Source organism: Microbacterium marinum (assembly GCF_014204835.1).
GTDB lineage: Bacteria > Actinomycetota > Actinomycetes > Actinomycetales > Microbacteriaceae > Microbacterium > Microbacterium marinum.
Genome location: NZ_JACHMD010000001.1, coordinates 1,411,467 through 1,469,137, shown reverse-complemented (window position 1 = coordinate 1,469,137; position 57,671 = coordinate 1,411,467). Strand labels below are relative to the sequence as shown.

General features: G+C 70.7%; 48 protein-coding genes (2 of these 48 cut by a window edge). 25 read left to right on the top strand and 23 right to left on the bottom strand.

What is annotated here, in order from left to right:
- The 11 genes in view from BKA24_RS07075 to BKA24_RS07025 are tightly spaced (at most 58 nt apart) and all read left to right on the top strand, a layout consistent with a single transcriptional unit that may run on beyond the window.
- On the top strand, window positions 1-424 hold the end of the coding sequence (locus BKA24_RS07075) for a serine/threonine-protein kinase (RefSeq protein ID WP_343066001.1). The gene continues 719 nt to the left of window position 1, outside the view; 424 of the gene's 1,143 nt are visible here — the last part of the coding sequence; its start codon lies off the left edge, out of view; the stop codon is at window positions 422-424.
- A 1-nt stretch (window position 425) separates the two neighbouring features.
- Window positions 426-6,395, top strand: a complete 5,970-nt coding sequence (locus tag BKA24_RS07070; RefSeq protein ID WP_184216480.1) for an Ig-like domain-containing protein — start codon at window positions 426-428, stop codon at window positions 6,393-6,395.
- A gap of 35 nt (window positions 6,396-6,430) precedes the next feature.
- Window positions 6,431-7,426, top strand: a complete 996-nt coding sequence (locus BKA24_RS07065; protein ID WP_184216478.1) for an AAA family ATPase — start codon at window positions 6,431-6,433, stop codon at window positions 7,424-7,426.
- Entirely contained in the window at window positions 7,423-8,775 is a 1,353-nt protein-coding gene (locus BKA24_RS07060; protein WP_184216475.1) for a DUF58 domain-containing protein, read from the top strand. Before BKA24_RS07065 ends, BKA24_RS07060 begins: the two co-directional genes overlap by 4 nt.
- A complete protein-coding gene (locus tag BKA24_RS07055) occupies window positions 8,772-11,273 on the top strand; it encodes a transglutaminase domain-containing protein (RefSeq protein WP_343065999.1) in 2,502 nt (833 codons plus the stop codon). Before BKA24_RS07060 ends, BKA24_RS07055 begins: the two co-directional genes overlap by 4 nt.
- A 58-nt stretch (window positions 11,274-11,331) precedes the next feature.
- Window positions 11,332-12,564, top strand: coding sequence for an FHA domain-containing protein (locus BKA24_RS07050; protein WP_184216473.1), 1,233 nt, complete (start codon window positions 11,332-11,334; stop codon window positions 12,562-12,564).
- Window positions 12,564-13,412 (top strand): PP2C family protein-serine/threonine phosphatase, encoded by an 849-nt coding sequence (locus tag BKA24_RS07045; protein ID WP_184216471.1) that lies wholly within the window; start codon window positions 12,564-12,566, stop codon window positions 13,410-13,412. The genes BKA24_RS07050 and BKA24_RS07045 overlap by 1 nt, the downstream gene beginning before the upstream one ends.
- A complete protein-coding gene (locus BKA24_RS07040; protein WP_184216469.1) occupies window positions 13,405-14,193 on the top strand; it encodes a hypothetical protein in 789 nt (262 codons plus the stop codon). The genes BKA24_RS07045 and BKA24_RS07040 overlap by 8 nt, the downstream gene beginning before the upstream one ends.
- 2 nt (window positions 14,194-14,195) lie before the next feature.
- Window positions 14,196-14,942, top strand: a complete 747-nt coding sequence (locus BKA24_RS07035; protein ID WP_343065998.1) for an FHA domain-containing protein — start codon at window positions 14,196-14,198, stop codon at window positions 14,940-14,942.
- Between the two features lie 49 nt (window positions 14,943-14,991).
- Window positions 14,992-18,873: an ATP-dependent RNA helicase HrpA gene (gene hrpA / locus BKA24_RS07030; protein WP_184216465.1), complete on the top strand. Its 3,882-nt coding sequence runs from the start codon at window positions 14,992-14,994 to the stop codon at window positions 18,871-18,873.
- A 25-nt stretch (window positions 18,874-18,898) separates the two neighbouring features.
- A complete protein-coding gene (locus tag BKA24_RS07025) occupies window positions 18,899-19,840 on the top strand; it encodes a quinone oxidoreductase family protein (protein WP_184216463.1) in 942 nt (313 codons plus the stop codon).
- 114 nt (window positions 19,841-19,954) lie between these two features.
- Here the strand turns inward: BKA24_RS07025 and BKA24_RS07020 are convergent, their stop codons facing one another.
- From BKA24_RS07020 to BKA24_RS07000, 5 genes are all read right to left on the bottom strand, one after another.
- Complete coding sequence (locus BKA24_RS07020; protein ID WP_184216461.1) at window positions 19,955-21,079, bottom strand: substrate-binding domain-containing protein; 1,125 nt, start codon at window positions 21,077-21,079, stop codon at window positions 19,955-19,957.
- 58 nt (window positions 21,080-21,137) lie between these two features.
- Window positions 21,138-22,493 (bottom strand): multiple monosaccharide ABC transporter permease, encoded by a 1,356-nt coding sequence (gene mmsB, locus BKA24_RS07015; protein WP_184216459.1) that lies wholly within the window; start codon window positions 22,491-22,493, stop codon window positions 21,138-21,140.
- Window positions 22,490-24,031, bottom strand: a complete 1,542-nt coding sequence (gene mmsA, locus BKA24_RS07010; RefSeq protein WP_184220562.1) for a multiple monosaccharide ABC transporter ATP-binding protein — start codon at window positions 24,029-24,031, stop codon at window positions 22,490-22,492. Before mmsA ends, mmsB begins: the two co-directional genes overlap by 4 nt.
- 132 nt (window positions 24,032-24,163) lie before the next feature.
- Complete coding sequence (locus tag BKA24_RS07005) at window positions 24,164-25,150, bottom strand: LacI family DNA-binding transcriptional regulator (protein ID WP_184216457.1); 987 nt, start codon at window positions 25,148-25,150, stop codon at window positions 24,164-24,166.
- 158 nt (window positions 25,151-25,308) lie between these two features.
- Window positions 25,309-26,646, bottom strand: a complete 1,338-nt coding sequence (locus BKA24_RS07000) for a M20/M25/M40 family metallo-hydrolase (RefSeq protein ID WP_184216455.1) — start codon at window positions 26,644-26,646, stop codon at window positions 25,309-25,311.
- A gap of 37 nt (window positions 26,647-26,683) precedes the next feature.
- On the opposite strand from BKA24_RS07000, the gene BKA24_RS06995 reads away from it, so the two are divergent.
- Window positions 26,684-27,661 carry a Gfo/Idh/MocA family protein gene (locus tag BKA24_RS06995; RefSeq protein ID WP_184216453.1) on the top strand — a complete coding sequence of 326 codons (978 nt, stop codon included), beginning with the start codon at window positions 26,684-26,686 and terminating at the stop codon, window positions 27,659-27,661.
- A gap of 98 nt (window positions 27,662-27,759) precedes the next feature.
- Window positions 27,760-28,629 (top strand): NYN domain-containing protein, encoded by an 870-nt coding sequence (locus tag BKA24_RS06990; RefSeq protein WP_184216451.1) that lies wholly within the window; start codon window positions 27,760-27,762, stop codon window positions 28,627-28,629.
- Window positions 28,630-28,636: 7 nt separating this feature from the next.
- Here the strand turns inward: BKA24_RS06990 and BKA24_RS06985 are convergent, their stop codons facing one another.
- Window positions 28,637-29,026 (bottom strand): DoxX family protein, encoded by a 390-nt coding sequence (locus BKA24_RS06985; protein WP_184216449.1) that lies wholly within the window; start codon window positions 29,024-29,026, stop codon window positions 28,637-28,639.
- Window positions 29,027-29,075: 49 nt separating this feature from the next.
- Between BKA24_RS06985 and BKA24_RS06980 the strand changes: the two genes are divergently transcribed.
- On the top strand, window positions 29,076-30,206 hold the full coding sequence (locus tag BKA24_RS06980) for a methyltransferase (RefSeq protein ID WP_184216446.1): 1,131 nt from the start codon (window positions 29,076-29,078) through the stop codon (window positions 30,204-30,206).
- A 7-nt stretch (window positions 30,207-30,213) separates the two neighbouring features.
- Here the strand turns inward: BKA24_RS06980 and BKA24_RS06975 are convergent, their stop codons facing one another.
- The 7 genes from BKA24_RS06975 to BKA24_RS06945 form a co-directional block, all read right to left on the bottom strand.
- Window positions 30,214-30,672 carry a DUF3817 domain-containing protein gene (locus BKA24_RS06975; RefSeq protein WP_184216444.1) on the bottom strand — a complete coding sequence of 153 codons (459 nt, stop codon included), beginning with the start codon at window positions 30,670-30,672 and terminating at the stop codon, window positions 30,214-30,216.
- Window positions 30,673-30,701: 29 nt separating this feature from the next.
- Window positions 30,702-31,103, bottom strand: coding sequence for a DoxX family protein (locus BKA24_RS06970; RefSeq protein ID WP_184216442.1), 402 nt, complete (start codon window positions 31,101-31,103; stop codon window positions 30,702-30,704).
- A complete protein-coding gene (locus tag BKA24_RS06965; protein WP_343065994.1) occupies window positions 31,100-31,525 on the bottom strand; it encodes a MarR family winged helix-turn-helix transcriptional regulator in 426 nt (141 codons plus the stop codon). The genes BKA24_RS06970 and BKA24_RS06965 overlap by 4 nt, the downstream gene beginning before the upstream one ends.
- A gap of 70 nt (window positions 31,526-31,595) precedes the next feature.
- Window positions 31,596-32,420 carry an energy-coupling factor transporter transmembrane component T family protein gene (locus BKA24_RS06960; protein WP_184216440.1) on the bottom strand — a complete coding sequence of 275 codons (825 nt, stop codon included), beginning with the start codon at window positions 32,418-32,420 and terminating at the stop codon, window positions 31,596-31,598.
- The gene (locus tag BKA24_RS06955) at window positions 32,420-34,120 is read right to left on the bottom strand and encodes an ATP-binding cassette domain-containing protein (protein WP_184216438.1); all 1,701 of its coding nucleotides are present in this window, start codon (window positions 34,118-34,120) and stop codon (window positions 32,420-32,422) included. Before BKA24_RS06955 ends, BKA24_RS06960 begins: the two co-directional genes overlap by 1 nt.
- Window positions 34,117-35,013, bottom strand: a complete 897-nt coding sequence (locus BKA24_RS06950; RefSeq protein WP_184216436.1) for a DUF8171 family membrane protein — start codon at window positions 35,011-35,013, stop codon at window positions 34,117-34,119. Before BKA24_RS06950 ends, BKA24_RS06955 begins: the two co-directional genes overlap by 4 nt.
- Before the next feature lie 38 nt (window positions 35,014-35,051).
- Window positions 35,052-36,653, bottom strand: a complete 1,602-nt coding sequence (locus BKA24_RS06945; protein WP_184216434.1) for an HAD-IIIA family hydrolase — start codon at window positions 36,651-36,653, stop codon at window positions 35,052-35,054.
- A gap of 136 nt (window positions 36,654-36,789) precedes the next feature.
- On the opposite strand from BKA24_RS06945, the gene BKA24_RS06940 reads away from it, so the two are divergent.
- Complete coding sequence (locus BKA24_RS06940) at window positions 36,790-37,761, top strand: substrate-binding domain-containing protein (RefSeq protein WP_184216432.1); 972 nt, start codon at window positions 36,790-36,792, stop codon at window positions 37,759-37,761.
- 114 nt (window positions 37,762-37,875) lie between these two features.
- Here BKA24_RS06940 and nrdF read toward each other — a convergent pair whose 3' ends face one another.
- From nrdF to nrdH, 4 genes are read right to left on the bottom strand one after another with little or no spacing between them, the layout of a single operon-like run.
- A complete protein-coding gene (gene nrdF, locus BKA24_RS06935) occupies window positions 37,876-38,853 on the bottom strand; it encodes a class 1b ribonucleoside-diphosphate reductase subunit beta (protein ID WP_184216430.1) in 978 nt (325 codons plus the stop codon).
- A 34-nt stretch (window positions 38,854-38,887) separates the two neighbouring features.
- Window positions 38,888-41,020 carry a class 1b ribonucleoside-diphosphate reductase subunit alpha gene (gene nrdE / locus BKA24_RS06930; protein WP_184220556.1) on the bottom strand — a complete coding sequence of 711 codons (2,133 nt, stop codon included), beginning with the start codon at window positions 41,018-41,020 and terminating at the stop codon, window positions 38,888-38,890.
- A gap of 5 nt (window positions 41,021-41,025) precedes the next feature.
- Window positions 41,026-41,463 carry a class Ib ribonucleoside-diphosphate reductase assembly flavoprotein NrdI gene (gene nrdI / locus BKA24_RS06925; protein ID WP_184216428.1) on the bottom strand — a complete coding sequence of 146 codons (438 nt, stop codon included), beginning with the start codon at window positions 41,461-41,463 and terminating at the stop codon, window positions 41,026-41,028.
- A 3-nt stretch (window positions 41,464-41,466) separates the two neighbouring features.
- Entirely contained in the window at window positions 41,467-41,700 is a 234-nt protein-coding gene (gene nrdH / locus BKA24_RS06920; protein WP_184216425.1) for a glutaredoxin-like protein NrdH, read from the bottom strand.
- A gap of 449 nt (window positions 41,701-42,149) precedes the next feature.
- Here nrdH and BKA24_RS06915 point away from each other — a divergent pair, with 449 nt between their 5' ends.
- The gene (locus BKA24_RS06915) at window positions 42,150-43,355 is read left to right on the top strand and encodes an MFS transporter (RefSeq protein ID WP_184216423.1); all 1,206 of its coding nucleotides are present in this window, start codon (window positions 42,150-42,152) and stop codon (window positions 43,353-43,355) included.
- Between the two features lie 3 nt (window positions 43,356-43,358).
- On the opposite strand, the gene BKA24_RS06910 is transcribed toward BKA24_RS06915, so the two are convergent.
- Entirely contained in the window at window positions 43,359-43,763 is a 405-nt protein-coding gene (locus tag BKA24_RS06910; protein ID WP_184216421.1) for a pilus assembly protein CpaE, read from the bottom strand.
- 97 nt (window positions 43,764-43,860) lie between these two features.
- On the opposite strand from BKA24_RS06910, the gene BKA24_RS06905 reads away from it, so the two are divergent.
- The 6 genes from BKA24_RS06905 to BKA24_RS06880 all read left to right on the top strand — a co-directional run bounded on the left by BKA24_RS06905 (window position 43,861) and on the right by BKA24_RS06880 (window position 48,900).
- Window positions 43,861-44,616: an alpha/beta hydrolase gene (locus BKA24_RS06905; protein WP_184216419.1), complete on the top strand. Its 756-nt coding sequence runs from the start codon at window positions 43,861-43,863 to the stop codon at window positions 44,614-44,616.
- 13 nt (window positions 44,617-44,629) lie between these two features.
- On the top strand, window positions 44,630-45,787 hold the full coding sequence (locus BKA24_RS06900; protein ID WP_184216417.1) for an acyl-CoA dehydrogenase family protein: 1,158 nt from the start codon (window positions 44,630-44,632) through the stop codon (window positions 45,785-45,787).
- 60 nt (window positions 45,788-45,847) lie between these two features.
- The gene (locus BKA24_RS06895) at window positions 45,848-47,119 is read left to right on the top strand and encodes a DUF445 domain-containing protein (protein ID WP_184216415.1); all 1,272 of its coding nucleotides are present in this window, start codon (window positions 45,848-45,850) and stop codon (window positions 47,117-47,119) included.
- A gap of 13 nt (window positions 47,120-47,132) precedes the next feature.
- Complete coding sequence (locus BKA24_RS06890; RefSeq protein WP_184216413.1) at window positions 47,133-47,474, top strand: gamma-glutamylcyclotransferase family protein; 342 nt, start codon at window positions 47,133-47,135, stop codon at window positions 47,472-47,474.
- An 83-nt stretch (window positions 47,475-47,557) separates the two neighbouring features.
- A complete protein-coding gene (locus tag BKA24_RS06885; protein ID WP_184220553.1) occupies window positions 47,558-48,430 on the top strand; it encodes an arginase family protein in 873 nt (290 codons plus the stop codon).
- A complete protein-coding gene (locus BKA24_RS06880; RefSeq protein ID WP_184216411.1) occupies window positions 48,427-48,900 on the top strand; it encodes a SixA phosphatase family protein in 474 nt (157 codons plus the stop codon). The genes BKA24_RS06885 and BKA24_RS06880 overlap by 4 nt, the downstream gene beginning before the upstream one ends.
- A 6-nt stretch (window positions 48,901-48,906) precedes the next feature.
- Here BKA24_RS06880 and hutI read toward each other — a convergent pair whose 3' ends face one another.
- The 3 genes from hutI to hutH are packed head-to-tail and all read right to left on the bottom strand — an operon-like array spanning window position 48,907 to window position 53,349.
- A complete protein-coding gene (gene hutI, locus BKA24_RS06875) occupies window positions 48,907-50,136 on the bottom strand; it encodes an imidazolonepropionase (RefSeq protein WP_184216409.1) in 1,230 nt (409 codons plus the stop codon).
- A gap of 1 nt (window position 50,137) precedes the next feature.
- Window positions 50,138-51,802, bottom strand: coding sequence for a urocanate hydratase (gene hutU / locus BKA24_RS06870; protein ID WP_184216407.1), 1,665 nt, complete (start codon window positions 51,800-51,802; stop codon window positions 50,138-50,140).
- The gene (hutH, locus tag BKA24_RS06865; RefSeq protein WP_184216405.1) at window positions 51,799-53,349 is read right to left on the bottom strand and encodes a histidine ammonia-lyase; all 1,551 of its coding nucleotides are present in this window, start codon (window positions 53,347-53,349) and stop codon (window positions 51,799-51,801) included. The genes hutU and hutH overlap by 4 nt, the downstream gene beginning before the upstream one ends.
- Window positions 53,350-53,422: 73 nt before the next feature.
- Between hutH and BKA24_RS06860 the strand changes: the two genes are divergently transcribed.
- A complete protein-coding gene (locus tag BKA24_RS06860; protein ID WP_246367288.1) occupies window positions 53,423-54,241 on the top strand; it encodes an IclR family transcriptional regulator in 819 nt (272 codons plus the stop codon).
- Between the two features lie 372 nt (window positions 54,242-54,613).
- Here the strand turns inward: BKA24_RS06860 and BKA24_RS06855 are convergent, their stop codons facing one another.
- Both BKA24_RS06855 and BKA24_RS06850 read right to left on the bottom strand, forming a co-directional pair.
- Entirely contained in the window at window positions 54,614-55,090 is a 477-nt protein-coding gene (locus tag BKA24_RS06855) for a YbaK/EbsC family protein (protein WP_184216401.1), read from the bottom strand.
- Window positions 55,087-55,890 (bottom strand): methyltransferase domain-containing protein, encoded by an 804-nt coding sequence (locus BKA24_RS06850; protein ID WP_184216399.1) that lies wholly within the window; start codon window positions 55,888-55,890, stop codon window positions 55,087-55,089. Before BKA24_RS06850 ends, BKA24_RS06855 begins: the two co-directional genes overlap by 4 nt.
- 109 nt (window positions 55,891-55,999) lie before the next feature.
- On the opposite strand from BKA24_RS06850, the gene BKA24_RS06845 reads away from it, so the two are divergent.
- Entirely contained in the window at window positions 56,000-57,073 is a 1,074-nt protein-coding gene (locus tag BKA24_RS06845; protein WP_184216397.1) for a Glu/Leu/Phe/Val dehydrogenase family protein, read from the top strand.
- 99 nt (window positions 57,074-57,172) lie between these two features.
- On the top strand, window positions 57,173-57,671 hold the 5' portion of the coding sequence (locus BKA24_RS06840) for an SDR family NAD(P)-dependent oxidoreductase (protein WP_184216394.1). 275 nt of this gene lie beyond the right edge of the window; only the first 499 of its 774 coding nucleotides appear in the window; the start codon lies at window positions 57,173-57,175; the stop codon falls past the right edge of the window.

Below are 57,671 nucleotides of genomic sequence, written 5' to 3'. Positions count from 1 at the left end.
CGACGACGTGCCCGCGCAGCTCGATGCCGTTCTCGCGCGTGCGCTCAGCCGGGACCCGGCCGCGCGGCATCCTTCCGCTGCGGCGTTCGCACACGACCTGCAGCTCATCCAGCATCAGATGGGCGTGCCGCACACGGCCCTCGAGGTCGCCGTCGACGAGTGGGCGGCCGCCGGCGCGAGCGTCGACTTCGCCGACGACGACGCCCGCGGGCCGGTGCGCCCCTCGGTCGCCTACGAGTCCCGGCGCCCCGCCCGCGTCCGCGAGGCCGCGCAGCGCCGGCCCGACGAGGGGACGATCCTCGCCGGGAGCGAAGGCCGATCCCGGCTGAGCCTGGGCGCGAAGCTCGGACTGTTCATCGGCGGAGGCGCCCTCCTCGTCCTGGGCGGCGCCGTGACCACCTTCCTCCTCCTGGGCGGGAGCTGAGGTGGCGCGCTCCCGGGAGACCCGCGCACGCGTGCGCCCGTCCACGTGGATCGGCGCCGGCGCGGTCACCGCGATCGTCGGCGTCGTCACCACGCTCGCCGTGGTGTGGCCCGGATTCGACGCGCAGCAGACCCCCGTCGACGACGCCACGGTGTGGGCGCTGCAGAACGGCACCGGGAGCGGCTACGCGCGCGTCAACCTCGAGCTGAACGAGGTCGACACCGTCAAGCAGGTCGAGAACGGCACCCAGCTGGCGCAGACCTCCGACCGCCTGTTCGTCTACAGCGACGGCGGTGCACAGTTCTCCGACGTGAACCTCGCGACTCCGGCCGATCTGACGGCCGACGCTGAGGACGTCTTCTCCTCGACCCCTCCCGGGACGATCGACATCGTCTCGGCCGGCGACAGCCTCGCCTACCGCACCGAGAGCGGCGCGGTTTACGGGTCGACCCTCTCCAGCGGCGGGTCGGCCGTGCCGATCGATCCGTACGCGGGCGTCGAGACCGCCGAGGGCGAAGAAGCCCCGCGCTTCGCTGCGACGGCCGTCTCGGTGGACGCCGACGGCGTCGTCTTCGCCTACTCCGCCGCCGACGGCCTCATCATCCGCGCCGATGCCGAAACCGGCCAGGTGACCGACCAGGACACCGCACCGATCACCCCCGCCGAAGCGCAGCTGTCCTCGGTGGCCGGCCGCTGGGTGCTCTTCGACGACGCCACGGGCGAGCTCGCCGTGCAGGACCGCGACGACGTGGCATCCGTCGATCCGGTGTCGGGCGCTCTGCTGCAGCGAGCCGCGGTCGCCGGCGATCAGGTCTACATCGCCGATCCGACCGGTGTGGCCCGGGTGGGGCTGGATGCCGGTGACGGTGAGCGACTGCTGACGGTGGACGGCCTGGGCGTGCCCGCCGCACCGACGCCGCTCGCAGATCGGGTGCACGTGGGGTGGCTCGGCGACGGGACCTCGGGCGGGTCCCTCTGGTCGAGCGACGCCCCTGACGAGACCCGTGACCTCGACTACGCCGGCGCCGACATCGGCGACAGCGTAGACCCCGCCTTCGTCGGGAACGGCGCACGCCTCGCGCTGAACGACCGCAGCTCCGGCTGGGTGTGGCGCGTTCCCGACGGAGAGCTCGTGCCGTCGTCGCAGGAATGGGAGCTCGAGCCGACCGCCGAGGTCGAGCAGGAGAACGACCAGACCAACGACCGTGTGCTCGACCCGAAGCCGCCGGTCGCCGTCGACGATGCCTTCGGCGTCCGTGCCGGCTCCGTCGCGCTCCTTCCGGTGCTCCTCAACGATCACGACCCCAACGAGGACGTCCTCAGCATCGACGTCGCCTCCTTCGAGGGAGTCGATCCCGCCTTCGGCACGGCGACGATCACCGGTGCGGAGCAGCAGGTCGCCGTCGCCGTCGCCGCCGATGCGACGGGCACGGCCCGGATCCGCTACCGCGTCACCGACGGCACCTCCAAGGCGGGGCTCCTTTCCGAGGTCGCGACCGTCACCCTCCGGGTCGTCCCCGACGACGAGAACTCCGCGCCCGAATGGTGCGGTGTCGAGGGATGCCTGGCTCCCTGGCCGACGCTGACCGTCGCGCCCGGGGGCACCGTCACGGCCGACGTCCTGAAGGGATGGGTCGACCCCGAGGGCGACCCGATCTACCTGGCCGGCACGAGCGATGCCCCGAGCGTCGGGACCGTGACGAGCTCGCCCGAGGGCGAGCTGACCTACCAGCACCCCGATCCCAACTCGACGGAGGCCACGAGCGTCCAGGTGGGGGTGGTGGTGTCGGATGCCGCCGGCGCCACGACCACGCAGCCGTTGACGATCGAGGTGACGCCCGCGCCGGAGCTGACGGCGGAGTCGTTCGCGGTGGCGGGAGTCGTCGACGAGCCGCTCGACATCTCCGTCGCACCCTATGTCTCGGGCGCCTCGGGCGCCGTCGCGCTGAGCTCGCTCGTGACCCTCGACACCGCCCGGTCGACGGCGACGTCGAACCCGTCCGCGCTCAGCATGAAGTTCTCCGCGAGCGAGCCGGGCTCGTACGTCGTGCAGTACGGCGTTCGGGATTCCGTCGGCGAGGTCACCGCGACGGTCCGCGTCACGATGCGCGCCGCGGAGGATGCCGCGATCTCGACGCCTCCGCTGACCGCCTTCGTCCGGCCGAACGAAGACGCCACGATCGACGTGGCCGCCGCCGCTGCGAACCCGGGCGGTCAGGTGCTCCTCCTCGAGGACATCCGCCCCGACAGCGACCCGCAGGCCGCGCTCAGCGTCGACCTCGTCGGGCAGAGCCTGCTCCGCGTGAGCGGCACGACCGACGACGGCGAGCCGGGCCGGCTCGGCGTCGTCCGCTACCGCCTCACGGACGGGAGCCCGAACGGCGCCGCAACGGCCGAGGGCGAGCTGACGGTCATCCTCCTCCCGGCCGGGTCTGCCGAACGTCCCATCGCAGTGGACGACGTGGTCACGGTGCGCGCGGGAGCACAGGTCGACATCCCGGTGCTCGAGAACGACCATGCACCGGCGGGCTCGCTGATCTCGATCGATCCGTCGTCGGTCGTGAATGAGACCGGCGGAGGGCTCGCCTTCGCGTCGGGCCGGATGCTGCGCTACCTCGCCCCCCGCGAGGCCGGCACGTACGCCCTCACCTACACGATCTACCGGCTCGGCTTCCCCGAGGTTGTCGACACCGCGCGGGTCACGGTCACCGTCACCGGTGACGAGGAGAACAGCGCACCGCTGCCGCGTCCGCTGGTCGGTCGCGTGGTCGCGGGGCAGGCCGTGTCGATCCCACTCGAGAAGTTCGCGGTCGACCCGGACGGCGACACCGTCGCCCTCGACCTCATCGTCTCGCAGCCAGCCGAGGGGTCGGCCGCGATCTCCGCCGACGGCGAGGCCATCGTCTACACGAGCCCCGAAGGGTTCAGCGGTCAGGTCCGCTTCTCGTACCAGGTGCGCGATGACCGCGGCGCCACCGGCATCGCCGACGTGCGGGTCGGAGTCATCGCCCGGCAGAGCGACCCGAGCCCGGTCACCTTCAGCGACTACGTCCAGGTGCAGGCCGGCCCCGACAACACCGTCGTCGTGCGCCCCGCAGACAACGACGTCGACCCGTTCGGCAGTGAGCTCGAGCTGACCGACGTCGTCCCCAACGCCCCCGAAGGCAGCGACGAGTTCGACGCGCTCTCCGACCGGGTGGCATCCGTCGAGGAGGGTGCTGTCACCCTGAACGCCGGCGAGGCGCTCGGAACGTTCTCCTACAGCTACACGGTGACCAACACGGAGGGCGACAGCGCGATCGGGCTGCTGGTCGTGAAGGTCGTGCGCGACCCCGTGCCCGACCACCCGATCGTTCGCGACACCGTGCTGACGCTCGAGAACCGCGACGACTTCGCAACCGGCGTCGACGTGCTGAGCGGGATGGTGGCGTGGAACGCGGGCGACCCCTCGGGCCTCGAGCTCAGCCTGTGGGGCGACCCCGCCGGGGTCACCTCCGAGGGCTGGAGCATCGCCGGAGAGCTGCCCGAGACGACGCGCCTGATCCCCTTCGAAGTCACGGGCGAGGCTTTCGACGGCTCGGAGGTCACGTCCTACGGGTTTTTGCGCGTGCCGGGCACCGCCGACGTGCGTCTCACGCTGCGCGCGGGCCTCGACCCCCTGCAGGTGCTCGAGGAGGAGTCGGTGGACTTCGACGTCGCGGATGGGGTCGTGCTGCCCGAGGGCGAGACCCTGGTCCTGAACGCCGATGAGGTGGAAGCGGGCGGCGCGCGACGCGAGGCGACGTGCCGGGTCGTCTCGGGGACGACGGTGCGGTACGCGGCCGGCCGCGGTGCCCCCTGGTCGGACTCGTGCGTCGTGCCGGCCCGCCTCGGCAGCCAGGACGAGTTCACGTACCTGACGCTCCAGGTCGCGGTCGAAGCCGAGACGCCGCAGCCGACGCTGCGCAGCGCCTCCCTCGGTGTGCGGCCGGGAGAGACCGCCACGTACGACCTCGCGAAGATGGTCCAGTGGGCGGGCACCGAGGACTGGGATGCCGTCGAGTACGCAAGCTCGTATCGGGGCGATCAGTTCGAGGTGGATGCCACGGGCGCCCAGATCTCGATCACGGCGAAGGACGACGCCCGCCCTGGCCGCGAGGAATCGATCGCGATCAGCCTGCCGAGCCACCCCGAGACCGAGGCCTCGAGCCTGGTGCTGACGGTCGGCCCCTCGCCGTCGACGCTCCCCCGCGGCGGGTCTGCCGTGCAGACCTGTTCGCAGTCGGGAGGCACGTCTTCCTGCACGATCGAGGTCATCGGCGCGTCGGGCGAGGTCAACCCGCTGCCGGGCACCCCGCTGCGCGTGGTCGGCGCGTCGGGACCGGCCAACTGCGCCGGGGTCAGCTTCGCACCCGCCGGCGACACGGCGGTGCGCGCGAGCTGGTCGTCCGACGCTGAAGGCGCCGCGAAGTGCACGGGATCGTTCACGGTGCAGGACGCGCAGGGACGCCAGTCCAGCGGCGATCGCAACGGACAGGTGGTCCTCGACCTGCAGGGCCTCCCCGCCAACCCGAGCCGGCTGGAGTGGACGGCGTTCGCCGAGGACACCGTCACCCTGCGCGTGACCTCGGACGCGGGTTCGTACCCGGCCGTCGAGGGCTACCGCATCACGACGGGCGGCCGCGAGGTGGCGACCTGTCCCGCCTCGGGCGCATGCTCTCCCATCGCTGCTCCGGTCGGCGAGAAGCGGACCTACGAGGCCCGCGCCTTCAGCTCCGTCGGCACGTCCCGCGGCAGCGTCGAGGCGCAGGCGTGGGCCTACCGTGCGCCCTCGCAGCCTCGAGGGTCGACGTTCGACCCGGTCCCCGCCGGCAACGGCGGTGGGGTCGCGACGATCGTGATCACGGGCCTCGATGACACCACCGGAAGCGTCCGCCTCGACGGCGGCGCCGCCGGCAGTGCGACGCAGTCGGTGAGCGGAGGCATCGCCACCTTCTCCGGCTACCAGATCGGCTCGAACGAGCCCACCGCGCTCGTGGCGACACCGCTGACGCAGTTCGACCTGCCGCCCATCGCCGGCGGGTCGACGGAGGGTCGCTCGCTCGAGCTCCGCGCCCACGGCATCGGCGCGCCGGCGGTCAGCCTCGATGTTTCGCAGAACGTCGATGGGTCCATCGTCACGGCACGCGCCACCGTCACGCCGAACGGTGTCGGCGACGCGATCATCGTGGGCTTTTCTACGGGCGGCCAGACCTGCACGCCGGGCGATCAGCGCACGGGAGGCGGCGGAGGTACTGTCACGAAGGAGTTCCGAGACCTGCCCTTGTGGGAGCGAGTAACCATTCGCGCGTGCGCGAAGACGCTCGACGATGGCGAGCAGTTCGGCGACGGCGCTCCGGTCTCCCAGGAGTTGACGCCTGTCGGTGAAATCGACGCGCCGCAGGGCGACGCGACGTACCGCATCGGGACGAACGCTGACCAGTTCAGCGACGGCGGTATGGCCGTCTACCGGTGGGACGACATCTCCACTCCGAACCTCCGCCGGAGCCTCTTCTTCGATGTCCGCTATTCGGCTGATAACGGCGCGACCTACACCCGCGACTTCAAGAGTCTGTTCACGCTCGGCGTTCCGCCGGGAAGGATCCTGGCCGCGCTGTGCAACGACACGTACGGCTGTGGAACGGCGAACGCACGAGAAGTCACTGCGGACACCCGCGGCCCCTCGTACACGGCACAGGTCCGATTCCCTGACAGCTGCAATGTCGGCGAGGCGCCACAAGGGAACGTTCAGGTGCTCGGAGAAGCAACGGTGCAGGCGGTGCAGACGGAGGAGCAGCCACTCTCGCGGAAGTACACCTACGGCGTGACGTGGGGAGGCGGCCTGTCCGTGCTAGGAACCACAACGCACTCCAAGACCTGTGCGCTTCCGCCGCCCGAGCCGGAGCCGACACCCGAGCCGACGCCAGACCCCACGCCGACCGGCACCCCCTGACCTGTCCCGCACCCGCGGCATCCGAGAGGAACACGATGACGATCACCCAGGAGCAGAGCACCTGGTTCCATGAGACGTTCAGCAAGCTCGTCGACAACGTCGAGCAGGTCGTCCTGGGCAAGCGGCACGTGATCGAGCTCGCCTTCACGGCGATGGTCTCGGAGGGGCACCTGCTCCTCGAGGACTTCCCGGGAACCGGCAAGACCTCCCTCGCCCGCGCGATGGGGCAGTCCGTGCAGGGAACGAGCTCCCGCATCCAGTTCACGCCCGATCTCCTCCCGGGCGATGTCACCGGCATCACCGTCTACGACCAGCGTCGCGGCGAGTTCGAGTTCCACCAGGGACCGATCTTCGCGAACGTCGTGCTCGCCGACGAGATCAACCGCGCCTCCCCGAAGACGCAGTCGGCGCTTCTTGAGGTCATGGAGGAAGGCCACGTCACGGTCGACGGCGTCACCCGCCCCGTCGGCATCCCGTTCCTCGTCGTCGCGACGCAGAACCCCGTCGAGCAGGCCGGCACCTACCGCCTGCCCGAGGCGCAGCTCGACCGCTTCCTGATGAAGGCGAGCCTCGGGTACCCCGACCACGCCGCGACCGTCCGGATCCTGGAAGGGTCCAGCGCGGGGCGCCGCGAGGTCGAGCCCGTCATCACCCCGCAGGGCGTCGTCAGCCTCGCCGACATCGCCCGGGGCGCGTACCTGAACCCGCTGGTGCTGGACTACATCGCCCGCATCGTCGAGGCGACGCGCCTGGCGACCGAGGTCCGCCTCGGCGTCAGCGTGCGCGGCGCGCTCGCCCTCACCCGCGCCTCCCGCACCTGGGCCCTCGCTCACGGGCGCACCTACGTCACGCCCGACGACATCAAGGCCCTCGCCGGCCCCGTCCTGGCGCACCGCCTCATCCTCGACCCCGAGGCCGAGTTCGACGGCGTCACGCCAGGAGCGGTCATCGGCCAGGTCCTCCTCGACGTCGTCCCGCCCAGCCAGAAGGAGCAGGGCCTCCACGATTCCCGCGCGAAAGAGAGTGCGTGAGCTTCCACACCGAATCGCGCCTGAGCCGGACCTCCGCGTCCACCGGCTTCGCGCGCACCCGCTACGGCGGCACCGCGAGGTCGACGACCGTCCTCGCGGTGCGAGGTGTGCAGTCCTGGCGGCGCGTGCGGGCGGTCGCTGCCCAAACCCTCACCTGGATCGTCGAGACGGTCACCCCTGCCGGGTGGGTCGCCTTCGGTGTGGCCCTGGTGGGTCTCGGGGTCGGGCTCGCGCTCGGCCTGCTCGAATTCGCCGTGGCCGGCGGGGCAGCGCTCCTCCTGCTCGTGTTCTCGGTGCCGTTCCTCTTCAGCGCGCGCGCATACGACGTGCGGCTGCTCCTCGACCATGACCGCGTCGTGGCGGGGACGCCCGTCGAAGGCGAACTGGTGGTCACCAACATCGGTCGCACCGCCGCTCTGCCCGGCCGCGTCGATGTGCCGGTCGGCGACGGCCTCGTCGACGTCCACATCCCGCTCCTGCGTCCGCGACACGACTTCCGCGAGCACGTCGTGATCCCGACGGCCCGGCGCGGTGTCGTCACCGTCGGCCCCGCCCGCACCGTGCGCGGCGACCCCCTCGGCATCCTCACCCGCGAAGCCACCTGGGAAGACACGCACACCCTCTACGTGCACCCGGTCACCACGGCCCTCCGCAGCACGGCAGCGGGATTCATCCGCGACCTCGAGGGCACGGCATCCCGCACGATCGTCGACGCCGACTTCTCGTTCCACGCCCTGCGCCCCTACGTCCCCGGCGACTCCCCCCGCCAGATCCACTGGAAGTCGACGGCGAAGACCGGCGACCTCATGGTGCGCCAGTACGAGGAGACCCGCCGCTCCCGCATGGTGATCGCGCTGTCCCTCGGTGAAGACGAGTACGCCGACGACGACGAGTTCGAGCTGGCCGTGAGCGCCGCGGCATCCATCGGCGTCCGCGGCATCCGCGACGGGCGCGACGTCGACGTCGTCGTCGGCGGCGAGGTGCCCGAGTTCGCGCGGCGGGCCGTACGCACCGCGCGCGAGCTCCACACCATCTCCTCGCGCACGCTCCTCGACGACCTCTCGGGCGTCGACCTCTCCCAACGGGTGAGCCCGCTGCGCGACGTCGCATCGCTGGCAGCCGAGAGCCACCCCGACGTGTCGATCGCCTTCCTCATCTGCGGCTCGACGCTGACCCCGGCCCAGCTTCAGACCGCCGCCCTCGCCTTCGGCTCCGACGTCGCCGTCGCCGCTCTGGTGTGCGCGCCCACCGCCGAACCCGGCATCCGGCGCCTCGGATCGATGACCGTCATCTCCATCGGGCTGCTCGACGACCTCCGCCACCTCCTCGCCAAGGGAGCCCAGACGTGAGCGCGTCACGGCGAGACCTGCGCGCCGCACGCGAGTCCCGCGCCGGCGCCGCCGCGCGGGTGCGGTTCCTCGTCGTCCAAGCCCTCCTCCTCGACCTCCTCTTCGCCGTCGGCGCCGTGGCCGCCTGGCCCATCTACCGCAGCGGGACGTTCGTCCTGACCGTCGCCGCGGGTCTGCTCGTGGCCCACGTCGTCGCGGCCCTGGGCATGCGGTGGCGCTGGTCGGGCTGGTGGGTCGCCCTCGCCGCGCTGGGCGGTTACGTGCTCCTCGGCCTCCCCGTCGCCGCGCCCGGAAGCCTGGTTTCGCCCTCGGCGGCGCTGCGCGGCTTCATCGGCGTCCTCACCGCCCCCGTCACGGGATGGAAGGACCTGCTGACCCTCGAGCTGCCGCTCGGGAGCTATCAGACGACCCTGGCGCCGACGCTGTTCCTGTTCATCGCGCTCCCCACGCTGGCGCTGAGTGTCGCGTGGCGGTCGAGCCGCTGGTGGATCGTCGCCGTCCCCGCCGGTCTCCTCCTGACCGTGTTCGGCGTCGTCTTCGGCGCGCGTGAGCTCACCGCGCCACTGTCGATCGGCTCGTTCTCCCTCGCCCGCGAGGTGCTCGTGGGTGCCGCCGCGATCGTCGCCGCCCTGGGCGTCGTGGTCTGGCGCACCCGCTCCGAGCGACGGCGGGCCCTCGCCACCGCGGTCGCGGCGAGCGGTGTGCGGACGACGGGACCGGCGACCCGGGGCCTCGTCGGCCGCGCCGCCGTCGCGACGACGATGGTCGCGCTCGCGGTGGTCGGCGCCGGGGCGTGGGGTCCGTGGGCACTTGCCGGGCAGACGCGCGACGTCGCTCGAAGCGCCGTCGATCCGGTGCTCGAGATCGCACAGACCCTCAGCCCTCTCGCGCAGTATCGCGGAGCGTTCACCGACGACGACGCCTACGCGGCGACGCTCTTCACGGTCGATGCTCCCGACCAGGTCGACCGCCTGCGCCTGGCGACCCTCCCCTACTACGACGGGCGCACGGCGCGCGCCGTCGACCCCGCGACGGGCCCGGGCGACCCCGCCACGGCTTTCACCCGCGTGCCCTCGCGACTGGACAGCGCGGGCGGCGACGCGGTCGACCTGACGGTCACCGTCGACACGCTCGACGGCATCTGGCTGCCCACTGCCGGGAGCCTGCAGTCCGTTTCCTTCGACGGCGCCCGCGCGGCGGATCTGTCCGACGGCTTCTTCCACAACGTCGCCACCGGCGCCGCCGTCGAGCTCATCGACGGCGGTCTCGAGTCGGGCGACTCCTACCGGCTCAGCGCCGCCGTGGACTCGCCGGTCGCGGCGGCATCCCTCGAACCCTCGCGCAGCGGCCCGTCGCTGCCCGACACGGTCGTGCCCGAAAGTCTTCGCGAGTGGATCGAGGCGCAGGGCGTGTCGGGAGGCGGCAGCGGCCTCGAGACCCTGATCGAGCTCCTCCGGGCGCGCGGCTACCTCAGCCACGCCCTGACAGTCGACCCCACGACTCCCCCGGCGTGGCTCACCGATCTCGGCACCGACGATTTCCAGCCGAGCCGTGCCGGCCACTCGACCGACCGAATCGATGACCTGTTCACGCAGCTGCTCGACCGTCAGCGCGAGGTCGGCGGCACCGACGACGCCACACTCGTGGCCGGCGTCGGCGACGAGGAGCAGTTCGCCGTCGCGGGCATGCTCATCGCCGACCAGCTGGGCTTCGACGCCCGCGTCGTCGTGGGCACCCGGCTGACCTCGACGCAGGAGCTGCCGACGTGCGACGACGGGAGCTGCCGGGGCGGCGATCTCGCGGCGTGGATCGAGGTGCAGGATGCCGGCGGTTCCTGGACCGCGCTGGACGTGACGCCTCAGCATGAGACGTTCCCCTCGCCCGATCTCGAGCAGCGGCAAGATCCGCAGAACCCGACCGACGTGCGACGCGAGCAGGCCGAATCGGTGCTGCCCGCCGATGCGAACCCGGCGGACGGGACCGAGCGCAGCGACGACGTGACCGAGGAGGGAGCCGATCTCGAGCCCCTCTGGTTCGCTCTCCGTGTCACCGGCGTCTCACTGCTGGGCCTGACGATCCTCTTCGGCCCGTTGCTGGCCATCGTCGCCGCGAAGGCTTTCCGCCGACGCTCGCGGCGGCGCAGTCCCGACGTGGTCGAGCGGTTCACCGGCGGATGGCAGGAGTTCGTCGACACGGCCGTCGACCACGGCTACCCGGTACCGCGCACGCAGACACGTCAGGAGCTCGCCGCACTCTACGCCGGCGAGGATGCCGCGCCCGGTGCGCGCCTGGCGACGTGGGCCGATCGCTCGGTCTTCGACGTCGCTCCGCCCTCGGCCGAGGAGAACGCCGAGTTCTGGCGGATCGTCGACGCGGAGCGGTCGCGTCTGGCCGCGGAGAAGACGTTCTGGCAGCGCCTGCGCGCTCGCGTGTCGCTGCGCTCGCTCCGCAGTCGGCGGCCCCGCGTCGGCGACGGCGCCCGCGCAGCGCGCCGATAGGGTGTCGAGGAACCATGCGCGCGAACGGTCGTTACGGTAGGCAGGTCGAGGAGGAACGGTGAGCGGACTGACAGGAGCGATCGGCGCGGTCGATACGCTGCACGCGGTGGTACCCGGAGGGGCTGCCGTCGGCGGAATGTCGATCGTCGCGACGATCGTGCAGCTCGTCCTCGTGATCGCGGTGTACGTGTGGCTCGCGCTGGCGCTGAGCGCCGTCTTCGCCAAGGTGGGGCGCCCCACCTGGAAGGCCTGGGTTCCGGTCTACAACATCTGGACGCTCTTCGAGGTCGCTGGCATGAAGGGCTGGTGGGCGGCCGTGCAGGCCGGCGCCGGCATCGTCGTGGCGATCGTGGGCGGCGTCGTGACGGCGGCGGCCGCCGAAGCAGTCGTCGACGCCGGCTTCAGCGGCGGTGGCGCGCAGGGCGCGGTCATCGGCGCCGGTGTCACGCTGGTGGTCCTCTGGGTCCTCTACGGCGCGCTCGTCCTCATCCTCCAGATCCGGATGATGCTCGCGCTGTGCCGCGGCTTCTCCCTCGGCGTCGGGTTCGTGGTGCTGGGTGTCGCCCTCCTCCCCCTCTGGGCGAGCCTCGTCGGCTGGGGAGCGGCGCAGTGGCGCGGCATCCCCACCGTCCACACTGGCGGCATCCCGCCGACACCCTTCGCGGCCCCGGATTCGGCACCCGCGCAGGCCGCCCCCGCCGCGCCCCAGGCGCCCGCTGCCGCTTTCGCTCCGGCGCCGGGTGCCCCCGTGGTTCCGGGCACGGCGCCGGCGGCACCGGTCGCTCCCCCGGCGAACAACCCGTGGATGCCGCCTCCCGCCGCACCGGTCGCGGCGCCCGCCCCCGCGCCGGCGGCACCCTCCCCCGCTCCGGCACCCGCCGCAGCAGCTCCCGCGCCCGCCGCACCCGCAGCCGCGCCTGCGCCGGCGGACGACGATCTCGACGAGCACACCGTCCTCGCCGCGCACCGTCAACCCACCACCACGCTCACTCTTCCGGGCGGCATCACCGTGTCGCTCCAGAGCGAGGTCGCCGTCCTCGGACGGAACCCCGTCGCTCCGTCGGATTCGCCGGGCGCGCAGCGCGTGCCGATCGACGACGTCACCCGGACGGTCTCCAAGACGCATGCGCTGCTGCGCCGCGACGCCGGCCAGTGGACCATCACCGATCTCGCGTCGACCAACGGCGTCTTCGTGGGACCGGCCGATGCCGAGACCGAGGTGACCGCACCGACCGCACTGTCGGGGCGGTTCCTGCTCGGCGACGCAGAACTCCACCTCGCGGACAGCTGATGACCACTCGGCCCGACGCCCACCTGGAGGTCATCAGCGGTGCGCTGACCGACCCGGGTCTTCGGCGTCCGGCCAACGAGGACTCATTCCTGGCGAGCTTCCCGGTCTACTTGGTCGCCGACGGAATGGGCGGACACGAAGCCGGCGATCGTGCCTCGGCAGCGGTGATCGACGCGTTCCGCGGCTTCGTCGGCCGCAGCGACGTCGCTCCCGAAGAGGTGGCTCAGGCCGTCTACGCCGCCCACAGCGCCGTCGTGGAGATCGCCGCCGGAACCACGCGCGGCGCCGGCTCCACCCTCACCGGGCTCGTCGCCGTCGAGCAGGACGGCGAGCAGCGCTGGCTCGTCCTGAACGTCGGCGATTCCCGCGTGTACCGCCTCCTCTCCGAGCGCCTCGAGCAGCTGACGATCGACCACTCGGTGGCGCAGGAGTTGGTGGATGCCGGCCGGCTCACCCGGGAGCAGATGTCGCAGTACGAGGGCCGCAACGTGATCACCCGCGCGATGGGCGGTGAGCGCAGCCCGGCGGACTACTGGCTGCTTCCCGTCGTCACCGGCGAACGACTGCTGATCTGTTCCGACGGCCTGTCGGGCGAAGTCAGCGACGAGGGCATCCGCGCCGGGCTGCTGGTGGGCGGGTCCCCCACCCACACCGCCGGTTCGCTGGTGGCGCAGGCGCTCGCGCACGGAGGCCGCGACAACGTCACCGCGATCGTGGTCGACGTCGTCGGCGGCGGCATCCACCCGCGACTGGAGGATACGACGGGCGGGTTGATGACGAGCGGGTCGGCCACCGGCACGATCGAGGTCGCGACGATCCCGTCCTCTCGGCGGAGGTCCCGTGACTGACCGGTCCAGAGATGAGGATGCCGCGGATGAGGCGACCACGCTGTCGCCGCGGCGCGAGGCTCGACGCGAGGTGATCGATGCGGTCCCCGGCATGGCGGGGACGGATCTTGACGACGCGACGACGCTGTCACCGCGCCGTCGGGGCGCGCCGGACGACGATCCGGAGGACCGCACCACGCTCTCCCGCCGCCACGAACGCCCCGTCGAAGACACCGACGTCCCGCAGATCGACGACGAGCGCACCACGCTCTCCCGCCGCCACGAACGCCCCGTCGAAGACACCGACGTCCCGCAGATCGACGACGAGCGCACCACGCTCTCCCGCCGCCACGAACGCCCCGTCGAAGACACCGACGTCCCGCAGATCGACGACGAGCGCACCTCCATCGCGGCGCGTCGGATCGAACCGCCGCTCGAGGTGAGCGACATCCCGCGCGGATCGCTGGAGGCCGCCGAGGCGACCGAATCGCCTCTCGACCACACGATCGTCCAGCGACGAGAAGTCGACACCTCGATCACGCGAGGGCGCGCCGACACACCGCGCACCGCGGCGGTCCCCGGGGCCACCGGATCGAAGGCGATCTACCGGCCGCGCGCCGACGCTCCGGCGCCCGCCATCACCCGCACGCCCGTGACGCCGCCCACCGCGGTCGATCCGGTGGGCGCGGCGAACGTACGACCGCGCCGCCGGCGCGGATTCCTGCTCGCGCTCGTCGCGGGCGTCGTGGTGATCGTGGGCGGGGCGATCACCGGCATCATGCTGATCGTCGGAGGGGGATGACGGTGACGGAAGACATCGAACAGACGGCGGAGAACACGACGGTCGAACTCGGGATCGAGTTCTGCGGCGAGTGGTTTTACCCCACACCGGGACAGTCGTTCTCGATCGGCCGCGACGCGGACCTCGTGATCGACACGAACCCGTACCTGCACCGGCGGCTCCTCGAGATCGAGTCGGCGCAGGACCTGTGGTGGCTCTCCAACACGGGCCGCTCGATCTCGGTCGCCCTCGCCACCGCCGACGGCGCGTATCAGGCGATGCTCGGCCCCGGGACCCGGGTGCCGCTCGTGTTCCCCGAACTGATCGTCATGTTCACCGCCGGCGCCTTCACGTATGAGTTCACGATCCGCAACGACGCCGCCCGGTTCACGGGTCGCGATGCGGCTGGCGACGGTGATGACACCGACGGCGGCACGACCATCGGGGCCGTGCCCCTCACCGTCAGCCAGCGGCAGCTGCTGATCGCCCTCTGCGAGCCGATCCTGCGCGGCGGGATGATGGGGTCCAGCCAGATCCCCACCTCCGCCGCTGCGGCCCAGCGCCTGGGCTGGCCGTTGACCACGTTCAACCGCAAGCTCGACAACGTCTGCGACAAGTTCGACCGCGAAGGTGTCCAGGGGCTCCGCGGCGGCGCCGGGAAGCTCGCGACGAACCGGCGGGCCCGGCTCGTCGAGCACGCGATCCTCTCCCGCCTGGTCACCGCCGCCGACCTCCCCCTCCTCGACGAGGCGACCAAGATCGCGCGGTGAGCGCAGCGGCGGGCGTCGCGCGGCATCCACCGCGATAGGATCGAAGGCTGTGTCCGCACCCGTCCCCGTCATCTCGTATCCCCCGGAGCTGCCCGTCAGCGCCGCGCGGGACGAGATCGCGCGCGCCATCGAGACGTCGCAGGTCGTCATCGTCGCCGGTGCGACCGGGTCGGGCAAGACGACGCAGCTCCCCAAGATCTGCCTCGAGCTCGGCCGCACGCGCATCGCGCACACGCAGCCGCGCCGCATCGCCGCCCGTTCCATCGCCGAGCGGCTGGCCTCCGAGGTGCAGGTGCCCCTGGGCGGCGCCATCGGCTACAAGGTCCGCTTCACCGACGAGGTGACCGATGCCACGCAGGTCACGCTGATGACCGACGGCATCCTGCTGAACGAGATCCACCGCGACCGGCTCCTCCGCCGGTACGACACGATCATTGTCGACGAAGCCCACGAACGCTCCCTCAACGTCGACTTCCTGCTGGGGTACCTCGCCCGCATCCTGCCCGAGCGCCCCGACCTCAAGGTCGTCATCACGTCGGCGACGATCGACCCCGAGAGCTTCGCCGCGCACTTCGCGTCGACCGCCCCCGACGGGGAGCGCATCCCCGCGCCGATCATCGAGGTCTCCGGGCGCACGTTCCCCGTCGAGATCCGCTACCGGGCACACGACGACACCGAGGACGATGTCGACGGCCTCGTCGCGGCCCTCCGCGAGCTCGATCGCGAGCCCGACGGCGACGTCCTGGTCTTCTTCCCCGGCGAGGCCGAGATCCGGGATGCCGCGGATGCCGTGAACGGCATGTACCGGGGCGACGCCCGACCCACCGAGGTGCTCCCCCTCTACGGCCGCCTGTCCGCGGCCGAGCAGCACCGCGTCTTCGAGCCGTCGCGCGTCGCGGGGGTCCGCCGGCGCATCATCCTCGCGACCAACGTCGCCGAGACGAGCCTCACGGTTCCCGGCATCCGCTACGTCGTCGATACGGGCACCGCCCGCATCTCGCGCTACAGCGTGCGCTCGAAGGTGCAGCGCCTGCCCATCGAAGCCGTGTCGCAGGCCTCGGCGCAACAGCGCAGCGGTCGCGCGGGACGCACCTCCCCCGGCATTGCGATCCGGCTGTACGCCGAGGAGGACTTCCTCGGCCGGCCGGAATTCACCGAACCCGAGATCCTGCGCACCTCGCTCGCGTCGGTCATCCTGCAGATGCTCGCGCTCGGCTTCGGCGACGTGACCGAGTTCCCGTTCCTGACCAAGCCCGACTCCCGCGGTGTGAAGGCGGCCGTCGAGCTCCTCACCGAGCTCCGCGCCGTCACCGGCAAGACCGGTGCGCTGAAGCTCACACAGCTCGGCCGGCGGATCTCACGCCTGCCGATCGACCCGCGCTTCGCTCGGATGCTGCTGGAGGCTGAGACCCTCGGCGTCTCCCGCGACGTCCTCGCGATCGTCGCGGGACTCTCGATCCAAGACGTCCGCGAGCGTCCCGAGGAGCGCCGCGAGGAAGCCGACCGCCTCCACGCGCGCTTCACCGACCCGACGAGCGACTTCCTCTCGCTGCTGAACCTCTGGAACCACCTCCGCGAGCAGCAGCGCGAGCTCGGCTCCAGCGCATTCCGGCGGCTGTGTCGGAGCGAGCACCTCAACTATGTGCGGGTGCGCGAGTGGTTCGACGTCCACCGCCAACTGCGTGCCCTGTCCAGCACGAAAGCACAGGCGGGGTCGAAGGCCCTCGCCGGCGACGGCGCCGCCGACCCCGACGCCATCCACCGGGCGATCCTGTCGGGCCTGCTGTCCCACCTCGGCATCCTCGACACACGATCCGTGCAGAACGACCCGAAGAAGAAGGGCGCCCGCAAGCCGCTCGCGCAGTATCGCGGTGCACGCGGCGCGTCGTTCGCGATCTTCCCCGGGTCGGGCCTCAAGAAGGCGTCGCCCGACGCCGTCATGGCCGCCGAGCTCGTCGAGACCTCGCGCCTGTTCGGTCGCACCGTCGCGCAGGTCGACCCCGCCTGGGCCGAAGAGCTCGCCGGCGACCTCGCGCATCGGAGCATCAGCGATCCGCACTGGTCGAAGGATGCCGGTGCCGCCGTCGCCGCCGAGAAGGTCACCCTCTTCGGGGTCGAGATCATCCCGCGCCGTCGCGTGCAGCTCGCACGCCTCGACCGAGAGCTCGCGCGAGAGCTGTTCCTGCGGCACGCGCTGGTCGAGGGCGAATGGAACGTGTCGCACCTCGACAAGCGGCTCACCGCCTTCGAGCGCCGCAACGCCGATCTGCGTCGACGTCTCGAGCGCATCGAAGAGCGCGAGCGTCGTCGCGACATCCTCGTCGGCGACGAGGCGGTGTACGCGTTCTACGACGCCCGCCTGCCCCGCGACGTGTTCGACGTCCGCTCGTTCGAGACGTGGTGGCGCGGCGCGCAGGCGCAGACGCCGAAGCTCCTCGACATGACGGAGGCCGACCTCCTCGGCGAGAGCGGACGCACCGACGAGCGCGACTTCCCCGCCCGCTGGCGACAGGGCGACCAGGTGCTCTCCCTCGCCTACCGGTTCGAACCGGGCGCCGCCGACGACGGCGTGAGCGTCGTCGTGCCACTCGCGCTCCTGGCGCAGCTGCGACCGGACGGGTTCGACTGGCAGGTGCCCGGAATGCGGGCGGAGCTCATCACCGCGCTCATCAAGGCGCTGCCGAAGACGATCCGCCGTCACGTCGTCCCGGCCGCGGACTGGGCGACCACGCTCGGCGACGAACTCGCCGGCACGGGCCCCGAGGACACCGACGGGCTGCCCGCCTCGACGCTCCGCGCGGCTCTCGCCGCACGCATCCAGCGCGTCGCGCACCAGCCCGTCACCGCTGCCGACTTCGAGCTCGAGCGCGTCCCCGGGCACCTCCTCGTCTCGTTCCGTGCCGTCGACCACCGCGGCCGCGCCGTGGGTTCCTCGCGCGATCTCGCCGAGCTCCAGCAGCGTCTCGCCGGCCGAGCGCGGGAGTCCGTCGCCCGGTCGGTGTCCCGCCAGCCGGCACCGGGCCGCGGTCCGCAGCCGGCCGCGCCCGCGGCATCCGGGCCGGCCGCACCCGCCGAGCGCACCGGGATCACGACCTGGGACGTCGGCGCGCTGCCGGCCGTCGTCGACACGAAGGTCGCCGGCGGTGTCGTGCGCGGCTACCCCGCACTCATCGACGAGAAGGAGTCCGTCGCGCTCCGCATCGAGGCGACGCCCGAGCGGGCAGCGGACCTCACCCGCGCAGGGGTGCGCCGTCTGCTGCTGCTCGCCGTGCCCTCGCCTGCCGCCTACGTGCTCGAGCACCTCACCGCAGCCGAGAAGCTCGCGCTCGCGGCATCCCCCTATCCCTCCGCGAAAGCGCTCATCGAGGACGCCCGCGTCGCCGTCGCCGATGCCGTCCTCGGCGCATCGGTCATCCGCGACGAGGCCGGCTTCACGTCCGCCCGCGACGCGTTCTCGGCGCGCGTCGTCGACGAGCTCTTCCAGACCGTCTCGCTGACGGCGAAGATCCTCACCCTGCAGCGCGACGTGGAGCGCGGCATCCGGGCACAGAACTCGATGACGCTCCTCGCCGCCCTCGGCGACCTCAAGACGCAGCTCGCCGGGCTCCTGCACCCCGGTTTCGTCTCGCGCACCGGCACCGCCCGGCTCGCGCACCTCCCCCGCTACCTGCAGGGGGCGCTCGAGCGGGTGACGACCCTCGCCGACAACCCGGGTCGCGACCGGCAGCGCATGACCGAATACGAGCGCGCTGCCGCCGCGTTCACGGATGCCGGCGGCACGACGCCGCTTCCCGCGGGCGCGCCCGCGCGCCTCGTGCACGCGCGGTGGCTCCTCGAGGAGTACCGGGTGAGCCTGTTCGCCCAGCGCCTGGGGACAGCGGAGCCGGTTTCGCTTCAGCGCATCACGAAGGCCCTCGCCGCGACGGACTGAGACAGCGTCGTAAGCTGGCGGCACCATGGCATCCGCGATCACGTACCTCGCACTCGGTGGCCCGGAGGTCCTCACCTTCGGCGACATCGACATCGCCGCTCCCGGTCCCGGCGACGTGGCCGTCCGCATCGAAGCTGCGGGTGTGAATCCTCTCGACGCGAAGCTCCGCGCCGGCACCCGCCCCTCGCCGCCGATCACCTCGCCACGTCGTATCGGATTCGACGGCGCCGGCGTCGTGACGGCGCTCGGCGCAGACGTCGACGGGCTGCGCGTGGGCGATGCGGTCGCGATCGCGGGCGCGACAGGGCTGTACGCGACCGACGTCGTCGTCGCGGCATCCACCCTCACTCCTCGCCCGCCGCAGGTGAGCGCTGCACAGGCTGCTGCGCTCGGCATCCCGGCCGGTACCGCCTACCAGACGCTCCGGTCGATGGCGGTGGGACCGTCCGACGTCGTCCTCGTGCACGCCGGTTCCGGTGCGGTCGGGCAGTTCCTCATCCAGTTCGCCGTCCTCTGGGGCGCGACGGTGATCGCAACCACCAGCGAGCGCCGCGCCGAGCGTGTGCGTGCACTCGGCGCGACACCCGTCGCGTACGGCGAAGGCCTCGCCGATCGAGTCCGCGCGGCTGCACCCCAGGGCGTCACCGTCGCGATCGACGCAGCCGGCACTGACGAGGCCCTCCGCACGTCGATCGAGCTCGTCGACGACCGCGGTCGTATCGTGACCCTCGTCCGAGGAGCGGATGCCGCGGGCCTCGGTATCCGCGCGTTCTCGGGCGGCAGTCCTGAACCGCTCACCTCGCAGCAGCTGGCCCTGCGCGCAGAGGCGGTGCCGGTGAGCCTGCAGCTCATCGCCGCGGGCGCACTGGATGTGGAACTCGGCCCGACGTTCGCACTCGCCGATGCCGCCGACGCGCACCGTGCCCTCGCAGCCGGCGTCGAGGGCAAGATCGTGCTGGTTCCCTGAGCGAGCCGGCTCAGGCGGCAACGAGCGCCCAGTACGCGAACGAGCCGCCCGGAGCGACCCCCGCGAGGAGGATCGGCCGGACGGCTCGCTCAGCCCTCGATGAGGGCGAGAGTGTTACTCGTAGGACTTGACGATCTCGAGGAGGCTCGGAACGTTCTCGTACGCCTCGGCGGCGTTCTCCTTGGTGACGATGACCGGGTCGAGCAGGTAGGCCGGGACGACCTTGACGCCGTTGTCGTAGGACTCGGTGTCGTTGACCTCGACCTCCTCGCCCTTCTGCAACTGCTGGGCCATCTTGATGGCCTGCGCGACGAGAAGCGAGGTGTCCTTGTTGATCGTGGAGTACTGCACGCCCTCCATGATCGACTTGACCGACTCGACCTCGGAGTCCTGGCCGGTGACGACCGGGACCGGCTTGCCTGCCTGCTGCACAGAGGTGATGATGGCGCGGGCCAGCGTGTCGTTCGGGGACAGGACGCCGTCGATCACGGTGTCGCCGCTGTACGAGCCCGTGAGGATCGTGTCCATGCGGTTCTGCGCGTTCTCGGCCAGCCAGCCCTCGGTTGCCGTCTGGGCGATCTCGGTCTGGCCGGAGACAACGTTCAGCGTGCCGTCGTCGATCTTTGGCTGCAGAACCTCCATGGCGCCATCGAAGAACACCGCGGAGTTCGCGTCGTCCGGCGAGCCCGAGAAGAGCTCGATGTTGTACGGAGCTTCGTGGCCCGCGCGCTCGGCAAGACCGTCGAGCAGCGCCTGGCCCTGCAGGTTGCCGACCTTGAAGTTGTCGAACGCGGCGTAGTAGTCGACCGCGTCGGTGTTCTCGATCAGGCGGTCGTACGCGATCACGGTGGCGCCGGCGTCCTTCGCCGCCTGCACCTGCGTGGCGAGCTGCTTGCCGTCCTTCGCGCCGATGATGATGACCTTGGCGCCGTTCGTCACCATCGCCTGGATCTGGTTCTGCTGCTCGGCGACCGTGTTCGACGCCGGAGCGTACTGCACGTCGGCCTGGAAGCCGGCCTCTGCGAGACCGTCCTCGAACAGCTTGCCCGCGAGGACCCAGTTCTCCGACGTCTTGTCGGGAAGCGCGACACCGATCGTCGCGTCGGCCGCGAAGCCCACTGCAGCCTCGTCACTGCCGCCGGTCCCGGTGTCGCCACCGCCGCGCTCGGAGGAGCATCCGGTGAGGGCGAAAGCGCCCAAGGCGACGATCGCTGTCGCCGTCAGAAGCATCTTCTTCATGTGATCTCTTTCTATGGTGTGTGAAGGTCTCGTCACGCGTGCGAGCGCGACGAGGCCCCTACTGTCCGCTCGTCTTGTCGACGGGTGGGGCTTGGTAGGTCTTGTTGGGCTCGAAGGTCTGCGTCGCCGGGTCCTCCGTGCGGCCGAAGCGGCGCGTCATGAAACCGATGAGCGACGGGCGGCCCTGCTGCTTGTTCCAGACGTCGATCCCGACCGCGATCAGGAGCACGAGTCCCTTGATCATCGAGACGACGTCGGAACCCTGGCCGAGCAGCGCGAGGCCGTTGTTGAGGAACGCCATCACGAGACCACCGATGATCGATCCGATCACGGTGCCGATGCCTCCCGCGACGGCCGCGCCGCCGATGAACACCGAGGCGATGGCGTCGAGCTCCCAGCCGGTGCCATCGTTCGGACCGGAGGCCTGCGAGCGGGCGACGAAGATCATTCCGGCGAGGGCCGCGAGGACCGACATGTTCATCATCACGAAGAAGTCGACCCAGCGGTCTTTCACACCCGACAGGCGCGCGGCCTGCCGGTTGCCGCCGACCGCATAGATGTGCCGACCGAAGACCGTGTTGCTCGTGACGAACGTGTAGACGATGACGAGCGCGAGCAGGATCAGGCCGGGAACCGGGAAGCTGGTCCCGGGGCGCCCTGTCGCGAACATCCACGCCGCCACGAGCACGACGACCGAGAGCAGCACGACCTTGGTCACGCTCACCCAGAGGGGCGCACGGTCGGAGCCCATCTTCTTCTGAACCCGACGCGTGCGGATCTCCCAGAACACGAGCCAGGCGACCGCGACGAGTGCGAGCAGCATGGTCGGGATGTTGAACGGCAGCGGCAGCCCGATCTCGGGGAGATAGCCCGTGCCGATGATCTGGAAGCCCTTCGGCACCGGGATGGTCTGCGCGTCGCCGATCCACTGCTGCGCCCCACGGAAGAACAGCATTCCCGCAAGCGTCACGATGAACGCCGGCACGCCGACGTAGGCCACCCAGAAGCCCTGCCATGCGCCGACCGCCGCGCCGACACCGAGGCCGAGCAGGATCGCGAGCGGCCAGGGGAAGTTCCACTCGGTCATCGATTTCGCCACGATGATGCCGGTGAATGCGGCGACAGAGCCGACCGAGAGGTCGATGTGCCCCATGATGATGACCATCACCATGCCGATCGCGAGGATCAGGATGAACGAATACTGATTGATGACGTTGATCAGGTTTCCCGACGTCAGGGTCGCGCCGTTGGGACCGTTGCGTATCAGCGTCAGGATCTCGAACAGGACGATGATGACGATCAAGCTGCCGAGGATTCCGAACTGGCGCAGCGTCGATGTTCCGCCGCCGCCGAACATCTTCGTGATGTCCTTGAAGTGGAACCCGCGCTTCGCCGGGGTGGATTCGGTGGTCATGCGGTTGCTCTCTGAGTCGCGGAGGTCATGCTGCGCATGAGTGCCTCGGGTGTCGCCTGGTCGGCCGGGATGCAGTCGGTGACCCGACCTTCGAAAACGGTGTAGATGCGGTCGGAGATGCCGAGCAGTTCGGGCAGCTCGCTGGAGATGACGATGACGCCCTTGCCCTGCGCCGCGAGCTCGTTGATGATCGCGTAGATCTCGTACTTGGCGCCGACGTCGATGCCGCGGGTCGGCTCGTCGAGGATGAGGATGTCGGGATCGGTGAACATCCAGCGCGCGAGCACGACCTTCTGCTGATTGCCGCCGGAGAGCTTGCCGACGCCCTCATCGACGGACGGCGTCTTGATGCGGAGCGCCTTTCGGTACTGTTCGGCGATCGTGAACTCCTCGCGGTCGTCGACGACGCCGTTGTGCGCGATCTTCGACAGCTTGGCGGCGACGATGGAGCGCTTGATCGTGTCGAGCAGGTTGAGACCGAGCACCTTGCGGTCCTCGCTCACGTACGCGAGGCCGTGCTTGATCGCCGACGCGACGTCGGGCAGCACGATCTCCCGGCCGTCCTTGATCATGGTGCCGCCGAGGAACGTGCCGTATGACCGGCCGAACATGCTCATGGCGAACTCGGTGCGCCCCGCGCCCATGAGGCCCGCGATGCCGACCACTTCGCCGCGCCGGACGTTGATGCTCGAACCCTTCACGACCATGCGCTCGGTGACGGTCGGATGCTGCACCCACCAGTCCTTGACTTCGAAGAAGACCTCGCCGATCTCGGGAGTGCGGTCGGGGTACCGGCTTTCGAGCGACCGGCCGACCATGCCGCGGATGATGCGGTCCTCGTTGATTTCGCCGCGCGAGATGTCGAGGGTCTCGACGGTGCGCCCGTCGCGGATGATCGTGATCTCGTCGGCGATCTGCTCGATCTCGTTCAGCTTGTGGCTGATGATGATCGACGCGATCCCCTTCGCCTTCAGTCCGAGGATCAGGTCGAGCAGGTGCTGCGAGTCGTTCTCGTTCAGCGCGGCCGTCGGCTCGTCGAGAATGAGGAGTTTGACGTCCTTGTTCAGCGCCTTCGCGATCTCGATGAGCTGCTGCTTCCCCACGCCGAGCGTCTTGATGGGGACGTCGGGATCTTCCGCCAGCCCGACGCGGGCGAGGAGCTCGGTGGCGCGCAGCTTCTGCGCCGGCCAGTCGATCCGACCGAACCGCTTGATCTCGTTGCCGAGGAAGATGTTCTCGGTGATCGAGAGCTCGGGGATGAGCGCAAGCTCCTGGTGGATGATGACGATGCCGGCCTGCTCGCTCGCGGCGATGTCACGGAACCGCTGCTCTTCGCCGTAGAGACGGATATCGCCCGTGTACGTGCCGAAGGGGTACACCCCGGAGAGCACCTTCATCAAGGTGGACTTGCCCGCACCGTTCTCGCCGCAGATGGCGTGAATCTCACCTGCACGGACGGTGATGGACACGTCGGCGAGCGCTTTGACTCCCGGGAACTCCTTCGTGATGTTCTGCATCTCGAGGATCGGGCCGGACACGGTAGGCAACGTTGCTGTGGTGGTCACGAATCTTCCTTGACGTGCGGCCACCGTCGATGTGACCGTTCACATTTGAGTCCATAGTGCTCGGATGCTGAGGCGCTGTCAAGTACGCCCGGCGAATCCGTGTCGCTACCGCGACGCGGTCGACTCGCGCGTGCGCAGCAGCGTTTGCAACGGCCCGAACTCGGGCACGGCCTCACCGCGGATCTGCGCGAGGAGGATACGCACCGCGCGGCGGCCGAGTTCGGGGAAGTCCTGGTGAACCGTGCTCAGTGTCGGTGCGACATGTGCCGCGACGGGGATGTCATCGAACCCGATCACACTCACATCGTGCGGAACACGCACCCCGGCATCCCGGAACCCGTGCATGAGCCCGATCGCCATGAGGTCGTTGGCCGCGAATACCGCCGTGAAGTCGCGGCGGCGCGAGAGCTCCTGGCCGGCGAAATAGCCGAAATCGGCGGTCCAGTCGCCCCGGATGGGTGGGAACGTGGGCAGATCGGCCTCGCGCAGACCGTCGAGGTAGCCCCGCATCCGGGACTCCGCCTCGATCCAGTCCTGCGGACCTGCGAGGTGCAGGATGTCCGAATGTCCGAGCGAGATCAGATGCTCGGTCGCGGCACGCGCCCCGGCGACCTGATCGGCCGAGAGGGTCACGCCATCGGACCCGGACGCCGTCTGCAGCGACACGAAAGGCATCTCGACGGTCATGCCCCGCAGGACATGGAAGACGCGAACCTGCGGCGCCAGCACCACGATCCCGTCCACCTGCTCTCGTGCGAGTTGCCGCACCGCGTTACCGATGGCCTCGGGGGTCGTCGCTCCGAGGTTCAGTGTCGAGACCGAGTAGCCCTCTTCGCGGGCGGCATCCTCGATCCCGGCGATCGAGGAGGTCGGGCCGAACTCGCCGATCGTCGCCGAGAGCACACCCAGGATGTTCGACTTGCTGGTGACGAGCGCCCTCGCGGCCAGATTCGGCCGATAGTCGAGGACCGATATCGCGTCGAGGACCTTGGCCTTCGTCTCGGGGCGGATACTCGGATGGTCGTTGAGCACGCGCGACACCGTCTGGTGCGACACCCCCGCGAGCCTGGCGACGTCACGGATGCTGGGCATCCTGACACGGTCGGAGGCGGTGGACACGGCAGGCCTCCTTGCATGTGCACGGTCACATCGTTTCTTCATTATGACTGGCAATCGACGCACCCGCATCCGCCGGGCGACGAGACCCGCCGGCGAAGCAGTCAGCTGAGGATGCGGGTGCCCGCCACGGCTCAGCCTGTGATGAGCGCCCGGTAGAACGCGATCCCCCGCAGCCACTCCTGCACCCGGATGCGCTCGTTGTGCGAGTGCAGTGCCTCGCGCTCCGAGCGCGAGAGGTGGAACGGCGTGAAGCGGTAGACGTTGTCGCTGATGGCGCAGAACCACCGGCTGTCGCTCGCGCCGAGCTGGATGTAGGGCGTGGCGATGACGTCGGCGCCGAGGGTCGCACGGCCCGCGGCGACGAGGCGGCCCCAGGCCGGTCCATCCCACGCCGACAGGGGCGAGGCCTCGGATGCCCACGCGACGTCGACGTCGACGTCGCGGTCTGCGACGATCCTGCGGATACGACGGTGCGCGGATGCCACCGTGTCACCCGGCAGCAGCCGGACGTTGACCGTCGCCCGAGCGGAGGTGGCGAGGACGTTCGCGCCGGTGGCGCCGGCCATCTCGGTCACGACGGTGGTCGTGCGCACGAGTGCGTTCAGCTCGGGTCCGAGCTTCGGGAACACTTTCACGAGCGCGGGCCCCGTATAGCGGATGCTCCGGAACACAGCCTGCAGCGGGCCTCGGGTGTACGGCGCGACGGTCTCGAACATCGCGCGCACCGGCGCCACGAGCCGGGTCGGGAAGGGGCGACGGTGCAAGCGCAGGACGGCGCGTGCGAGCCGAGCGGTCGCGGGGTCGGCGGGCGGCGTCGACGCGTGCCCGCCCTGTTCGCGGGCGGTGAGGTGCACCGTCATGACGCCGCGTTCGGCGACACCGATCATCGCGGTCTTCACGGTCACGCCGGGCACCACGCCGTCGACGACCGCGCCGCCCTCGTCGAGGACGAGTGACGGACGGATGCCACGCTCCTCGAGCACCGCGACGATCGCCTGCGCACCGCCACCCGCGGTCTCCTCGTTATGCCCGAACGAGAGGTACACGTCATGCGCGGGCGTCGCGCCGTCGGCGACGAGCGCCTCCACCGCTTCGAGGATCGCGACGAGGGCGCCCTTGTCGTCGACGGCGCCGCGCGCGTGGATCGTCTGCTCCTCGCCCTCGCCGACGAGGTCGGCGGCGAACGGCTCGTGGTCCCACTCCGACGGGACGACGGGGACGACGTCCATGTGCGCCATGAGGACGAGCGGGTCCGCGGCATCCGCTCCGCGCCAGCGGTACAGAAGCGAGTGCCCGCCGATGACCTCGCGCTCCAGCACGCGGTGCACCTCCGGGTAGAGGCGCTCGAGGGCGGCGTGGAACGCGTCGAAGCTGCTCCAGTCGATCAGCGATTCGTCCGCGTACGACACGGTCGGGATGCGCAGGAGTTCACGCAGCCGCGCGAGCGCGGCGGAGGCTTCGGGGTCCACGAGCCGAGCCTACGTGGCCGCCGCTAGGCTCGGGAGCATGAGCGCGCTTCGATGGGGAATCCTTGCCACGGGAGGGATCGCGCAGGCGTTCACCTCCGACCTCCTGACCGCCGGACGGACCGTCACCGCGGTCGGCTCCCGCCGCCTCGAGGCGGCCGAGGAGTTCGCCCGCGCGCACGGCATCCCGCACGCGCACGGCTCGTACGAGGCGCTCGTGAGCGACCCCGAGGTCGACATCATCTACATCGCGACGCCGCACAGTGCGCACGCCGACAACGCGATCCTGGCGCTCGAGCACGGCAAGCACGTCCTCATCGAGAAGCCGCTGACGCTCGACGAGGGCCAAGCGATCGCGATCCGCGACGCCGCCGCCGGGCGAGGACTCCTCGCCATGGAGGCGATGTGGACCCGTTACCTGCCGCACATGGTGCGCATCCGCGAGCTGGTCGCGTCGGGCGCGATCGGTGAGCCGCGTGTGCTCATCGCCGACCACACGCAGCGCATCTCGAGCGACCCGACCCACCGACTCAACGCGCTGGAGCTCGGTGGTGGGGCGCTGCTCGATCTCGGCATCTACCCGGTGTCGTTCGCGTGGGACATCCTGGGCGCGCCCGTCGAGGTCCGCGCCGTCGGCCGGCTCGGCGAGACCGGCGCCGACACGGAGGCCGCGATCTCGTTGACGCACGCGTCGGGTGCGGTCTCGTCGCTCGTGACGTCCTCGCGCGCGGCCGGCCCCAATACCGCCGAGATCGTCGGCACCGAAGGCCGCATCTCGATCGACCGCGTCTGGTACACGCCGACGTCGTTCCGTGTCCACGCCCCGGACGGCACCGTCCGCGAGGCGTACACATCGCAGGTCGACGGTCGCGGTATGCAATTCCAGGCGCTCTACGCCGAAGAACTCATCGCCGCCGGTCGAACCGACGGCGACCTGCTCGGCATCGACGAGTCCGTCGCGATCATGGGCACGCTCGACGAGATCCGTCGACAGCTCGGGGTGGTCTACCCCCGCTGAGTGCCCGGGTCAGGGAGGGCAGGCCCGGAGTCTATGAGGAAGCTGAACTCCAGAACCAGCCCGGGCGAGTCGGCGGCGTCCGCTGACAGACTGGGTGGATGCCGGATCCTCAGACCCCCCGCGTCGCCGTATACCTCGACTTCGACAACATCGTCATGAGCTGGTACGACCGGGTGCACGGCCGCAACAGCTACTCCCGTGATCGTCAGCGCATCGCCGCCGATCCTGACGAGAAGGAGATCGCCGACCGCCTCGCCGCCGCGACGATCGACGTCGGCGCGATCATGGACTACGCGGCATCCTTCGGCACGCTCGTCCTCACCCGCGCCTACGCCGACTGGTCGTCGCCGGTGAACGCGCTCTACCGCGAGCAGCTCGTCGCCCGCGCCGTCGACCTCGTCCAGCTGTTCCCCGCCGCGGCGTACGCCAAGAACGGCGCCGACATCCGCCTCGCCGTCGACACCGTCGAGGACCTGTTCCGTCTCGAAGACCTGACACACGTCGTCATCGTCGCCGGCGACAGCGACTACGTGCCGTTGGCCCAGCGGTGCAAGCGCCTCGGTCGCTATGTGGTGGCGGTCGGGGTTGCGGGGTCCACCGCGAAGTCCCTGGCCGCGGCGTGCGACCAGTTCGACGCCTACGATTCCCTGCCCGGCGTCGCCCTCCCCGAGCCGGAGCCGGCCCCCGAGGCCCCCACCACGAGCGGCCGTCGCCGCCGAAAGGCCGCCGACCCGACCGCGCAGCTCTTGTCACGGGCGCTCCGGCTGGAGCATGAGCGGACCGACGAGGAGTGGGTGCACCTGTCGGCTGTCAAAAACCTCCTCAAGCGGATGGACCCTTCCTTCAGCGAGAAGGCCCTCGGTCACCGGTCGTTCTCCGACTTCGTCAAGGCGTACCCGAAGGTCGCCGAGCTCGATGAGACGACCAACATCGTCCGCGTCCGAGCGGTCGAAACCGCCGCAAGCTGACGCGCCGTCAGCGGCGCGAGGGCGACGTGGACCACAGCGCCCAGGCGACGAGCACCGGCTGGAACAGCAGCCGGCCCCAGCGTGCGCGGCCACTGTCGAGGCCGAAGCCCTCCCGCTCCCCCAGCGCCTGCGCGATGTTGCCCGGGAAGATCGCCACGAAGAACGCGGCGAGGAGCGCACCCACGCGGCGGCGCTCCCGCGGCAGCGCGACCAGTGCGGCGCCGAACATCATCTCGACCGCTCCGGATGCCACGACGACACCGTCCTTGTCGATGGGCAGCACCTCGGTGACGAGGTCGGGCACCTGCGCCTGGAACTCCTTGCGCGCCCAGAACAAGTGACTGAGCCCGGCGAACACCATGGCGCCCGCAAGCACCCAACGCGCGAAAGTCTTCATGCTCCGAGTATGACCGCGCCGGGGCGACGACGGGCCGTACGCTGGAAAGGTGAGCACCCTCGAGCCGTTCCCCTTCGAGCGGCTCTCCCGCCGACCCGACGCCGAAGGCATCGGGCTCGTCGCCTCCGACGCCGCCGACCGGCTGATCCTCGACGAGTCCGCCTCCACCCGCGCGGCGGCGGGGCCGGGGACGATCGTCGTCGCCGGCGACGCCTATGGGGCTCTCGCGCTCGCCGCCGCATACGAGGGCGCCACGGGCATCCGGGTGCACCAGGACGGCGTCGTCGGCGAGCAAGCCCTCGCCCGCAATGCGGCGGAGCTCGGTCTCTCCGACGCCGTGGAGTCCGTGGCGTGGGATGCCGCCGCACTCCGCGGCGCGGAGGTCGTCCTCGTGCGGCTGCCGCGTTCGCTGGAGGCTCTCCGCGAGATCGTGGGGATGATCGCCGCACATGCCTCCCCCGAGGTCACCGTCTTCGCCGGTGGTCGCATCAAGCACATGACCCTCGCCATGAACGACGTGATCGCGGAGTCGTTCACCCGCCTCGACATCAGCCATGCGCGGCAGAAGTCCCGCGTCCTCATTGCTCGGAAGCCGCGGCCGGGATGGTCCCCCGCACCCGCTGCCGCGCGCGAGGGCGACCTCGAGATTCGGGCGTTCGGCGGCGCGTTCGCCGGAGCGCGGGTCGACATCGGCACGCGCCTGCTGCTCGCGCATCTGCCCGACGCCCCTCTGGGAGGCACGGCAGACGACCCGTGGATCGACTACGCGTGCGGGACGGGGATCGTGGCCGCCCACCTCGCGATGCGGCATCCGGAGGCCTGGGTATACGCGTCCGACCAGTCCGCCGTCGCGGTGGCGTCGGCTCGCGCGACGGCTGCCGCCAACGGCGTCGACGCCCGGATCGCGGTCGAGCGGGCCGACGCCCTCTCGGGACGCCCGGACAGCAGCGCGTCGTTCATCGCGCTGAACCCGCCGTTCCACAGCGGCGCGGCGGTGTCGGACCAGGTCGCGCCCCGCCTGTTCGCCGATGCAGCACGGGTGCTGCGCCGCGGTGGCGAGCTCTGGTGCGTGTGGAACTCCGCGCTGCAGTACCGCGGCGTCCTGGAGCGGCTCGTTGGGCCGACCCGTCAGGTGGTGCGGGACCGCAAGTTCACCGTGACGGTCTCGACGCGCCGCTGAGGCCGACTCACCGTCCCGGAGGGCCGACGATGAGCAGCACGACGTACAGGGCCACGACCGCGACCACGAGGAGTGCGACCAGGAGCACCGCGTGCCGCAGGAACCAGCGCAGGAGCCGGTCGATGCTGCGGCGGTCGCGCGGATCGTCCGTCTCCTCGAGACGCCACGCACCGGCGAGCCGGCCGCTGCGTCGCAGCCAGATCTCGGCCGGGACGGTGGCGTAGGGGACGATCGCCGAGCCGACGGCCACAACCGCCGGGCCGATTCCCCAACGGTTGTTGAGGGCGACGAGGATCGCCGTCGCCCCGTAGGACAGGAAGACGAACCCGTGGATGCCGCCGCCGATCGTCACGGCGAGGGACGGACCGCCCAGGGCGCGGATGAGGAGGCCGGCGAGGAGCAACGTCCAGGAGCAGGCTTCGGCGATGGCGAGGACGCGGAACAGGGTGGCGGGAGTGCGGAACACCCCTTCAGGTTAGCTGAAGGGGTGCGGTGTCAACGACGGGTGGACCAGACCGCCCACGCCACGAGGACCGGCTGCAGGAACAGTCGGACGAACCGGCGACGATCGGTGTCGAGCCCCGGCGCATCGCGACCGGTGCGCCACTGGTGGACGTTGCCGGGGAAGACGGCCACGAAGAACGCCGCCACCGCGAGGCCCACCCGCCGCCGATCGCCGGGGAGCATCAGCAGGGCCGCAGCGAGGAGTACCTCGACGACGCCCGACACCACAACGATCGTGTCCTTGTCCGTCCGGAGCACCTTCGTCGCCCAGTCCGGCACCGTGATCCGGAAACCGCGGCGCAGGGTGGTGAGGTGGGCGACACCCGCTGTCCCGAGGAGCGCCGCGAGCGTCCATCGAGCGCCGGTGCGGAGGATTTTCGCGGCATCCGTCATTCGACGACGCCTGCCCGGATGCCGCCGAGCGAATCCGCCACCCGCGGCAACGCCCGCACGAGCGAGGCGTCGAGCTGGGCGAGGCGGTCCTGCGCGTCACGGAGCACCTGGTCGCCCTTCGGGGTGACGCTGAGGTCGCTCGCCGCGCCCGCCTGCGCGGTGGCATCCGCGACGAGACCGTCGTCGACCAGCGCGTGCACGGCCGCGTGCGCCGACTGCACGGTGATGTGCGAGCGTCGGGCGAGCTCGGAGAACGAGATGCCCGGCTCGGCACCGATGTGACCGAGCAGGGCGAACTTGCGGGTGGAGATGCCGAGGGTGCGCAGTTCGGCCGCCAGTTGCGCCTCCCACGATGCGGACACGGCCAGCAGCGCGATGACGGGACTGAAGCGCGGTGCGTCGCTGGACGGGGTATCTGCCACGGCACGAGTCTAGGAGTCCGTGCGCCGCAAGGTGGGGAACGACGTCACAGGTTCCCCGCGGAGGCCGGGCTCAGCGGTAGAGCGGGTACATCTCCCCCACGCTGAACGCCGCCACGATCCCGACCGCCGTCACGATGGGGACGATGACATCGCGCGGGGTGATGCGCAGCCGGGCGAGGCGGAGGCGCCGGGAGGACCCCGCATCCGTCGAACGGGTGAAGCCGCGCGTCTCGAGCGCTTCGACGGTCGTGCGCACCGACCGGGCGGTGTTGAGGAAGATCGGATAGAACGACAGCACCGCCATCTGCACGAATTGGATGCCGCTACGCCACCCCAGCAGTCCCGGTCGTTCCGGCGGCGCGACGCGCAGGCGGTAGCTCTCGAAGACGTCACTGAACTGCTCCACGAGGATCGGCAGCATCCGGTAGCCGTAGCTGACGCCGAACGCGAGCATCTGCGGGGCACGGAACGCCAGCAGTGCGTCGGACAGCTTCTCGGGATCGAGCGACACGAACGCCGCCATGCTCGCGAGCGCGACGACGCCGAGTTTGAGGTTCAGTACGGCGAGGGCGATGAGGGTGTCGAGGTTGCCGCCGAAGAGCCACGCCGCGATGAACAGGTAGAGGATCTCGAACCCGGCACCGATCACGAACAGGCCGAGGATCAGGGGGCCGACGCGGGCGAGGGCGACGGAGATCACCCCGAGCACGAACAGTCCGGCGAGCACGGTCACGTTGTGGGTGAACCAAGGCACGAGCGCGAGGCCGATGTACCAGACGACCACCGCGCGGGGGTCCATGGCGGCGAACAGTCCGCCGCGGGTCGCGTACGCCGTGCGGATGAGTTCCAGTTTGATCCACTGGACCGACAGGACGTCGTGGTGCGCGCGAGCCATCAAGCGACCGCCGTCCGGACCGGGACGGACACGGCGGCGACGAACTCGTCGACCGACAGCGGGACGGGGTCGACCCGCAACAGGGTGCCCAGTCGGGTGATGTGCGGCGGGCGGAGTGTCTGCGCCAGCTCGGGGTGGGCGAACAGCTCACGCGGAGTCAGGTCGGCACGCACCCGGCCACCTTCCAGGACGATCACACGGTTCGCCCACTCGGCGACGAGCTGCATGTCGTGCGTCGCGACGATGGCGCAGGAGATCGTGTCGGCGAGCTCCGCGAGCATCGCGGTGACGTCGTCGCGGCTGCGCACGTCGAGGCTCGCGGTCGGTTCGTCGAGGAGCAGCAGACGGGGGCGCATCGCGAGGCCGATCGCGAGCGCCGCGCGGCGCTGCTGTCCGCCGGAGAGCATCCGCCCGTCACGGTCGGCGAGCTCCTCCAGCCGCACGCGCGCGAGCACCTGCTCGACGATGCGGTCGGCGTCGGGAGCTCTCCGTGTGCGCGGGGTCAGCGCGACGTCTTCGCGCACGCTGCTGCGCAGGAACATCGTCTCCGGGTGCTGCGGGAGGTACGCGACCGTCTCCGCCATGCGACGGGCGGAGACGGCGCGGGTGTTCCGCCCCTCGACCGTCACTTCTCCCGTCCGTGCGACGGTTATGCCGGCGAGCAGCTTCATGAGCGTGGACTTGCCGGCCCCGTTGCCGCCGACGAGCGCAACCCGATCGCCCTCGTACACGGTCAGATCGAGATCCTCGAGGACGGGGGTGATCCCGCCTCCCACCGAGCGGTAGCCGTGCGAGACGCCCTCGATGTGGGCGACGACGCGCTCGGCGGCCCGGTCCGAGGCCACGACAACCGCAGCCCCGTCGACGTGCACGTCATGCGCTCGGAGCACGTCGGCCGCCTCCTCCGGTGTGCGCGGAGCGGAACGGATGCCGAGGCGGTGCAGCGCCGAGACCGGTTGCGGCGCAGGGATGCCGTGCTCCTCGAGCTCTGCCGAGCGCAGCAGCGCCTCCTCGACCGGGAGGTGCCAGACGGGAGTGCCGTGCGCCATGAGGAGCACGGTTTTGGCGTACCGGGCGATGAACTCGGCGTGATGCTCGATCGTGATCACGGTCGTGCCGTGCTCGCGGTTGAGGAAAGTGAGTCGCTCGTAGATCTCCTCGGCGCGCGCGGGATCCAGCTCGGCCACCGGCTCGTCGACGATGATGACGGCCGGGGCGAGGGCGACCGCTCCGGCGAGCGCGGTCAGGTGCGCCTGGCCGCCGGAGAGCTGCCAGATGAACCGGCCCCCGAGGTCGCCGATCCCCAGCGCGCCCAGAGCCGCCTGCGCCCGTTCGGCATGGTCGTCCCAGCCGAAGTTCAGCGGACCGAAAGCGACTTCGTCCGAGACGGTGGGACGCACGAGCTGATTCTGGAAGTCCTGGTACACGTACCCGACCGTGGTGGAGAGGTCGGCGACGCTCGAGGTGTAGGTGTCGACACCGTCGACGTGCACCGAGCCCGCGAACTCGCCTGCCCAGTAGTGCGGGATCAGTCCGTTGAACGTCTTGCAGAGCGTGGTCTTGGCGGCCCCGTTGCCCCCGACCACCGCGACGAAGTCGCCGCGGTGGATCGAGATCGAGACGTTGCGGAGCGTGTCCTCGGTGGCGCCCGGGTAGCGGAACGAGAGGTTCTCGACCCGGATGATGGGGTCGTCGGTCACGGACGGGTCCGGCGACGGTGTGCAGCGAAGAGCGCGATGGCGATGGTGGTCAGCACGACGATCGTGCCCACGCTCACCCAGAGGAAGCCGTCGCCGTACTGGTCGCGGAGCTCGGTGTCGACCGTTCCGATCGCGATGTCCCACGCTTCGAGGAAGGCGAAGAAGAAGGAGGCGATCGACAGCAGGATCGCGGCGATCACGAACCAGCCGGCCTTGGGGGCTGCTCCCGGGATCGGCTCCCCCTTGACGCGCGGTCGGATGCCGAGGAGCGGCTCGATCTTGCCGTGCAGCGCCGGGATCAGCCACATGGCGGGGATGGCTCCGAAGAGGATGCCGCTCACCAGCAGGTCGACACCGAGACCGATTCCCTCGATCGCGAGAATCGACTCGGGCAGACCCTCGACGAGCTCGGCCTCCTCCAGACCGACCCAGACCTTCGTGAGGTCGACGAGGGCGGACAGCACCTTGTCGATGACGACGATCATGATGGCGCCGATCCAGATTTGACCGCGACTGCGCGGGTCACGGATGAGCGTGCCGGCGATGTACAGAGCGAGGAACATCTGGATGAAGCCCTCCACCTCCGCCAGGCCCGAGAAATCGCCCATGAGCAGGTCGGTGAAGATGATCTCACCGAGCGGCGCGCCCAGCGCTGCCCAGAACGGGCTGAACAGGGCCACCATCGTCAGCGGGACGAAGACGAAGTACGACACCGAGATGTCAACGGGGCCGAGCGTCACATCGGGGATGATCTCCAGGATGATGTTCGACAGCCCGAACAGGGACATCGACAGCACGAAGATCATGAGCTTCTGCGGAGTGGTCAGTTCTCCGCCGGGTGCGCCGATGCCGCGGAGCGTTCCGGCGCGTTCGTAGGTGCGGGTGTCGGTCATGGCGTCCTCTGTCTTCGGGGTCGGGTGAGGCGGTCGGGTCAGATGCGGGCGGGGGCGGCGAGCAGGTCGATGAGGTCGCCGGGTTCGGAGACGACGTCGGTGACGTCGCCGGAGCGGACCGCCGCGTCGATGGCGTCGTCGTCCGTCGTGCCGCCGCGGACGATGACGCGGCGGGCGATGCCCATCGATTGCGCCGCAAGGGCGTCGTTCTGTGGCTTGTCGCCGAGGAACCAGGTGCGGGCGGGATCTGCGGCGGTGATCCGCAGGGCCTCCTCGACGATGCGTGGGTCGGGCTTGCGGTAGCCGTTCTCGTCGGAGCAGACGTAGGCCCCGATGAGCGGATCGATTCCCTGCGCGGTGCACTCGGCACGCACTGCCCGACCGCTGACCGTGTTGGAGACCACGACGACCCGGACGCCTTCGGCGCGGCAGTGCTCGAGCAGCTCCGCCATGCCGGTGCGGAGCGTGCGGCGGCTCTTCGCGCGGCCGTACCGGAACATCAGGTCCTCGGCTTCGGCGGTCAGCACGGCGCGCGCGCGCACGCTGAGGTCGGCGCCGACCAGGTCGCGCCAGAACTCGCGGGCGCCGACTTCGCGGTTCGCGCCGCCGCCGGCGAGGTTCTGCCGTTGCGCGCGCTTGCGTTCGGCGTGCCGGGCCCGCCCCTCCGCGATGAGCAGGTGTGCGCGGGCGAGGTCGACAGGCTCATCGGGCCCGTCCAGCAGCCGGGCGAGGTGCGACGCGAACGCGTCCAGCAGCGCGGCATCCGGAGCCGTTGTGGAGATGACGCCGCCGTGGTCGATCATCAGGACGGGCGCCCCGGTGGGCTCGGGTTCGGTGGTCGCCGCGGGTGCTGCCGAAGCGGGCGCCGCCGCCGACCGCAGCAGCTCTGCCAGCCCCTCGGGCGTGGGGAACACGGCGTCCGCCGTCTCCGCGATCGCGAAGGGCGGATTGTCGGTGTGGCCGCTTGTCGTGAGGATCATGCCGCCGACCCCGGCGCGACGCCCGGCGACGACGTCGCGGTCCTGCGTGTCGCCGACGTACCAGCACTGCGCGGGCGTCACCCCGAGCGCGGTCGCTGCCAGCTCGATCATGCCGGGATGGGGTTTGCGCATTCCCACCTCGTCGCTGTACACCTGCACGCCGAAGGCGGTGTCGAGCCCGTGCTCGGCGAGGATCGCGCGGTGGCTACGTCCGGCATGGGCGTTGCTGACGATCCCCAAGCGGATGCCGCGGGCCGTCGCCTCGGCGATGACGTCGCGGATGCCGGGGCGGAGCGCGTGATCGGAGAGCGTCGTGTTCATCTCCTCGAGCACCTCCCCCGCCTCCGCGACCAGGAGCGCGCGCACCGGGCCCGGCAGGTCGGCGGCGACGAAGTCCGCGACGATCTCGCGGTGGGTCATCTCCCGCGGCGTCCGGCGGCGGCTCGAGGCGTGCTTCCAATGCCGGAGCGCCGTCAGCGCCGCGTCGAGCGAGGCTCGGACGCGCGCATGTTCGATCTCCCACCCGCCACGGGCGGCGCGCTGGACGATCCGGGCGGCGAAATCGTCACGCCCGGTCGGGCGCTTCGCCGTCTGGAAGATGACACCGCCGAAGTCGAGCAGGAGCGCGTGAGGGGCGACGGTGAGAGCGGAGTCGGGCACGGCGGGTCCTGTCTGTCGAGCGATGTGGTTCGACGCTAGGGACGGCGGGTGACGCGCCAGTCGACCGCCGGTGAACGCTTGTGGAACGCTCCAGCTGGAAGGCGCTGGAGCGTTCCAGCGCTGCTAGGACGGAGGTGTGACCGATTCGTTGCGCCGCCGCCCGACTCTCTACGACGTCGCCGAAGCCGCCGGCGTGTCGAAGTCGCTCGTCTCTCTCGCGATCCGCGGGCAGGCAGGGGTCGGGGATGCCACGCGGGAACACATCCTGGCCGTCGCCGGGGAACTCGGGTACCGCTCGAACCCGTGGGCGCGGTCGCTGGTGCGCGGGCGGAGCGGATCGGTGGGGGTGCTCGTCGGCGACCTGCGCGGGTACGCGGTCGACGTCGTGCACGGCATCGAGGCCAGCGCCGACCGCCACGGCGTGGGAGTCGTGCTCGTCGACGGCCGCGGCGACCGCGACCTGCTCGCGAGGGGTGTGGAGCGTCTCGGCGGCTTCGGCGTCGACGGGATCATCGCGGTGACGGGTCAGATCCCCGCGGCGGCGGTGCGTGCCTCAGCCGCGCCGGTCGTCATCGTCGGCCGGCCCGATGAGGTGCCGGACTCGGCGTCGCAGGTGAGCAACGACGACCGCCTGGGTGCCCGGATGGCGGTGCATCATCTGCTGGGGTTCGGTCACCGGCGGATCGCGCACGTCGCCGGGTCGGGACGCGTCGCCGCGCGCCAGCGGGCGAGCTCGTACGAACAGACGATGACCGAGATGGGGCTCACGCCGCTCATTCTCGGATCGGTGGCGGAACTCGTCGGGTCCGATGCGACGGCGGTGTTCTCCGCGACCGACCGGATCGCGGCGGAGGCGATGGGCGCGATCATCGACTCCGGCAGGCGGGTGCCCGAGCACCTCAGCGTCGTGGGCTACGACGACACCCAGCTCGCGACGTGGCTGCGGCCGGCGTTGACGACGGTCGAGCAGCCGCGACACCTCCTCGGCGAGCGCGCGTACGCCGCACTCGCGGCGCTGCAGGCCGGTGAGCCGCCGCGCCGGGAGGTGCTGCCGCCGAGCCTCATCGTGCGTGGCTCGACCGCTCCCGTTCCGGAGAATGCGCGCTGACGCGGCCGGGGCGAACCGCGCCTGCGTCCACCGACCACTTTTCGGTTGTGGGGCACGTCAACCTGTCGCCAGCCCGCTCCTCACGCCCAGACACGACGCGAACCTACAAGGACCTCAGAAGTCCCAGTCGTCGTCCTCGGTCGCCACGGCCTTGCCGATGACGTAGGAGGAGCCCGATCCCGAGAAGAAGTCGTGGTTCTCGTCGGCGTTCGGCGACAGCGCGGACAGGATCGCCGGGTTCACGTTCGTGACCGTCGACGGGAACATGGCCTCGTAGCCGAGGTTCATGAGCGCCTTGTTCGCGTTGTAGTGCAGGAACTTCTTGACGTCCTCGGTCAGCCCGATGCCGTCGTAGAGGTCCTGCGTGTACTGGATCTCGTTGTCGTAAAGCTCGTACAGCAGCGAGAAGGTGTAGTCCTTCAGCTCGTCGCGCTCGGCCTGGCCGAGGGTCTCGAGCCCGCGCTGGAACTTGTAGCCGATGTAGTAGCCGTGCACGGCCTCGTCACGGATGATGAGGCGGATGATGTCGGCCGTGTTCGTCAGCTTCGCCTTCGACGACCAGTACAGCGGCAGGTAGAACCCCGAGTAGAAGAGGAACGACTCGAGCAGGGTGGATGCCACCTTGCGCTTGAGCGGCTCGTCGCCACGGTAGTAGTCCATGACGATCCGAGCCTTCTTCTGAAGGTTCTCGTTCTCGACCGACCAGCGGAACGCGTCGTCGATCTCAGGCGTCGAGGCGAGCGTCGAGAAGATCGACGAGTAGCTCTTCGCGTGCACCGACTCCATGAACGCGATGTTCGTGTAGACGGCCTCCTCGTGCGGGGTGACCGCATCGGGGATGAGCGAGACGGCGCCGACGGTGCCCTGGATCGTGTCCAGGAGCGTCAGGCCGGTGAACACGCGCATCGTCGTCTGCTGCTCCTCGGGGGTGAGCGTCGCCCACGACTGGATGTCGTTGGACAGCGGCACCTTCTCGGGCAGCCAGAAGTTGTTGACGAGACGGTTCCAGACCTCGAGGTCCTTGTCGTCCTGGATGCGGTTCCAGTTGATCGCCTGGACCGAGCCCAGCAGCTTCAACGGTTCGGGGGTCATGTCTTTTCCTTGTTCGATCGCAGCGTGCAGCAGCTCAGAGCATGCAGGAGACGCACTCGGTCATGTCGGTGCCCTCGAGCGCCATCTGACGCAGGCGGATGTAGTAGATCGTCTTGATGCCCTTGCGCCACGCGTAGATCTGCGCCTTGTTGATGTCGCGCGTGGTGGCGGTGTCCTTGAAGAACAGCGTCAGCGACAGGCCCTGGTCGACGTGCTGCGTCGCCGCGGCGTACGTGTCGATGACCTTCTCGTAGCCGATCTCGTAGGCGTCTTCGTAGAACTCCAGGTTCTCGTTCGTCATGAACGGCGCCGGGTAGTAGACGCGGCCGATCTTGCCTTCCTTGCGGATCTCGATCTTCGACGCGATCGGGTGGATCGAGCTCGTCGAGTTGTTGATGTACGAGATCGAGCCGGTCGGGGGCACCGCCTGCAGGTTCTGGTTGTAGATGCCGTGCTGCTGGATCGACGCCTTCAGCGCGAGCCAGTCCTCCTGCGTCGGGATGTGGATGCCCTCGAAGAGCTCCTCGACGCGGGCCGTCGCCGGCTTCCACTCCTGCTCGGTGTACTTGTCGAAGAACTCGCCCGACGCGTACTTCGAGTCCCAGAAGCCGTCGAACACCTGGCCGCGCTCGATCGCGATCTTGTTGGATGCTTCGAGGGCGTGGAACAGCACGGTGTAGAAGTAGATGTTCGTGAAGTCGATACCCTCCTCCGAGCCGTAGTGCACGTGCTCGCGGGCGAGGTACCCGTGCAGGTTCATCTGTCCGAGGCCGATCGCGTGCGACTTGTCGTTGCCGTCCTCGATCGAACGCACCGAGCGGATGTGGCTCTGGTCGCTGACCGCGCTGAGGGCACGGATGCTGGTCGCCACGGTGCCGGCCAGGTCGCGGCCGTCCATCGCGAGGGCGATGTTCATCGACCCGAGGTTGCAGGAGATGTCCTTGCCGATCTGGTCGTACGAGAGGTCCTCGTTGAACGTCGTCGGCGTGTTGACCTGGAGGATCTCTGAGCACAGGTTCGACATGTTGATCCGGCCCTTGATCGGGTTCTCCCGGTTCACCGTGTCCTCGAACATGATGTACGGGTAGCCCGACTCGAACTGGATCTCGGCGAGGGTCTGGAAGAACTCGCGCGCGTTGATCTTCGTCTTCTTGATGCGCGAGTCGTCGACCATCTCGCGGTACTTCTCGGTGACCGAGATGTCGCCGAACGGGACGCCGTAGACCTTCTCGACGTCGTACGGCGAGAAGAGGTACATGTCCTCGTCGTTGCGGGCGAGCTCGAACGTGATGTCGGGCACGACGACGCCGAGCGAGAGCGTCTTGATGCGGATCTTCTCGTCGGCGTTCTCGCGCTTGGTGTCGAGGAACTTCATGATGTCGGGGTGGTGCGCCGACAGGTAGACGGCACCGGCGCCCTGACGCGCGCCGAGCTGGTTCGCGTAGCTGAAGCTGTCTTCGAGCAGCTTCATGACGGGGATGATGCCCGAGGACTGGTTCTCGATCTGCTTGATCGGGGCGCCCGCCTCGCGGATGTTCGAGAGGAGCAGCGCCACGCCGCCGCCGCGCTTGGACAGCTGCAGCGACGAGTTGATGCCGCGCGAGATCGACTCCATGTTGTCTTCGATGCGCAGCAGGAAGCACGAGACGAGCTCGCCGCGCTGCGCCTTGCCGGCGTTGAGGAACGTCGGGGTCGCGGGCTGGAAGCGGCCCGAGAGGATCTCGTCCACCAGGTTGTTCGCAAGGTCCTGGTCACCGGCGGCGAGCGCCAGGGCCGTCATGACGACGCGGTCCTCGAAGCGCTCGAGGTAGCGCTTGCCGTCGAAGGTCTTCAGCGTGTAGCTCGTGTAGTACTTGAACGCGCCGAGGAAGGTGTCGAAACGGAACTTCTTCGCGTAGGCGCGGTCGTTGAGCTGCTGGATGAACTCGAACGGGTAGGCGTCGATGACGGCGCCCTCGTAGTACTCCTTCTCGACCAGGTAGTCGAGCTTCTCCTTGAGCGAGTGGAAGAACACCGTGTTCTGGTTCACGTGCTGCAGGAAGTACTCCCGTGCGGCACGGCGGTCGGCGTCGAACTGGATCTTCCCGTCCGCACCGTAGAGGTTCAGCATCGCGTTCAGGGCGTGGTAGTCCATGCCCTCGAAGCGCGCCTCCGTCTTGAAGGCCATATCGGTCACTGCAGCTTCCACCAGTCTTCCAATCCGCCGCTCACGCGGCCCACGTCCTCGGGCGTGCCGAATACTTCGAGCCGGTACAAGTGCGGCACATGACACTTGCGGCTGATGATGTCCCCGGCGACGCAGAACGCGTCACCGAAATTGCTGTTTCCTGCGGAGATCACTCCGCGCAGGTTCTTCCGGTTGTCCTCGTCATTGAGGAAGCGGATGACCTGCTTGGGAACCGCCCCCTTCTCCTCGCCGCGTCCCTGCCCGCCCCCGTAGGTGGGGGTGATGAGGACGAACGGCTCGTCGATGTGGAGCGGCGGTTCGGTGGAGTGGAGAGGGATGCGGCGTGCCGGCATCCCGAGCTTCTCGACGAAACGTGCCGTGTTGCCCGACACGCTCGAGAAGAAGACGAGCAGCGGCACGTTGGTCATGACGGCCGCACTCATCGGTCAGACCAGGCGCGAGGCGAGCTCGTCGATCTTGTCGGGACGGAAGCCCGACCAGTGGTCCTCGTCGGTGACGACGACCGGAGCCTGCAGGTAGCCGAGCGACTTCACGTGCTCGAGCGCCGCCGGGTCCTCGGACAGGTCGAGGATGTCGTACTCGATGCCCTTCGAATCCAGCGCGCGGTAGGTCGCGTTGCACTGGACGCAGGACGGCTTGGTGTAAACGGTGATCGCCATGTTCGGGCCTCTCTCATCTGCGGGATCCGATGCCGCTCGCCGCGGCTGTCGGAGTCCCCTCCACCTGGATCCGGGAACCTGCGTCCCCGGGGAAATCTGTTGTTCTCCCGGCAACTGCCCGCCGGGAGCTCAATACTACATATGGGTACGGACACTGGGGGGCACCACAAGGGCTAGTAGTTACATCCGTGTAGTTTTCTCACCGTCCTCCACAGGTACAACACATGTTGTCCACCGTTTCATCCACACCCGGCGATCGAATCCGAGAGCTCGAAAAGGCCAGGATCACGCGCAATTCACACCCGCTGCCTCGCAGTCATCCACAGGTTGGACGGTACGAGGGGCCTCCGACACCCCGATCCGGAGGAGACGGCGTGTCGCGGCGTGTCGGGCGTGTCGCGTCCGCTCCCGCCCCCAGCACCGTCGGCGGTTCCCCGTACGATTGAGCGGTGGCGGGATACTCGGAGCTTCTGCGCGCCCCCGGCGTCGCGCGCATCATCGCGGCGCAGCTGACGGCACGCTTCCCCAGCGGAATGACGAGCCTCGCCGTGCTCCTCCACGTCGAACAGTCCACCGGCTCGTACGGCGCCGCCGGGGTCGTCCTCGCCGCGGCATCCGTCGGTCAGGCGATCTCGGGACCGGTGACGAGCCGGTGGATGGGCATCTGGGGCATGCGCCGGGTCCTGACCCTCACCGCCGCCGTCTGCGCCGCCGCGATCCTCGTCCTCGCGATCGTGCCGCTGGGCCTGCCCGGCTTCATTGTCTTCGGCTTCCTCGCCGGTATCTCCAACCCGCCAATCCAGCCCGCCGTGCGCACGATCTATCCGAAGATCGTCACGTCCCGCCAGCTCACCCCGCTCTTCTCGCTCGATGCGAGCCTGCAGGAGATCATCTGGATCCTCGCGCCGGTCGTCACGACGCTCGTCGCGACCCAGGTGGGCACCGTTGAGGCACTCCTGCTGATCGTCGCGATCCTCATCGGCGGGTGCGCGTGGTTCATCCTCTCCCCCGAGGTCGGCCGAGTGCGGATCCCGCGCAGCCGCCGCGGCTTCGGCCGGGTGCTCGGCAAGCCCGTCGTGCTGCTCGGTACGGTCACCGGGTTCCTCCTCATCGGCGCATGCGCGGCGGTCGAGGCGGGTGTCGTTGCGGCGTTCGGGCACGACGGCCTCGAGGCGGGCCTCGTGCTCGCGGTGTTCGCGGTCGGCAGTCTCGCCGGCGGCCTCACGTTCGGACACGTCCCGATCGGGCCGTGGGCGATGGCGCGGCGGCTCGCCGTCGTCACCGTCGGTGTGACCGCGATCGTCGTCTCCCTCAATGCGTGGTGGATGGGCGCGTCGCTGTTCGTCGCCGGCATCGGCATCGCACCTGCCCTCGCCGCCATGTTCGCGATGACGAGTGCGAGCGTGAAGTTCAGCGAGACCGCCGAGGCATACGGCTGGATGGGCACCGGACAGCTCATCGGTGCCGCCGCAGGCTCCGCCGTCGCGGGGTTCCTCATCGACGGCGTCGGCCCGACCGGCGCGTTCTGGGCCGCTGCGGGCTTCGCGATGCTCGGGACGCTCGTCGCGATCGTCTTCGTGCGCGGCTTCCCCGACCTGCGCGGCCGCGACGCGAGCCCCATCCCCGACACCGAGCCGGTGCCCGTCATCACCTGAGGCTCAGGCGGCCCGGCGCAGCAGGAGCAGGACGGCGTGGGCGTACGCGTCGGCGGGCTCGGGGTGAGGGAACCGGTGTCGGAGGCCGTCGACCTCGATCTCGACGACGTGGATGTCGGGAAGCCGGGTCAGTGAGCGGAACGCTCCGCGGAGCATCTCCCGCAGCTGTGCCTCCGACGGCAGCCACAGCGCGTCCTCGAGCGCGACGGAGTCGAGCGCCCATTCGGTCGTCCCGTTGAAGGCCAGGAGGTCTCCCGTCGGGTAGCTCCGCGCCTCCACGGTCATCTCGCTGACGGTGTAGACGTCGGCCTCGAACTCGGGCTCGTCGAGTTGAAAGCGATCACCCGACTGAGGCCGCCAGACCAGGCCGCTCGCTCTCAGCTCTCGGGCCAGGTCGGTGGAGATCACCCGACCATCTTCTCCCGTCCGCGGCATCCGAGGGCCGGATGGACGCCCCAGGCGATCGCCGCGATCAAGACGGCACCACGCTCAATAGGCTGAGCGTATGGCTGCTCCCGTGACCCTCCCCCGCCTCAGTTGGGGCGACCCCCGTTCTCCTCGCCACGCACTCCTCGTGCACGGCCTGGGATCGAGCGCGGCGCTCATGTGGCGGTACGCGGTCGCCTTGGCCGACGCGGGCTGGCGAGCGGATGCCGTGGACCTGCGCGGCCACGGAGCAGCGCCCCGCACCCTCGACTACACGATCGACGCGTACGCCGCCGATCTGCTGCACACCGCGGCCGACGACGACGAACCGTGGGATCTCGTCGTCGCGCACTCGCTCGGCGGTGCGGCAGCGACCCTCGCGAGCGCGACCGCGCCCGCGTGGGCGCGCAGACTCGTCCTCATCGACCCGGCCATCCACCTCGCCGACCGCGACCGGGCGACGGTCCGCGCCAGTCAAGAGCGTGCCTTCGCCGACACCTCCGCGCGGGCCGTGCGCGCGGAGCACCCGAACTGGCACGACATCGACGTGGAGCTCAAGGCGACCGCGGCCGAACAGGCCAGCCGGTATGCCGTCGAGCAGACGAGCGTCCAGAACACCCCGTGGGACGTCCGCGATGCGGCGCGGCGCCTCACCGTCCCGACGCACGTGATCGCGGGCGACCCCGCGGTCTACTCGATCTTCGACGGCGAGCTCGCCGAAAGCGTCCTCCAGAATCCGGTGGTGAGCATGACGGTGGTTCCCGGCACGGGACACTCCCCGCACCGCGACGACCCGGATGCGGCGGCCGACGCCCTCATGACCTGGATCGCCTGAGAGGATCGGGGTCATGGCCGTCGACGCGAGTGTCCACCTGCCCGATGATCTGCTCGCGCGCATCCGTGACCGCGCGGCATCCGTGGACGCCGAGAACGTCTTTCCCGAGCACGACCTCGCCGAACTCCAGGCAGCCGGCTACCTCTCGATCCTCGTGCCGGCAGAGCTCGGCGGCGCCGGGCTGGGACTCGCCGACGCGGCCGCCCTGCAGCAGCGTCTGGCCTCGGCCGCTCCAGCGACGGCGCTCGCCGTGAACATGCACCTCGTCTGGACCGGGGTCGCGAAGGTCCTCGCCGACCGCGGCGACGATTCTCTGCGGTTCGTCCAGGAAGGCGCCGTCGCCGGCGAGATCTTCGCGTTCGGCATCAGCGAAGCAGGCAACGATCTGGTGCTGTTCGGCAGCGACACGGATGCCGCGCCGCGGCCCGACGGCTCCTATGCGTTCACGGGGACGAAGATCTTCACCTCACTCGGTCCGGTATGGAGCCAGCTCGGTCTCCACGGGCTCGACGCGAGCGACCCCGACGATCCCCGGATGGTCTACGCGTTCGTGCCGCGGAGCCCGGAAGTGATCACGCGAGACGACTGGGACACGCTGGGCATGCGCGGTACGCAGTCGCGGACGACCGAGCTGCACGGCGCGGTGGCGTCGCCGGACCGCGTCGTGCGGCGCTTGGCCCCCGGGCCGCAGCCGGACGCGATCGTGTTCGGCATCTTCAGTGTGTTCGAGATCCTGCTGGCCTCGGTGTACACGGGCGTCGCCCGTCGCGCCCTGGACCTGGCCGTCGAGGCGGCGAAGACCCGCACCTCGAAGAAGAGCGGACGCACCTACAGCCAGGATCCCGACATCCGCCACCGGATCGCCGCCATGGCCATCGCCTACGACGCGTTACCGGTGCTGGTGGAGAGCCTCGCCGCCGATGTCGACGACCTCGTCGATCACGGCGCCCTGTGGTTCCCGCGACTGAGCGCCCTCAAGCACCGCGCCGTGACGATGGCGAAGCAGGTGGTCGACGAGGCGATGCTCGTCTCGGGCGGGGCCTCCTACTTCACCCGCAACGAGCTCAGCCGCCTCTACCGTGACGTCCTGGCCGGCATGTTCCACCCCTCCGACCCCGAGTCGGTGCACAGCGCGGTCGCCGCGGCGTGGCTCGGCCCCCTGGAACCCTGATCGCCCCGCGACACCGCGCGGTCCCCGGGTCGCGCACGAGCCGCATGGCAGGATGGCCGAATGGCCCGTCTCCCCTACGGCTCGCTGAGCGTCGCTGATCAGCAGCGATACCGCGGCCTGCGCACCATGAAGGCGGTCGCCCTGGGCGCGCTCGTGTTCATGGCGATCGTGTTCGTCTTCGCCTTCCTGTTCGAAGACGACGTGCCGGCGCTGGGATACGTGCGCGCCGCCGCAGAGGGCGGCATGGTGGGAGCACTGGCCGACTGGTTCGCGGTGACGGCGCTGTTCCGGCATCCCCTGGGCATCCGCATCCCGCACACCGCGATCATCCCGCGCCGGAAGGACGAGATCGGCCGGACCCTCGGCGAATTCGTCGAGACGAACTTCCTCGAGTCGTCCGTCGTCCGTCAGAAGCTCGACTCGACGGCGATCGCCCGCACCGCCGGCGAATGGCTGCAGGATCCGGAGCACGCCGAGACCGTGTCGGCGGAGGCGTCGACGATGGCGTCGGGCATCCTGACCGCTCTCAGCGACGACGAGGTGCAGGACCTCATCAGCGACCTCGCGCACGAGCACCTGCTCAGCCCGTCGTGGGGACCGTCGCTCGGCGGCTGGCTCGCCCGCGTCGTCGACGCCGACGCGCACCGAGGCGCCGTGGACCTGGGAGTGGACAGCATCGCCCGCTGGCTCGACGCCAATCGCGAGGCGTTCGACGGACTGGTCTCGCGACGTCTGCCGTCGTGGGTGCCGTCCGTCGCGATGCGCCTGGTCGACGACACCGTGTACCACGAGGCCTCGAAGTTCGTCGCCGCGGTGCAGCGGGATGCCGACCACCCCGCCCGCCGCGCCCTGGATCAATACCTCGAGCGGCTCGCCGACAACCTGCAGCACGACGCCGACACGATCGACCGGCTCGAGGGCGCGAAGAGCGCCGTGTTCGACAGCCCACGGGTGCGTGCGCTCGCCGCCGACGCCTGGAACACCGCGAAGGCCGGTCTCCTGCGGGCGCTCGACGACCCGCAGAGCGGTCTGCGCCGCCGGATCACGGCCGCCCTCGACGACCTCGGCGCGCGCCTGGCCACCGACACCGCCCTCCAGCAGCGCGTCGATGCGCGCATCGCGGATGCCGCGGTGTTCCTCGTCGACCGGTACCGGCACGACATCGCGTCGATCATCACCGACACCGTCGAGCGCTGGGATGCGGACGAGACCAGCCAGAAGATCGAGCTCATGGTGGGGCGCGACCTGCAGTACATCCGATTGAACGGCACCGTCGTCGGCGCCCTCGCCGGACTCGTCATCTACACCGTCGCGCACGCCCTGCTGCGCTGACTACCCTGGCGCCATGACCGCGGACCGCGACGAACTGCTCTTCGTCTATGGTGCGCTGCGCAGGCCCGACCTCCAGCTCGACACCTTCGGTAGGCGCGCGGCGGCCACTCCGGCGCTCCTGGCGGGATACACGACCGATGTGGTCGGCATCGCCGACGAGCGCTTCGGCGACCGCGAGGGAGCCACCGTCCAGACCGTCCTCCGACGCACCGGCCACGCCCGGGACAAGGTCGTCGGTGAAGTCCTGCACCTGAGCCTTTTCGAGCTGGAGGCCGCGGACGAGGTCCAGCTCGCGACCTTCCGCCGCACGCGCGTGCGGCTCTCCGACGGAAAGGAAGCGTGGGTCTACCTGTGAGTATCTCCCCCGACGATGCCTCCTCGAGCGCACACGAGGACCGGCCCCTGCACGAGGATCAGCCCCTGCACGAGGATCAGCCCCTGCACGAGGATCAGCTCTGGCCGCGCGCCGGCGGGTGGCCGGCGCCCACGGGCCCGACCGACGCAGTCCTGGTCGGACTGCCCGCGCACCGCACCTCCCTCTCCCCGACCGGGGCGCACGCCACCCCCGCCGCCGTCCGCGACGCGCTCCGCCGCTTCAGCGGCGCGGTGCTCGGCCCGACCCCGGTCGACGTGCAGACCGCGCTCCGGATCGCCGACGCCGGCGACGTCTCGGAGCCCGATGGCCGCGAGGGCGAGGAGCGCGTCCGCACGCGGGTGCGTGAGCTCGTCGCCGACACCGGTCTGCTGATCGCGCTCGGCGGCGACAACTCCGTGACCTACGCCACCGCGCAGGGGGCGGGAGCGACCGGAATGATCACCCTCGACGCCCATTTCGACCTTCGCGACGGCGAGTCGAACGGGTCGCCCGTCCGACGCCTGATCGAGGACGGCCTCGACCCCGCGCGGATCGTCCAGATCGGCATCGCGGACTTCGCGAACTCGATCGCCTACGCGCGGCGCGCAGCCGACCTCGGCATCACCGTGATCACCCTCGACGACGTCCGACGTCGCGGCGCCGACGACGTCATGATCCAGGCCCTCGACATCGCGGGGGCGGCGGGGCCGGTGCACCTCGACATCGACGTGGACGTCTGCGACCGCGCCGTCGCGCCGGGCTGCCCGGCTTCGGTGCCGGGCGGGCTGCAGGCGTGGGAGCTGCGCGCCCTCGTGCGCGGCGCGGCATCCGATCCTCGCGTCCGCAGCGCAGACATCGTGGAGGTCGACGCCACGGCAGACGCGGCGGACGGTCGGACGGTGCGACTCGCGGCGCTGTGCGTCCTCGAGCTTCTCGCGGGGCGGGCGATCGCATGATCGAGCTCGTGATCGCGCGGCACGCGAAGAGCGACTGGGGCTCGGCAGGACTGGACGACCACGAACGACCCCTCAACGCTCGCGGGCGAACAGACGCCCCCGAGATGGCGCGCCGTCTGGCGGACAGCGGCTTCCGACCCGAGCGGATCCTCTCCTCGACGGCCGTCCGGGCACGCACGACGGCGGAGGCCTTCGCGAGTGCGCTGTCGGCGCCGCTCGTCCTCGACGCCGAGCTCTACGGTGCGCCGGGGGCGAAGCTCCTGGCCGCCGCGGCGGCCACGGCGCTCCCCCGTGTCATGGTCGTCGCGCACGACCCCGGCATGACGGTGCTCGCCGATCGCCTGTCGGGTGGCGGCATCGGCGCGATGCCGACGTGCGCCGTCGCGCGTTTCGTCTGGGACACCGACGACTGGGACGTCGCGACCGCGCTCGAACCCGCCCGGTGGAGTATCGACACCCCACGCGACTGAGACGGTTCACCGTGCCGCGATGACCTCGCCGCCGCGGTAGACCCGGTGCACGAGCGGAACGCCGGGACGGTACGCGAGGTGCCGCCGCGACGGGGCGTCGAGCACCACGAGGTCGGCGCGCGCGCTCGGCGCGAGCTGGCCGACGTCGGTGCGGCGCAGGGCCCGCGCGCCGCCCGCCGTCGCCGCCCACACCGCCTCGCCGACCGTCATCCCCATCTCGCGCACCGCGAGCGCGATCATGAGCGGCATCGAGCTGGTGAAGCTCGATCCGGGATTGCAGTCGCTGGCCAGCGCCACCGTCACGCCGGCGTCGAGCAGGCGGCGGGCGTTCGGATAGGGCTGCCGCGTCGAGAACTCGACGCCGGGCAGGAGAGTCGCGACGGTGTCACCGGCCGCGAGCGCCGCGACATCGGCATCCGTCAGATAGGTGCAGTGGTCGACGGATGCCGCGCCGAGTCGCACCGCCAGCTCGACGCCCGGACCGGTGCCGAGCTGATTGCCGTGCACGCGCACGCCGAGCCCCGCCGCCGCGCCCGCGCGGAGGATCCGTTCGCTCTCGGCCGCGGTGAAGGCGCCGCTCTCGCAGAAGACATCGATCCAGCGGACGTGCGGGCGTGCGGCCTCGAGCATGGGGCCGCAGACCAGGTCGACGTAGTCGTCGCGCCCGGCGCCCTCCGGCACCACGTGGGCGCCCAGATAGGTGACCTCCTCGGTGACCTCCGCCGCCAGGCGCGCGAGTCGCGCCTCGCCTGCCACCGTCAGGTCGTAGCCCGTCTTGATCTCGAAGGTCGTCGTGCCCTGGCCGTGCAGTTCGGACACGAATCCCGCGAGCCGCGACCGGAGCACGTCCTCGTCGGCCGCGCGCGTGGCGGCGACGGTGCGTCGGATGCCGCCGGCGGCATACGGCGTGCCGGTCATGCGCGCTTCGAACTCGTCGGCCCGGTCGCCCCCGAACACGAGGTGCGTGTGGCTGTCGACGAACCCCGGGATCACCGCGCGGCCGCCCACGTCGACGACCTCGAGGTGCTCTGACCGCGAGACAGCAGTCACAGCCCCAAACGTCGACAGACGACCGCCGTCTCGGGCCGCCACTGCTGTCTCGGCGTCAGCGGCGGCGCCGACCCAGGCGACCCGGCCGTCCTCGATGAGCAGCGCGGCGTCGGCGATGGTCGCCGTGGGAGCCGCGGCATCCGCGTTGGTCGTCAGTTCGGCGATGCCGGTGAGGAGGGTCACCATCTCAGGCGTCCAGCAGGGGGATGGTCAGGCCGCGCTCGCGGGCGACCTCCTTCGCCCGGTCGTAGCCCGCGTCGACGTGGCGCATGACGCCGGTTCCCGGGTCGTTGACGAGCACGCGGGCGAGCTTCTCGGCCGCGAGCGGGGTGCCGTCGGCGACCGTCACCTGTCCGGCGTGGATCGACCGGCCGATGCCCACGCCGCCGCCGTGGTGGATCGAGACCCACGAGGCGCCCGACGCCGTGTTGAGCAGCGCGTTCAGCAGCGGCCAGTCGGCGATCGCGTCCGACCCGTCGGCCATGGCTTCGGTCTCGCGGTACGGGCTGGCGACCGAGCCGGCATCCAGGTGGTCACGTCCGATGACGATGGGCCCGGACAGCTCGCCGGACGCGACCATCTCGTTGAACTTCAGGCCTGCGAGGTGGCGCTCCTTGTACCCCAGCCAGCAGATGCGCGCCGGGAGCCCTTCGAAGTGCACCTTCTCGCCTGCCTTCTCGAGCCACCGGTGCAGCGCGGCGTCCTCCGGGAAGAGCTCGGCGACGGCGCGGTCCGTCTTCGCGATATCCTCGGGATCGCCCGACAGCGCGACCCAGCGGAACGGGCCCTTGCCCTCCGCGAACAGCGGACGGATGTAGGCCGGCACGAACCCCGGGAACGCGAACGCGCGGTCGTAGCCGCCCAGCTCGGCTTCTCGGCGGATCGAGTTGCCGTAGTCGAAGACCGCGGCGCCGGCATCCTGGAACCCGACCATCGCCTCGACGTGCCGCGCCATCGACGCCCGCGACCGCTGCGTGAAGCCCTCGGGGTCGGCCGCGGCCTCGGTCTTCCAGTCGTCGAACGCGACGCCCGAGGGCAGGTAGGCAAGCGGGTCGTGCGCGCTCGTCTGGTCGGTGACGATGTCGACCGGGATGCCGCGGCGCAGGAGCTCCGGGAAGACGTCGGCCGCGTTGCCGACGAGCCCGATCGACCGCGCCTGCCCGGCGGCCTTGGCCGCCAGAGCGCGCTCGATCGCCGCGTCGAGGTCGGCGGTGTGTTCATCGAGGTAGCCGTGCTCCACGCGACGGCGCAGACGCGACTCGTCGACGTCGACGACGAGGACCGCTCCCCCGTTCATCGTGACCGCGAGCGGCTGCGCGCCGCCCATGCCGCCCGCACCGCCGGTGAGGGTGAGGGTGCCGGCGAGCGACTCGCGTCCGAGCGAGCGGGCCACGGCGGCGAACGTCTCGTACGTGCCCTGCAGGATGCCCTGCGTGCCGATGTAGATCCACGACCCCGCCGTCATCTGGCCGTACATCGTGAGGCCGAGGTGCTCGAGGCGGCGGAACTCGGGCCACGTCGCCCAGTCGCCGACGAGGTTGGAGTTCGCGATCAGCACGCGCGGCGCCCACTCGTGCGTGCGGAAGACCCCGACCGGCTTCCCCGACTGCACGAGCAGCGTCTCGTCGGGTTCGAGCTCGTCGAGGGTGCGGACGATCGCGTCGAACGCCTCCCACGACCGGGCGGCCTTGCCGGTGCCGCCGTAGACGACGAGGTCCTCGGGGTGCTCGGCGACCTCGGGGTCGAGGTTGTTCATCAGCATCCGCTTGGCCGCCTCCGCACCCCAGCTCTTCGCTGTCCTGGTGTTACCGCGGTCGGCGCGGACCGTGCGGGTGGGGGTCGTGTCGGTCATACGTGTTCTCCTTCGAACGATCCGAACGCGGCGCGGGCGATGTCGCCCGAGACGACGAGCTGCATGACGGCTTCGAGGTCGGGCGCGACGAAGCGGTCGGGCCCGGGCCCGTCGACGACCGTGCGAACGAGGTCGCGCACGGCGCCGGTGACCGGCGCGGGCTGCAGCGGGGCGCGCAGGTCGAGGGCGCGGCATCCCGTCACCACCTCGATCGCGAGGACCCGGGCCAGGCCGTCGATGGCCCGGCGGAGCTTGCGGGCGGCCGCCCAGCCCATCGAGACGTGGTCCTCCTGCATCGCCGAGGAGGGGATCGAGTCGACGGATGCCGGTACCGCGAGGCGCTTCAGCTCCGACACGATCCCGGCCGCGGCGTACTGAGCGATCATGAGGCCGCTGTCGACGCCGACCTCGTCGGCGAGGAACGGCGGCAGCCCGTTGCTTCGGGTGCGGTCGAGCGCACGATCAGTGCGTCGCTCGGAGATGGATGCCGCGTCGGCCACGGCGATCGCGAGGAAGTCCAGCACGTACGCGACGGGAGCGCCGTGGAAGTTGCCGTTGGACTCGACCCGGCCGTCGGGGGTCACGACGGGGTTGTCGACCGCCGAGGCGAGTTCGCGCTCGGCGATCGTGCGCGCGTGCTCGAGGGTGTCGCGGGCGGCGCCGTGCACCTGCGGCGAGCAGCGGAGCGAGTACGCGTCCTGCACGCGTGTGCAGACGGCGGGGTCGCGGTGGCTCGCGACGATCGGCGAATCGGCGAGCGCGCGGCGGAGGTTTGCGGCCGAGGCGGCCTGTCCCGACTGAGGGCGGAGTGCCATCAGGTCGGCGGCGAACACCGCGTCGGTGCCGAGCTGGCTCTCCACCGAGAGCGCGGCGGCGAGGTCGGCGGTCGCCAGCAGGGTGTCGAGGTCGGCGAGGGCGAGCGAGAGCATCCCGAGCATGCCGTCGGTGCCGTTGATGAGGGCGAGACCCTCCTTCTCTTCGAGGACGAGGGGACGGATGCCGGCTGTCGCCAGCGCCTCCGCGGCATCCGTCCGCGTGCCGTCCGCCGTCCGGACCGGTCCCTCGCCGAGCGCGGCGAGCGCGATGTGCGACAGCGGCGCGAGGTCGCCGGAGCAGCCGAGCGAGCCGTACTCGTGGACGACCGGGGTGATGCCGGCGTTGAGCATGGCGGCGTACGTCTCGGCGACGACGGGTCGGACGCCGGTGCGGCCGGTCGCGAGCGTCTGCAGACGCAGGAGCTGCAGCGCGCGGACGACCTCCCGCTCGACCTCGGGACCGGTCCCGGCGGCGTGGGAGCGGATGAGGCTCGCCTGCAGCTGGCGGCGGCGATCGGGGGCGATGAACGTCGTGGCGAGGGCGCCGAACCCCGTGGAGATGCCGTAGTGCGGCTGCGGGTCGTCGGCGAGGCGCTCGATGAGGGCACGGGTCTCGGCGACGCGGGCGAACGCGGCGGGCGACACCTCGACGGGAGCGTCGTGGCGCGCGACGGCGACGACCTGGTCAGGCGTGAGCGGGGTGTCACCGAGGACGACGGGAGCGGAGGGCATGGTCCGATTCCACCGCTCACGCGAGGCCGGCGCGACGGGGTCGTGGCATCCTTTGTCTGTGATCCCAGACGAAATGCACGCGGCGACCGCCGACCCGGCCCGACCACAGGTGCCCGCCGCCGATCAGACGCTGCGGATCCTCCGGTTCCTCGCGCACCAGCGCGGACCCGTCGCCGCGCAGACCGTCGCCACGCAGCTGTCGATCCCCCGGTCGACCGTCTACCACCTGCTGGCGGCGATGGCCGCGCACGGCTTCGTCGTCCACCTGGAGTCCGACCGCCGTTGGGGCCTGGGGACCGCCGCGTTCGAGCTCGCCGGCGGCTACGCGCGACAGCAGCCGCTCGCGCGTCTCGGCCGCCCGATCGTGGCGCAGCTCGCCGACCGCGCCGGCGAGAGCGCGCACCTCGCGGTGATGACGGGCCGCGACGTCATGTACATCGTCGAGGAGCGTGCGCCGCGGCGGCCGGCGCTCGTCACCGACGTCGGCGTCCGACTGCCGGCCCACCTCACCGCCACGGGCCGCGCGATGCTCGCGGCGCTCCCCCGCGAGCAGGTGCGAGCCCTGTATCCGGATGCCGCGGCTTTCACCGCTCGCACGGGTCGCGGCCCGGGGCGCCCGAGCGAGCTGCGCGAGCTGCTGCGCGAGACCCGGCGCACGGGCGTCGCGACCGAGGACGGCGAGGTGACCGCCGGCTTCCGCTCCGTGGCGGTCGTCGTGCGCGACCACGCGGGATGGCCGGCCGCCGCCGTCGCGGTCACGTGGCAGGGCGACGCGGGGGGCGCAGAGCCCACTCGGAGCGGCGATGACGCGGCATCCGCCCGGATCGAAACGCTGAGCGCCCTGGCGGCGTCCGCCGCAGCCGACCTCGCCCGGCGGATCGGCGGCCGCTGACGGGACCGGCGGTGATCAGCGCACCACGAAGCGGGGCTGGACGAGGACGCGGGCGTCACCGGCCGACACGGCGCGCCGTTCGATGCGGGTGCCGCCGGCGGTGAGCCACTCGGGGCGGCGGTCGCCGTAGGCGATGCCGGTGGTACTGGGACTCCGTCGACGAGACGACCTTCGACGGCCCGGAGCTCGCCGAGCCGACGAGCCGCCCGGACGACCAGCCCTCCCCCGGTCCCGCCGGCCGCGTCCCCGACAACTGGCGCGACCTGATCCACCGCTGACGACCCGCTGACCGCGAGACAGCAGGCACAGCCCGAGACAGCGGCCGAATGTCAACGTCTCGGGCTGTCACTGCTGTCTCGCGGATAAGACGCCTCAGTCGACGGCGACGACGCGGCCACCGGTGAGGGCGACGAGCTGGGTGAACGTCATCGGGAAGACCGTGTGCGGGGTGCCGCCAGCGGCCCAGATCTCGGGATACGTGGCGAGGTGCTCGTCGACGAGGGTCTCCAGCGGAGCAGGATGACCTGCCGGCGCGACGCCGCCGATCGCCTGGCCCGTCGCCTCGCGCACCTGCTCGGGCGTCGCGCGGGTGATCCTGCCGCGCCCGATCCGCGCGGCGAGGGCGGCCGTGTCGACTCGGTGCGCGCCGCTGGTCATCACGAGAAGCGGCGTCCCGTCGCACTGGAACACGAGGCTGTTCGCGATCGCTCCGACCTCGACGCCGAGGGCCTGCGCGGCGAGGACGGCGGTGGATGCCGCGTCGGGCAGCACCACGATGTCGCCCTCGATCCCGGCGGTGCGGATGGCGTCGTGCACCAGCCGACTGCGCGCGGGCAGGTGGGCGCTCATCCGCGCGCCAGGATCTCGCCGTGCGGCATGAGGAGCCAGCCGTCCGGCGCGGAAGCCCACTCGCGCCAGCCGTCGGCGATCCGCTCGAGGGCGGCCCGGTCGGCGACGCCCTGCTCGAGCGCGTGGTCGGCGTAGCTGGAGTGCAGCGCGCGGTCCGCCCAGGAGCCGCCCCACCACGCACGCTGTTCGTCCGATTCGAAGAGCCAGGTCGAGGCGCTCACGGCGACGTCGGTGAAGCCCGCCTCGCGCGCCCAGGCCTTGAGCCGACGCCCGGCGGCAGGCTCCCCGCCGTTGCCGCGGCCGACGCGCAGCAGGATGTCGAGCCACTCGTCGAGCGCGGGGATGTGCGGGTGGATGAGGATGCCGGCGTAGTCGACCTCGCGTGCGGCGACGAGACCGGTCGGCCCGGCGACGCGCCGGAACTCGCGCAGCGCCTCGATCGGGCGGGCGAGGTGCTGCAGGAGCTGGTGGGTGTGGACGATGTCGAACTCGCCGTCCGCCGCATCGAGCTCGTAGGCCCCGCCGACCCGGAACTCGACGCCGGGCGCGACCTCGGCGAGCGCGTGCGCGTGGGCCTGAGCGATCACCTCGGCCGACGCGTCGACACCGACGACGCGGCCGGGCGCGACGCGCCGGGCGAGATCGACGGTGATCGTCCCCGGGCCGCAGCCGACATCCAGGAGCGAGCCGCCCGGTCGCAGGTGCGGCAGAAGGTAGGCGACGGAGTTCTCCGCGGTGCGCCAGGTGTGCGCCCGCAGGACGCTCTCGTGGTGGCCGTGGGAGTAACGCTCGGTCATCATCCGCTCAGCCTAGGCGCGGGCGTGAGGACGGGGCAGAATGATGACGGATGCCGCACAGCCGCGGCATCCGATTCCGCAGAGCCCACAAGGCCCGTCGAGAAGGACCGCGATGACGCACACCCTGCCCCTGCCCGAATTCCGCCACGAACGCGTGGAGGTGATCACGGGTCGCCGCAGCGGTCTCGTCCTCACCGTCGCGCTCCACTCGTCGATCCTCGGCTCCGCCCTGGGCGGCGCCCGACTCTGGCGCTACCCGCACTGGTCCGACGCGATGGGCGACGCCCTGCGGCTGTCGGCGGCGATGACGCTGAAGAACGCCGCCGCAGGTCTGGATGCCGGTGGCGGCAAGTCTGTGATCGCGCTCGGCCCGGAGGACGTCCTCGACGCCGACCGACGGCGGGCCGCCTTCCTCGATCTGGGCGACGCGGTGGACGCGTTCGGCGGACTGTACCGAACGGCGGAGGATGTCGGATCGACCACGGAGGACATGCTCGTCGTGAGTGAGCGGACCCCGCACGTGATCGGCCTGCCGAGCTCGGTGGGCGGTTCGGGCGAGCCCGCCGGCCCCACGAGTCGGGGTGTGTACGCGGCGCTGCGCGCCACGCTCGAGCGCGTGGCGGGGTCGGGCGACGTCGCGGGCCGCCGGATCACGATCTCCGGTCTCGGGCAGGTGGGCAGCCGTCTGGCCGTCCGGCTGTCGTCCGAGGGCGCCGTCTTGACCGTCACCGACGTCAACCCCGCGAAGATGTCGCTCGCCGCCGAGCTCGGTGCCACGTGGGTGGAGCCGGGAGCCGAGCAGCTGGTCCCGGCCGACGTCTTCGTGCCCGCCGGCATCGGCGGCGTGCTCACCGACGAGGTCATCGATGTGCTCGCGGCGCGCGCCGTGTGCGGCCCGGCCAACAACCCGCTCGCCGATCGCGCCGGCGCCGACCGCCTCGCCGGGCGCGGCATCCTCTACGCGCCCGATTTCGTCGCGAACGCGGGCGGTGTCATCTACCTCGACGTCGAGGCGAAGCACCCCGGTCACCGCGACGAGATCGCGTCGCGCATCGACGGCATCGGCGACACCGTCCGCCGCCTGTTCGACGAGGCCGAGGCACGGGGAGTGACCCCGTTGGATGCCGCGGAGGCCTACGCCGCCGAGCGTCTGGCCGCCGGCGCACGGGAGACGGCCGGAGTCTGAGGACGACGGGGGCGGCGCGGACTTCCGCGTCGCCCTTCCCCTCGGGGCATGCGCGCCCCATACTGAGTTGGTCAGCTGAACAACTCGAGGAGGGGCGCCATGGCGGACGCCGTCGTCATCACGGGAGCGAGTTCGGGGATCGGCGCGGGATTCGCCCGCCGATTCGCCGCCCGCGGGCATGACGTCGTGCTCGTCGCCCGCCGCGCGGACAGGCTCGAAGCGCTCGCCGCCGAGCTGCGATCATTGCACCGCGTGGAAGCCGCCGTCGTCGCCGCCGACCTGACCGACCCGGCCGCGCCCGCACGCATCGCCGCGGACCTCGCCGACCGCGGCATCCGTGCGACCGGACTCGTCAACAGCGCCGGCTTCGGAACCGCGGCGGCCTTCGCCGAGGAGGACGACGCCCTCGTCGCCGACGAGATCCAGGTCAACATCGCCGCCCTCACCCTCCTCACCCGCATCCTGCTTCCCTCGCTCATCGAGGCGCGGGGCCTCCTCGTGAACGTCTCGAGCACGGCGGCGCACCAGCCGCTCCCGGGCCTCGCCGTCTACGCCGCGACGAAGGCCTACGTCACCGCCCTCACCGAGGCGATCTGGC

What these genes read in the sequence shown, in the direction of transcription:
- BKA24_RS07065 (WP_184216478.1), top strand. Translation starts at nt 6,431, where the DNA reads ATGACGATCACCCAGGAGCAGAGCACCTGGTTCCATGAGACGTTCAGC.
- BKA24_RS07045 (WP_184216471.1), top strand. Translation starts at nt 12,564, where the DNA reads ATGACCACTCGGCCCGACGCCCACCTGGAGGTCATCAGCGGTGCGCTG.
- BKA24_RS07025 (WP_184216463.1), top strand. Translation starts at nt 18,899, where the DNA reads ATGGCATCCGCGATCACGTACCTCGCACTCGGTGGCCCGGAGGTCCTC.
- BKA24_RS07020 (WP_184216461.1), bottom strand. Translation starts at nt 21,079, where the DNA reads ATGAAGAAGATGCTTCTGACGGCGACAGCGATCGTCGCCTTGGGCGCT.
- mmsB (WP_184216459.1), bottom strand. Translation starts at nt 22,493, where the DNA reads ATGACCACCGAATCCACCCCGGCGAAGCGCGGGTTCCACTTCAAGGAC.
- BKA24_RS07005 (WP_184216457.1), bottom strand. Translation starts at nt 25,150, where the DNA reads ATGCCCAGCATCCGTGACGTCGCCAGGCTCGCGGGGGTGTCGCACCAG.
- BKA24_RS06995 (WP_184216453.1), top strand. Translation starts at nt 26,684, where the DNA reads ATGAGCGCGCTTCGATGGGGAATCCTTGCCACGGGAGGGATCGCGCAG.
- BKA24_RS06990 (WP_184216451.1), top strand. Translation starts at nt 27,760, where the DNA reads ATGCCGGATCCTCAGACCCCCCGCGTCGCCGTATACCTCGACTTCGAC.
- BKA24_RS06985 (WP_184216449.1), bottom strand. Translation starts at nt 29,026, where the DNA reads ATGAAGACTTTCGCGCGTTGGGTGCTTGCGGGCGCCATGGTGTTCGCC.
- BKA24_RS06970 (WP_184216442.1), bottom strand. Translation starts at nt 31,103, where the DNA reads ATGACGGATGCCGCGAAAATCCTCCGCACCGGCGCTCGATGGACGCTC.
- BKA24_RS06960 (WP_184216440.1), bottom strand. Translation starts at nt 32,420, where the DNA reads ATGGCTCGCGCGCACCACGACGTCCTGTCGGTCCAGTGGATCAAACTG.
- BKA24_RS06950 (WP_184216436.1), bottom strand. Translation starts at nt 35,013, where the DNA reads ATGACCGACACCCGCACCTACGAACGCGCCGGAACGCTCCGCGGCATC.
- nrdF (WP_184216430.1), bottom strand. Translation starts at nt 38,853, where the DNA reads ATGACCCCCGAACCGTTGAAGCTGCTGGGCTCGGTCCAGGCGATCAAC.
- nrdE (WP_184220556.1), bottom strand. Translation starts at nt 41,020, where the DNA reads ATGGCCTTCAAGACGGAGGCGCGCTTCGAGGGCATGGACTACCACGCC.
- nrdI (WP_184216428.1), bottom strand. Translation starts at nt 41,463, where the DNA reads ATGAGTGCGGCCGTCATGACCAACGTGCCGCTGCTCGTCTTCTTCTCG.
- nrdH (WP_184216425.1), bottom strand. Translation starts at nt 41,700, where the DNA reads ATGGCGATCACCGTTTACACCAAGCCGTCCTGCGTCCAGTGCAACGCG.
- BKA24_RS06905 (WP_184216419.1), top strand. Translation starts at nt 43,861, where the DNA reads ATGGCTGCTCCCGTGACCCTCCCCCGCCTCAGTTGGGGCGACCCCCGT.
- BKA24_RS06900 (WP_184216417.1), top strand. Translation starts at nt 44,630, where the DNA reads ATGGCCGTCGACGCGAGTGTCCACCTGCCCGATGATCTGCTCGCGCGC.
- BKA24_RS06895 (WP_184216415.1), top strand. Translation starts at nt 45,848, where the DNA reads ATGGCCCGTCTCCCCTACGGCTCGCTGAGCGTCGCTGATCAGCAGCGA.
- BKA24_RS06890 (WP_184216413.1), top strand. Translation starts at nt 47,133, where the DNA reads ATGACCGCGGACCGCGACGAACTGCTCTTCGTCTATGGTGCGCTGCGC.
- BKA24_RS06880 (WP_184216411.1), top strand. Translation starts at nt 48,427, where the DNA reads ATGATCGAGCTCGTGATCGCGCGGCACGCGAAGAGCGACTGGGGCTCG.
- hutI (WP_184216409.1), bottom strand. Translation starts at nt 50,136, where the DNA reads ATGGTGACCCTCCTCACCGGCATCGCCGAACTGACGACCAACGCGGAT.
- hutU (WP_184216407.1), bottom strand. Translation starts at nt 51,802, where the DNA reads ATGACCGACACGACCCCCACCCGCACGGTCCGCGCCGACCGCGGTAAC.
- hutH (WP_184216405.1), bottom strand. Translation starts at nt 53,349, where the DNA reads ATGCCCTCCGCTCCCGTCGTCCTCGGTGACACCCCGCTCACGCCTGAC.
- BKA24_RS06860 (WP_246367288.1), top strand. Translation starts at nt 53,423, where the DNA reads ATGCACGCGGCGACCGCCGACCCGGCCCGACCACAGGTGCCCGCCGCC.
- BKA24_RS06855 (WP_184216401.1), bottom strand. Translation starts at nt 55,090, where the DNA reads ATGAGCGCCCACCTGCCCGCGCGCAGTCGGCTGGTGCACGACGCCATC.
- BKA24_RS06850 (WP_184216399.1), bottom strand. Translation starts at nt 55,890, where the DNA reads ATGATGACCGAGCGTTACTCCCACGGCCACCACGAGAGCGTCCTGCGG.
- BKA24_RS06845 (WP_184216397.1), top strand. Translation starts at nt 56,000, where the DNA reads ATGACGCACACCCTGCCCCTGCCCGAATTCCGCCACGAACGCGTGGAG.